General features: G+C 66.8%; 45 protein-coding genes and 1 pseudogene (2 of these 46 only partly in view). 22 read left to right on the top strand and 24 right to left on the bottom strand.

Annotation, left to right across the window (positions count from 1 at the left end):
• The 3 genes in view from rfbD to ACSQ2G_RS06610 are tightly spaced (at most 2 nt apart) and all read left to right on the top strand, a layout consistent with a single transcriptional unit that may run on beyond the window.
• Nucleotides 1-647, top strand: the 3' portion of a protein-coding gene (rfbD, locus tag ACSQ2G_RS06620; RefSeq protein ID WP_436029344.1) for a dTDP-4-dehydrorhamnose reductase. Its footprint begins 256 nt before the window's first position; only the last 647 of its 903 coding nucleotides appear in the window; the start codon falls outside the window, past its left edge; its stop codon occupies nucleotides 645-647.
• On the top strand, nucleotides 644-1,525 hold the full coding sequence (gene rfbA / locus ACSQ2G_RS06615) for a glucose-1-phosphate thymidylyltransferase RfbA (protein WP_436029342.1): 882 nt from the start codon (nucleotides 644-646) through the stop codon (nucleotides 1,523-1,525). Before rfbD ends, rfbA begins: the two co-directional genes overlap by 4 nt.
• Before the next feature lie 2 nt (nucleotides 1,526-1,527).
• The gene (locus tag ACSQ2G_RS06610) at nucleotides 1,528-2,658 is read left to right on the top strand and encodes a DUF1972 domain-containing protein (RefSeq protein WP_436029341.1); all 1,131 of its coding nucleotides are present in this window, start codon (nucleotides 1,528-1,530) and stop codon (nucleotides 2,656-2,658) included.
• A gap of 57 nt (nucleotides 2,659-2,715) precedes the next feature.
• Here the strand turns inward: ACSQ2G_RS06610 and ACSQ2G_RS06605 are convergent, their stop codons facing one another.
• Nucleotides 2,716-4,371, bottom strand: coding sequence for a lysine--tRNA ligase (locus ACSQ2G_RS06605; RefSeq protein WP_436029339.1), 1,656 nt, complete (start codon nucleotides 4,369-4,371; stop codon nucleotides 2,716-2,718).
• A 33-nt stretch (nucleotides 4,372-4,404) separates the two neighbouring features.
• Nucleotides 4,405-6,612 carry an ATP-binding protein gene (locus ACSQ2G_RS06600; protein ID WP_436029337.1) on the bottom strand — a complete coding sequence of 736 codons (2,208 nt, stop codon included), beginning with the start codon at nucleotides 6,610-6,612 and terminating at the stop codon, nucleotides 4,405-4,407.
• Between the two features lie 581 nt (nucleotides 6,613-7,193).
• Here ACSQ2G_RS06600 and ACSQ2G_RS06595 point away from each other — a divergent pair.
• The 6 genes from ACSQ2G_RS06595 (at nucleotide 7,194) to ACSQ2G_RS06570 (ending at nucleotide 16,446) form a co-directional block, all read left to right on the top strand.
• Nucleotides 7,194-8,540 (top strand): BNR repeat-containing protein, encoded by a 1,347-nt coding sequence (locus tag ACSQ2G_RS06595; RefSeq protein WP_436029336.1) that lies wholly within the window; start codon nucleotides 7,194-7,196, stop codon nucleotides 8,538-8,540.
• 346 nt (nucleotides 8,541-8,886) lie between these two features.
• Entirely contained in the window at nucleotides 8,887-9,738 is an 852-nt protein-coding gene (kduI, locus tag ACSQ2G_RS06590) for a 5-dehydro-4-deoxy-D-glucuronate isomerase (protein ID WP_436029334.1), read from the top strand.
• A 70-nt stretch (nucleotides 9,739-9,808) separates the two neighbouring features.
• The gene (locus tag ACSQ2G_RS06585) at nucleotides 9,809-11,050 is read left to right on the top strand and encodes a glycoside hydrolase family 88/105 protein (RefSeq protein WP_436029332.1); all 1,242 of its coding nucleotides are present in this window, start codon (nucleotides 9,809-9,811) and stop codon (nucleotides 11,048-11,050) included.
• Between the two features lie 8 nt (nucleotides 11,051-11,058).
• Nucleotides 11,059-12,315, top strand: coding sequence for a DUF2264 domain-containing protein (locus ACSQ2G_RS06580; protein ID WP_436029330.1), 1,257 nt, complete (start codon nucleotides 11,059-11,061; stop codon nucleotides 12,313-12,315).
• 97 nt (nucleotides 12,316-12,412) lie between these two features.
• A complete protein-coding gene (locus ACSQ2G_RS06575) occupies nucleotides 12,413-13,213 on the top strand; it encodes an IclR family transcriptional regulator (protein ID WP_436029328.1) in 801 nt (266 codons plus the stop codon).
• 371 nt (nucleotides 13,214-13,584) lie between these two features.
• Complete coding sequence (locus ACSQ2G_RS06570; protein WP_436029326.1) at nucleotides 13,585-16,446, top strand: TonB-dependent receptor; 2,862 nt, start codon at nucleotides 13,585-13,587, stop codon at nucleotides 16,444-16,446.
• A gap of 93 nt (nucleotides 16,447-16,539) precedes the next feature.
• On the opposite strand, the gene ACSQ2G_RS06565 is transcribed toward ACSQ2G_RS06570, so the two are convergent.
• The gene (locus tag ACSQ2G_RS06565) at nucleotides 16,540-17,418 is read right to left on the bottom strand and encodes an isoaspartyl peptidase/L-asparaginase family protein (protein WP_436029324.1); all 879 of its coding nucleotides are present in this window, start codon (nucleotides 17,416-17,418) and stop codon (nucleotides 16,540-16,542) included.
• A gap of 71 nt (nucleotides 17,419-17,489) precedes the next feature.
• On the opposite strand from ACSQ2G_RS06565, the gene ACSQ2G_RS06560 reads away from it, so the two are divergent.
• The 4 genes from ACSQ2G_RS06560 (at nucleotide 17,490) to ACSQ2G_RS06545 (ending at nucleotide 20,801) form a co-directional block, all read left to right on the top strand.
• The gene (locus ACSQ2G_RS06560; protein WP_436029322.1) at nucleotides 17,490-18,488 is read left to right on the top strand and encodes an NADPH:quinone oxidoreductase family protein; all 999 of its coding nucleotides are present in this window, start codon (nucleotides 17,490-17,492) and stop codon (nucleotides 18,486-18,488) included.
• Between the two features lie 205 nt (nucleotides 18,489-18,693).
• Nucleotides 18,694-19,611: a WecB/TagA/CpsF family glycosyltransferase gene (locus ACSQ2G_RS06555; RefSeq protein ID WP_436029320.1), complete on the top strand. Its 918-nt coding sequence runs from the start codon at nucleotides 18,694-18,696 to the stop codon at nucleotides 19,609-19,611.
• Entirely contained in the window at nucleotides 19,608-19,805 is a 198-nt protein-coding gene (locus tag ACSQ2G_RS06550) for a hypothetical protein (RefSeq protein WP_436029319.1), read from the top strand. The genes ACSQ2G_RS06555 and ACSQ2G_RS06550 overlap by 4 nt, the downstream gene beginning before the upstream one ends.
• A 108-nt stretch (nucleotides 19,806-19,913) precedes the next feature.
• A complete protein-coding gene (locus ACSQ2G_RS06545; RefSeq protein WP_436029317.1) occupies nucleotides 19,914-20,801 on the top strand; it encodes an SDR family NAD(P)-dependent oxidoreductase in 888 nt (295 codons plus the stop codon).
• 82 nt (nucleotides 20,802-20,883) lie between these two features.
• Here ACSQ2G_RS06545 and ACSQ2G_RS06540 read toward each other — a convergent pair whose 3' ends face one another.
• The 5 genes from ACSQ2G_RS06540 to ACSQ2G_RS06520 all read right to left on the bottom strand — a co-directional run bounded on the left by ACSQ2G_RS06540 (nucleotide 20,884) and on the right by ACSQ2G_RS06520 (nucleotide 27,277).
• Entirely contained in the window at nucleotides 20,884-21,852 is a 969-nt protein-coding gene (locus ACSQ2G_RS06540; protein ID WP_436029315.1) for an NAD-dependent epimerase/dehydratase family protein, read from the bottom strand.
• A 24-nt stretch (nucleotides 21,853-21,876) separates the two neighbouring features.
• The gene (locus ACSQ2G_RS06535; RefSeq protein WP_436029313.1) at nucleotides 21,877-23,184 is read right to left on the bottom strand and encodes a UDP-glucose dehydrogenase family protein; all 1,308 of its coding nucleotides are present in this window, start codon (nucleotides 23,182-23,184) and stop codon (nucleotides 21,877-21,879) included.
• A gap of 157 nt (nucleotides 23,185-23,341) precedes the next feature.
• Nucleotides 23,342-24,211 (bottom strand): transglutaminase-like cysteine peptidase, encoded by an 870-nt coding sequence (locus ACSQ2G_RS06530; RefSeq protein WP_436029311.1) that lies wholly within the window; start codon nucleotides 24,209-24,211, stop codon nucleotides 23,342-23,344.
• A gap of 220 nt (nucleotides 24,212-24,431) precedes the next feature.
• Nucleotides 24,432-24,911, bottom strand: a complete 480-nt coding sequence (locus ACSQ2G_RS06525; protein WP_436029309.1) for a hypothetical protein — start codon at nucleotides 24,909-24,911, stop codon at nucleotides 24,432-24,434.
• 161 nt (nucleotides 24,912-25,072) lie between these two features.
• The gene (locus ACSQ2G_RS06520; protein ID WP_436029307.1) at nucleotides 25,073-27,277 is read right to left on the bottom strand and encodes a GumC family protein; all 2,205 of its coding nucleotides are present in this window, start codon (nucleotides 27,275-27,277) and stop codon (nucleotides 25,073-25,075) included.
• A gap of 438 nt (nucleotides 27,278-27,715) precedes the next feature.
• Here ACSQ2G_RS06520 and ACSQ2G_RS06515 point away from each other — a divergent pair, with 438 nt between their 5' ends.
• The 3 genes from ACSQ2G_RS06515 to ACSQ2G_RS06505 all read left to right on the top strand — a co-directional run bounded on the left by ACSQ2G_RS06515 (nucleotide 27,716) and on the right by ACSQ2G_RS06505 (nucleotide 31,166).
• Nucleotides 27,716-30,031 carry a hypothetical protein gene (locus ACSQ2G_RS06515; RefSeq protein WP_436029305.1) on the top strand — a complete coding sequence of 772 codons (2,316 nt, stop codon included), beginning with the start codon at nucleotides 27,716-27,718 and terminating at the stop codon, nucleotides 30,029-30,031.
• Nucleotides 30,032-30,234: 203 nt separating this feature from the next.
• Entirely contained in the window at nucleotides 30,235-30,690 is a 456-nt protein-coding gene (locus tag ACSQ2G_RS06510) for a glucuronosyltransferase (protein WP_436029304.1), read from the top strand.
• Nucleotides 30,687-31,166, top strand: a complete 480-nt coding sequence (locus ACSQ2G_RS06505) for a glycosyltransferase (RefSeq protein ID WP_436029302.1) — start codon at nucleotides 30,687-30,689, stop codon at nucleotides 31,164-31,166. The genes ACSQ2G_RS06510 and ACSQ2G_RS06505 overlap by 4 nt, the downstream gene beginning before the upstream one ends.
• A gap of 6 nt (nucleotides 31,167-31,172) precedes the next feature.
• Here ACSQ2G_RS06505 and ACSQ2G_RS06500 read toward each other — a convergent pair whose 3' ends face one another.
• Nucleotides 31,173-32,309, bottom strand: a complete 1,137-nt coding sequence (locus tag ACSQ2G_RS06500; protein ID WP_436029300.1) for a glycosyltransferase — start codon at nucleotides 32,307-32,309, stop codon at nucleotides 31,173-31,175.
• Nucleotides 32,310-32,560: 251 nt separating this feature from the next.
• Here ACSQ2G_RS06500 and ACSQ2G_RS06495 point away from each other — a divergent pair, with 251 nt between their 5' ends.
• Nucleotides 32,561-33,643: an acyltransferase family protein gene (locus ACSQ2G_RS06495; protein WP_436029299.1), complete on the top strand. Its 1,083-nt coding sequence runs from the start codon at nucleotides 32,561-32,563 to the stop codon at nucleotides 33,641-33,643.
• Nucleotides 33,644-33,883: 240 nt separating this feature from the next.
• Here the strand turns inward: ACSQ2G_RS06495 and ACSQ2G_RS06490 are convergent.
• The 4 genes and pseudogenes from ACSQ2G_RS06490 to ACSQ2G_RS06475 all read right to left on the bottom strand — a co-directional run.
• Nucleotides 33,884-34,348 (bottom strand): annotated as a pseudogene (locus tag ACSQ2G_RS06490) (O-antigen ligase family protein); the annotation flags it as partial.
• 691 nt (nucleotides 34,349-35,039) lie between these two features.
• Nucleotides 35,040-37,067: an acyltransferase family protein gene (locus ACSQ2G_RS06485; protein ID WP_436029297.1), complete on the bottom strand. Its 2,028-nt coding sequence runs from the start codon at nucleotides 37,065-37,067 to the stop codon at nucleotides 35,040-35,042.
• 166 nt (nucleotides 37,068-37,233) lie between these two features.
• Nucleotides 37,234-38,304 (bottom strand): glycosyltransferase family 4 protein, encoded by a 1,071-nt coding sequence (locus ACSQ2G_RS06480; RefSeq protein WP_436029296.1) that lies wholly within the window; start codon nucleotides 38,302-38,304, stop codon nucleotides 37,234-37,236.
• Between the two features lie 59 nt (nucleotides 38,305-38,363).
• Nucleotides 38,364-39,536 (bottom strand): acyltransferase family protein, encoded by a 1,173-nt coding sequence (locus tag ACSQ2G_RS06475; protein WP_436029294.1) that lies wholly within the window; start codon nucleotides 39,534-39,536, stop codon nucleotides 38,364-38,366.
• Nucleotides 39,537-39,775: 239 nt separating this feature from the next.
• Between ACSQ2G_RS06475 and ACSQ2G_RS06470 the strand changes: the two genes are divergently transcribed.
• Complete coding sequence (locus tag ACSQ2G_RS06470) at nucleotides 39,776-40,537, top strand: polysaccharide lyase (RefSeq protein WP_436029292.1); 762 nt, start codon at nucleotides 39,776-39,778, stop codon at nucleotides 40,535-40,537.
• A 71-nt stretch (nucleotides 40,538-40,608) separates the two neighbouring features.
• Nucleotides 40,609-41,637: a glycosyltransferase family 2 protein gene (locus ACSQ2G_RS06465; RefSeq protein ID WP_436029290.1), complete on the top strand. Its 1,029-nt coding sequence runs from the start codon at nucleotides 40,609-40,611 to the stop codon at nucleotides 41,635-41,637.
• A 6-nt stretch (nucleotides 41,638-41,643) separates the two neighbouring features.
• On the opposite strand, the gene ACSQ2G_RS06460 is transcribed toward ACSQ2G_RS06465, so the two are convergent.
• The 11 genes from ACSQ2G_RS06460 to ACSQ2G_RS06410 form a co-directional block, all read right to left on the bottom strand.
• Nucleotides 41,644-43,089, bottom strand: a complete 1,446-nt coding sequence (locus tag ACSQ2G_RS06460; RefSeq protein WP_436029288.1) for an oligosaccharide flippase family protein — start codon at nucleotides 43,087-43,089, stop codon at nucleotides 41,644-41,646.
• Between the two features lie 81 nt (nucleotides 43,090-43,170).
• Nucleotides 43,171-45,117 carry an acyltransferase family protein gene (locus ACSQ2G_RS06455; RefSeq protein WP_436029286.1) on the bottom strand — a complete coding sequence of 649 codons (1,947 nt, stop codon included), beginning with the start codon at nucleotides 45,115-45,117 and terminating at the stop codon, nucleotides 43,171-43,173.
• Entirely contained in the window at nucleotides 45,110-46,126 is a 1,017-nt protein-coding gene (locus ACSQ2G_RS06450) for a glycosyltransferase family 2 protein (protein WP_436029284.1), read from the bottom strand. The genes ACSQ2G_RS06455 and ACSQ2G_RS06450 overlap by 8 nt, the downstream gene beginning before the upstream one ends.
• Complete coding sequence (locus ACSQ2G_RS06445) at nucleotides 46,123-47,442, bottom strand: hypothetical protein (protein ID WP_436029283.1); 1,320 nt, start codon at nucleotides 47,440-47,442, stop codon at nucleotides 46,123-46,125. The genes ACSQ2G_RS06450 and ACSQ2G_RS06445 overlap by 4 nt, the downstream gene beginning before the upstream one ends.
• 14 nt (nucleotides 47,443-47,456) lie before the next feature.
• Nucleotides 47,457-48,779 carry an O-antigen ligase family protein gene (locus tag ACSQ2G_RS06440; RefSeq protein ID WP_436029281.1) on the bottom strand — a complete coding sequence of 441 codons (1,323 nt, stop codon included), beginning with the start codon at nucleotides 48,777-48,779 and terminating at the stop codon, nucleotides 47,457-47,459.
• 48 nt (nucleotides 48,780-48,827) lie between these two features.
• The gene (locus tag ACSQ2G_RS06435; protein ID WP_436029279.1) at nucleotides 48,828-49,964 is read right to left on the bottom strand and encodes a glycosyltransferase family 4 protein; all 1,137 of its coding nucleotides are present in this window, start codon (nucleotides 49,962-49,964) and stop codon (nucleotides 48,828-48,830) included.
• Entirely contained in the window at nucleotides 49,961-50,725 is a 765-nt protein-coding gene (locus ACSQ2G_RS06430) for a WecB/TagA/CpsF family glycosyltransferase (RefSeq protein ID WP_436029278.1), read from the bottom strand. Before ACSQ2G_RS06430 ends, ACSQ2G_RS06435 begins: the two co-directional genes overlap by 4 nt.
• A 456-nt stretch (nucleotides 50,726-51,181) precedes the next feature.
• On the bottom strand, nucleotides 51,182-52,534 hold the full coding sequence (locus tag ACSQ2G_RS06425) for an O-antigen ligase family protein (RefSeq protein ID WP_436029276.1): 1,353 nt from the start codon (nucleotides 52,532-52,534) through the stop codon (nucleotides 51,182-51,184).
• Between the two features lie 10 nt (nucleotides 52,535-52,544).
• A complete protein-coding gene (locus ACSQ2G_RS06420; protein ID WP_436029274.1) occupies nucleotides 52,545-53,885 on the bottom strand; it encodes an outer membrane beta-barrel protein in 1,341 nt (446 codons plus the stop codon).
• A 31-nt stretch (nucleotides 53,886-53,916) separates the two neighbouring features.
• Nucleotides 53,917-54,393, bottom strand: coding sequence for a hypothetical protein (locus ACSQ2G_RS06415; protein ID WP_436029272.1), 477 nt, complete (start codon nucleotides 54,391-54,393; stop codon nucleotides 53,917-53,919).
• Between the two features lie 190 nt (nucleotides 54,394-54,583).
• Complete coding sequence (locus tag ACSQ2G_RS06410) at nucleotides 54,584-55,165, bottom strand: hypothetical protein (protein ID WP_436029270.1); 582 nt, start codon at nucleotides 55,163-55,165, stop codon at nucleotides 54,584-54,586.
• Between the two features lie 207 nt (nucleotides 55,166-55,372).
• Between ACSQ2G_RS06410 and ACSQ2G_RS06405 the strand changes: the two genes are divergently transcribed.
• The 3 genes from ACSQ2G_RS06405 to ACSQ2G_RS06395 all read left to right on the top strand — a co-directional run.
• Nucleotides 55,373-55,966, top strand: coding sequence for a polysaccharide biosynthesis/export family protein (locus tag ACSQ2G_RS06405; protein ID WP_436029268.1), 594 nt, complete (start codon nucleotides 55,373-55,375; stop codon nucleotides 55,964-55,966).
• Between the two features lie 122 nt (nucleotides 55,967-56,088).
• Nucleotides 56,089-56,931 carry a metallophosphoesterase family protein gene (locus ACSQ2G_RS06400; RefSeq protein ID WP_436029267.1) on the top strand — a complete coding sequence of 281 codons (843 nt, stop codon included), beginning with the start codon at nucleotides 56,089-56,091 and terminating at the stop codon, nucleotides 56,929-56,931.
• A 93-nt stretch (nucleotides 56,932-57,024) separates the two neighbouring features.
• Nucleotides 57,025-57,671: the 5' end (the start) of an EAL domain-containing protein gene (locus ACSQ2G_RS06395; protein WP_436029265.1), read on the top strand. Its footprint extends 1,777 nt past the window's final position; only the first 647 of its 2,424 coding nucleotides appear in the window; it begins with the start codon at nucleotides 57,025-57,027; its stop codon lies off the right edge, out of view.

Genomic DNA, 57,671 nt, shown 5'->3' with positions numbered 1-57,671 from the left:
CGGCTCTACTGGCCGAGGCGACGAAGGCGGCGGGCGTCCCGCTCGTGCACGTCTCGACGGACTATGTCTTCGACGGCCGTGGCGAGGGCTTCAACGCCGAGGACGCGCCGGTGGCGCCCCTGGGTGTCTATGGAGCAAGCAAACTGGCGGGCGAACTGGCCGTGCGTTCGGGCAATCCTCGCTCGGTGATCGTCCGCACGGCCTGGGTGCTGAGTCCCCACCGCGCCAATTTTCTCAAAACGATGCTGCACTTGGCCGGTGATCGGGACCGGATCTCGGTCGTGGCTGACCAATTCGGCTGCCCGACGTCCGCGCGCGACATCGCCCGGGCGCTGGCCACGATAACGCTACGGATGATCGCCGATCCTGGCGCTCCGACCGGCGTTTATCATTTCGTGAACGCCGGCGAAACCAGCTGGAGCGGTCTGGCCCAGGAGATCTTCGCGCAAAGCGCCCGTCACGAGGGCCCCTCGGCCGAGGTGACGCCGATCACCACGGCCGATTATCCCACGCCGGCCCGGCGACCGGCCAATTCCAGACTTTCCACCACCAAGATCACGGCCGATTACGGCGTCCATCCCCGTCCGTGGCGGGACGCCGTCGCGGAGATCGTTGAAGAGCTTTCGAACAGGAGCGCCGCGCCATGAAGGGCATCATACTTGCCGGGGGTTCGGGCACGCGTCTGCACCCCATGACCCAGGTCACGTCGAAACAGCTTATGCCTGTCTACGACAAGCCGATGATCTACTATCCGCTATCGACGCTCATGCTGGCCGGCATTCGCGAGATTCTGATCATCTCGACGCCGCGCGACACGCCGTCGTTTCAGGCGCTGCTTGGTGATGGCTCGCAATGGGGCTGCAGCATCGAGTACGCTGTCCAGCCCAATCCCGAGGGGCTGGCCCAGGCTTACATCATCGGCGCGGACTTCGTGGCGGGTTCGCCTTCGGCGCTGATCCTGGGCGACAACATCTTCTACGGCCACGGCTCGACCGATCTGTTCAATAGCGCGTCGGCCCGTGGGGAAGGTGCGACGGTGTTCGCCTATCATGTCACCGATCCCGAGCGTTACGGCGTGGTCGCCTTCGACGAGAAGATGCGGGCCCTGTCGATCGAGGAGAAGCCGGCCAAGCCGCAGTCCAACTGGGCGGTCACCGGGCTCTACTTCTACGACGCCGACGTGGTCGACATCGCGGCCAACCTCAAGCCCTCCCCGCGCGGCGAGCTGGAGATCACCGACGTCAACCGCGTCTATCTCGAACGCGGCAAACTGTCGGTGGAAATCATGGGTCGCGGCTATGCCTGGCTCGACACCGGCACGCCGGACAGTCTGATCGAGGCGGCCGAATTCGTGCGGACCCTTGAGAAGCGGCAAGGCTTCAAGATCGCCTGTCCCGAAGAAATCGCGTTCGTGAAGAACTTCATCGACGCCCGACAACTGGAAAAGCTCGCCGACAACCTCGGCAAGTCGACCTATGGGCAATATCTGCGCAATGTCCTGCGCCTGCACGGAGGAATGGCCTGAGGATGACGGAAACTCCTGCGATCTTCATCCTTGGCACGCGCGGCGTGCCTGCGGGTCACGGCGGCTTTGAAACATTTGCTGAACGCTTCGCCCTGCATATGCGGGAACAAGGGTGGCGGGTGACCGTATACTGCCAGGTCGATGACGGTCCTGCGGGGCCGGTGGTGGACGAATGGCGTGGCATTCGCCGCGTAACGTTCAAGGCGGGGATGGGCGCGACCGGGACCATGTATTTCGACTGGCAATGCGTCCGGCATGCCATGAGCGAGCGCGGCGTGATGCTGGTGCTGGGGTACAACACCGCTGTGTTTAGCGCGCTATTGCGGTTGGTTGGCCTGCCCGTTTTGACGAACATGGACGGTATTGAGTGGAAGCGCGCCAAGTGGCCCTGGCACGGTCGCGCCTGGTTGTACGTTAACGAATGGATTGCGGCCGTCACATCGAACAAGCTGATCGCGGACCACCCGGAAATCGCTCGGCACCACAGTCGGCATCGCCAAGCTTCCGATATTGTCATGATCCCGTATGGCGCGGATCTCATCGAAACCATGCCGACGGACGCCGTCCGAGCTATGGGACTAGAACCCGGGCGTTATCTTCTGTCGATCGGCCGGATCGAGCCGGAGAACAATATCGTCCAGATGATCAGGGCGTATGCGCGTAAGGATCGGCCGTACAAGTTCGTGTGCCTTGGCCGACTCGAACCAGAGAAGAACCCGTACCATGCTGAGGTCATCGCCGCGGCCGATGGCAGGGTTCTATTCCCCGGTGCGATCTACGAGCAGGATCGCGTCAAGGCCTTGCGGTTCCACGCGGCCGCGTACTGCCACGGTCACAGTGTTGGCGGCACGAACCCTTCGCTAGTCGAATCAATCGGCGCCGGGAACGCGATCGTGGCGCATGATAATGTCTACAACCGCTGGGTTGCTGGGCCGGCTCAACTGTACTTCCAGGCGGCTGACGATCTCGCGCTCATGCTCGACGATGAGTTGATGGACATTGATCGTATGGCGCGGGCGCGCCAAGGCTCGCGAAGCCAGTTCGTCGAACGGTTCAAATGGATCGATATCTTGCAAGCCTACCAGGCAGAAGTGCAGGCCGCCTGGGATCACTACGCGAAAAAGGAACGCTGATCCGAAAATTGGGGGTGGAGCTCTGATCTCCGCCCCGTTCGGCCAACCCCTTTCCGTTCAGCCCAACTTTTCCTCGATCAGCGCCGTCGTCCTGTCCAGGCCGAAGATCGCCGCGAACGAGCCGAAGCGTGGGCCCTGGCTCTGGCCCAGCAGCACCTCGTACAGCGCCTGGAACCAGGCGCGCAGCGGGTCGAAGCCGTGGTCCTTGCCGACCGCGAACACCTCGTTCTGGATCAGTTCGGCGTCCTGGCAGTCCGACGGCAGGGCCTTGAGCCGCGCCAGCAGGTCGAGGATCGCCGCGCGTTCCTTGTCGTCGGGCGCGCGGAACGCCTTCGTCGGCTTCACGAAGTCGTCGTAATAGTTGATCGCGTAGCCGGCCAGGCGGTCCAGCAGCGGCTGGCTCTCCGGCGTCGCGCCGGGGATGTAGCGGGACAGGAAGCCCCACAGGATCGCCTTGTCCGAGGCGTTGGCGGCCGAGACCAGGTTCAGCATCAGGCTGAACGACACCGGCGAGCCGTACTGCGGCGGGCGGCCCGAATGGACGTGCCAGACGGGATTGTCGAGCTGCTTGGTCGGTTCCTGCCGCGGATAGGCGTCCAGCTGCTGCAGGTACTCGTCGGTCGCCTTGGGAATGACGTCGAAATACAGCTTCTTGGCCGACTTCGGGCTCTGGAACATGTAGTATGACAGGCTTTCGGGCGCGCCGTAGCGCAGCCAGTCCTCCATCGACAGGCCGTTGCCCTTGGACTTGGAGATCTTCTGCGAGTTTTCGTCCAGGAAGAGCTCGTAGTTGAAGCCCTCGGGCGGAACGCCGCCCAGCGCCTTGCAGATCTGGGCCGAGGCCTTGACCGAGTCGATCAGGTCCTTGCCGCTCATCTCGTAATCGACGCCCAGGGCCGTCCAGCGCATGGCCCAGTCGGGCTTCCACTGCATCTTCACATGACCGCCGGTGACCGGGACCTCGACGCTCTTGCCGTCTTCGTCCTGGAAAACGATCGTGCCCTTCTCGACGTTGCGTTCCAGGGTCGGGACCTGCAGCACCTTGCCGGTCGAGGGGCTGATCGGCAGGAAGGGCGAGTATGACGCGCGGCGCTCCTCGCCCAGGGTCGGCAGCATGACCTTCTGGATGGCGTCGAAGCGCGCCAGGGCGGTCAGCAGGGTCTCGTCGAACCTGCCGCCCTTGTAGCATTCGGTCGACGAAACGAATTCGTAGTCGAAGCCAAAGCTGTCCAGGAAGGCGCGCAGGCGGGCGTTGTTGTGAGCGCCGAAGCTGTCGTGGGTGCCGAACGGGTCACGGACCACGGTCAGCGGCTTGCCCAGGTCCTCGATCAGCGGCTGCTTGTTCTCGATGTTGTCGGGAACCTTGCGCAGGCCGTCCATGTCGTCGCTGAAGGCGATCAGCCGCGTGGGAATGGCGTCGTCGGTCAGGGCGCGGAAGGCGCTGCGCACCATGGTCGTGCGTGCCACCTCGCCGAAGGTGCCCAGGTGCGGCAGGCCGGAGGGGCCGTAGCCGGTCTCCAGGATCACCGGCCGTGCCAGGGCGGGGAAGGTCCTCACCGCCTCGTCGGCCTTGCCCGAATGGATCAGGACCGAGGCCAGGTCACGCTCGGCGTCGGACAGGCGCAGGCGCAGGATGCGGGCGAGCAGGGCGCGCGCCTGCTCGAACGGCCAGGATCGAGCGTCGCGGGCGAGGGGGGAGAGGCCTTCAAACATGCCGCGGGGTATAAGCGGTGTACGCGGCCGAGGCTAGGTTTCCAGTGAGAGACGGCCTGGCTTTTGGTCTGGAGACGCTCGGTTCGCCGAGAGCGGGCTACCTCGAATAGCGGCGGAGCTTGCGGGAAGAAGATCGCCTTGCGGCCCCAGCAACCTGGCGATCGTCTCGATGAGATCGCCCGCGACGATCGGCTTGGTCAGAAACGCGTCGGCGCCCGCGCCGAGCCCGGCGGTCTCGTGTTCGGGCAAGGCGTTCGCGGTCAGCATCACGATCGGGGTCGCGACCGAGCCAACCTCGCGTTCGGCCCGGCGAATATGGCCGATGGCCTCCAGGCCGCCCATGTTGGGCATCTGCATGTCCATGAGCACCAGGTCGTACCCGCCCGGCTGGAAGCGCGCGACGGCCTCTCGTCCGTCGGCGACCATGGTCAGGTCCACGTCCAGGCCCTCGAGCATCAGGCTCACCACCCGCCGATTGATGTCGTGGTCCTCGGCCAGCATGATTTTCAAGGTTCGCCCCGCGTCCAGGACGGGCTCGACAGGGCCTTTGGGCAGGGCGGGGCGATCATCCGTCGCCATCACGGGAAGAATCAGGCGCACCGTGAAGCGCGATCCTTCCGCGGGGACGGAAACAGCCTGGATCTCCCCGTTCATCAGGCGGGTCAGGGCCAGGGAAATCGACAGGCCAAGACCTGTGCCGCCGAACCTGCGCGTGATCGAGCCGTCGGCCTGGGCGAAGCGCGCGAACAGGCGGCGACCGGTCTCGGCGTCGAAACCAATGCCGGTGTCCGCGATCGTCAGGCTGAGCGCCTGTCCGCCGGCGGTCTCGGGACCGGCTTCGACGCTCAACTCGACCTGGCCGCGATCGGTGAACTTGATGGCGTTGGAGATCAGATTGCCGAGGATCTGCTTCAGGCGCGCGGCGTCGCCGACGTGCCGATCGGCGACACTCGGCGCGATGTGAAGCTCCAGGGCAAGCCCCTTCTCCTCTGCCTTGGCCCGGAACAGTTCGACGATCGCCCGGCAGGTGGCCCGAAGATCGAAGCTTTCGGCGTGAATGGCCAATTCCCCGGCCTCGACCCGCGCCAGGTCCAGGACGTCGTTGAGCAAGACCTGCAGGGAATCGGCGCTGGTTTCGACCAGTTGGACCATCTCCCGCTGCCTTGGCGCCAGGTCGGTGCGAGCGAGCGCTCCGACAATGCCGATTATGCCGTTCATCGGGGTGCGGATTTCGTGGCTCATATTGGCCAGGAATTCCGACTTGGAGCGGCTGGCCGCCTCAGCCTTCTCCTTGGCCTTGCGTACCGAGGCGTAGGCGCGCTCCAGTCGCTGGGCGCTGCGGTTGCGCACGCTGAGCGCGGCGGTGGCGGGGACGGCCGCGGCGAAGGCCGAGGCGATGAACAGCTGGACCATGAACTGCTGGCGATAGGGATCGGCGGGCGCCATGAAGGCGATCGGGCCGTGGCCGTTGGCCGTCAGCGCCATGGCGACGACGCCGGCCGTCAGCACCGAGGCGTAGACCCATCCTGGTCCGGCCCGAAACGCCGTCAGCACCAGGGCGGGCATGACCAGTGTCAGGGCGATGAATTGGTCGGAGGTAAAGGACACGATCGTCAGGGCGACCGTGAGCGCCAGCAGCAGGAAGCGTTCCAGGCGCGGCCCGGCCGCCGCGTGGAAGAGCCGCTCCTGCTTGAACGGCAGCAGGGCCGCCGGGGTCGCGATCAGCAGACCCAGACCGTCCTCCAGCGCCCATTGCAGCCAGGCGTGGGCGAAATCGGCGAAGGATCCATCGATCAGTCCGACCAGGACCTGGCCGGCAAGGGCTTCGACCGCCGCGGCGGTGGCGGCGATCAAGGTGAAGATGAACAGGCGGCGGGCGCGCGAAAGGTCGAGCGCCGCCCCGCAGAAGGTCCGGGTCAGCATCGCTCCGCCAAACGCCAGCGCCTGGTTCAGGCTGCTGAACAGCACAGCGTGCGCCAGGTCGATCCGGCCGATCCAGTTATGGGCGAGATCGATGCTGAAGCAGGCGAGACAGAAGCCAAGGCCGAGCCGCGGCGGCAGAACCAGGATCGCCGCCAGCAAGACGCCGTTGGAAGGGAAGAAGGCGACGGCGTCGCTGATGTCGCGACAGAACAGCCAGATGCAGAGCTCGATGGCGACATAGGCCAGGAACAGCGCTGCGGCGGCGGATAGGCCTTGCGGCGGATCGGCCGGTCGATAGAGGCGAAGGCGAGCGGTCATGCGCAGGCCTCCTTTCGGCCCGAGGCGCGGCAGGCGCCGCGGATTCCGGAGGTCCGTCCTGTCGAACTGGAGGTTCAGCCCCGCGGTCTCGAAAGAGGAATTTCAGCACCGAGCCAGCACCGACGCGTCGAGTCGTCGATTGCTCAAGCGATTGCGTAAGTCGATCGTCCGTCCCCAGCCAAGATCCATGGCGCAGGAGAATGGTGGCAAGGTCAAGGAACGGTAAAATCAGATGACCCGGCTTGTCGCATCTGGCTCGGCGCGGGTTACGCTCAAAGCGGGTAAAGCCCTCGCGGTTAAGCGGTTTTGCGCGTGGAGATTGGAAAAGGCGGGCGATCACGGTGAAATTCACGGCGGGGCGGGCTTTGGAACTCCAATGCGGCCATTGCTTTGGCGACGTCTTGCCGCACCGCGCGGCCGCTCGTTCAGACCGCGAAGAGCCGTTGCAGAGCCGCGGCTCGACGCCGTGATCGCCGGGCGTACGCAATCGGCTCCGTTGACGGTCGGGGTCTTCGTGGCGTTTCTGACCGTATCTCTAGTCTCCGACGGGGTTTTTTATGCGTCCTGACTGGCCGCGCGCCGTGGCTTCCGCGCTCGCGGGTGCGATCCTGACTTTGAGCGCGGCGACGACGTTCGCCCAGGCGCCTGAGGCGGACCATCCCGTTCGCGCCCTGCCGATCAAGTCCATCGAGGCCATCGACCAGGTCTGGTCGGGTCACAAGGTCGGCTTCGCCCTGGCCGCCGGCGCCAAGCGGATCTATGTCGGCTATTATGACGCCAACCGGCAATTGACGATCGCCCAGCGCGACAGGGCGGGGACCGCCTGGACCTATGTCAAGCTCGACACCTGGCTGGGGTGGGACAGTCACAACTACGTCGCCATGGCGGTCGATCCGGCCGGGCAGCTGCATGTGATGGCCAACATGCATTCCGAGCCGCTGATCTACTTCCGGACCACCGGAAGCGACGACGCCCGCGATCTGCGACGGCGGCCGAACATGATCGGACCCGACAACGAGGCCCGCGTCACCTATCCGATCTTCCTGCACGACGCCGGCGGGCGACTGCTCGTCAAATATCGCTCCGGGCGGAGCGGGTCCGGCGACGAGATCTACAACGTCTTCGATCCTGTGGCGGACGCCTGGCGGCGCCTGCTCGATACGCCGCTGGCCAGCGGGGAAGGCAGGCGCAACGCCTATTTCGTCGGGCCGGTGCTGGGGCCCAACGGCATGTTCCATGTCGTCTGGGTCTGGCGGGATTCGCCGGACGCCGCGACGAACCATGATCTGAGCTACGCCCGCAGCCGTGACCTGATCCATTGGGAGCGATCGGACGGCGCCCCTCTGACCCTCCCCATCACGCTGGGTCAGGCCGAAATCGTCGATCCGGTTCCGGTGCGGGGCGGCATGATCAACAACAACACGGTGCTGGGTTTCGATTCCGCGGGGCGACCGGTCATCACCTACCATAAGTTCGACGCGGCCGGAGATACGCAGGTCTACCTGGCTCGGCGTGAAGCCGGTGGTTGGCGCAGCGTTCCGGTCAGCCGCTGGAAAGGCTTCCGCTGGGACTTCGGCGGCGCCGGCAGCCTGGCTGGCCAGGTGTCGGTCGGCGGCGCCCGACCGGCCGGACGTCGGCGACTCGTCGTGCCGGTGGTCCGCGAGGGGCGATCACTCGAACTGGTCGTGGACGAGGCCTCGCTGGCGTTCGTCGAAGAGCGCCCCGTGCCCAGTCTCGCCGACCAGATGGCCGCCAAGTCTCCGCCGCCCGCCGACATGCGGTTCAACGTGCTGCCGCTGTCGATCGGATTGACCGAGGCCTATGCGCTGGCCTGGCCCACGCGTCCCCCGCACCGCGACCAGCCTGCCGAGGATATTCCCGCGCCGACCACCCTGCGGCTGTTGAGCCTCAAGGCCGAGCAGCCCTGATCGGATCCTTCCAAGGTCTCCGCGGTACGCGTGACGAGCGCTTGCGTCACTGTGGCTTGGCGATGATCCGTTCCGGATAGCCACTTCGAGCTTCGTGAATTGAAACGGCGTCCATATCGGCCTTTGCCCACATAGGATGTCCGCCATGGCGCGTCTGGGCTCGGAATTCCCGGGATCAAAGAGATCCGTTCCGATTTGCGGACTTGCGTTTCAGAAATCTATTTGTCAGATAAATGCGATAAGGTCGGGACAATTCAGTTGGGGGGAGGCCTATGCCGGCGGTCCATATCGCACCGGGCGCGGAGCGTCCCGGCGGTTTGTCGAACAGGGCCCGGGAGCGTCGGCCTTGACGTACGACAAGGTCTTCTACGCCACGCATCCCGACATGATGGCTGGGGCCAGCAATCAGGATCTCCGCGACCGGTACCTGATCGAGGGCCTGTTCGTCGCCGGTGCCGTGAAGCTCAACTACCTGCATCAGGAGCGGCTGGTGATCGGCGGCGCCGCGCCGCTGGACGCGCCGGTCGTCCTCCCGACCCAGACCGAGCCGCCGTCGCTGGCCGGGCAGCCGTTCCTGGCCAGCCGGGAGATGGGCGTGGTCAATGTCGGCCAAGGACCCGGCCGCGTCGTCGTGGACGGGCAGGTCTTCGTTCTGGAATCCCTCGACGCCCTTTACATCACGCGGGGCGCGGCCGATGTCCGGTTCGAGAGCCTCGACGCGGCCGTTCCCGCCCGTTTCTACCTGGCCTCGACCCCCGCCCACGCCGCCTTCCAGACCAAGGCCTTGTCGACGGCGGCGGCCATCCCGCTCGAACGCGGGGCGCTCGAGACCGCCAATCATCGGATCATTTACCAACTGGTTGTGCCGGGCGTCTGCGCCTCGGCCCAGCTGCTGCTAGGCCTGACCATCCTGCAGCCGGGCAGCGTCTGGAACACCATGCCGCCGCACCTGCACGACCGCCGTTCCGAAGCCTATTTCTACTTCAGGCTCGGGGCGGATCAGCGGGCGCTCCATTTCATGGGCGAGCCCGACGCCACGCGGCACCTGGTCGTCGCCAACGAGCAGGCGGTGATCTGCCCGCCCTGGTCGGTCCACAGCGGCGTCGGCTCCGGCAGCTACGCCTTCATCTGGGCCATGGGCGGCGAAAATCTCGACTATGACGACATGAACGTGCTCGACATCTGCCAGCTGCAATAGCGATGACGCGTCCAGGACCGGGCGAAGCAACAAAGAGGCGGGCGTGAACCCGGCCTGTACGGAGGAAGCGATGAGGTTTGTTATCCGCGCGGCGGTCGGGGTCGTGGTTTCGCTGGCGACGCTCGCGCCGCTGGCCGCGACCGCCGCCCAGGGGGAGCCGGTGTCCGCCCAACCCGCGTCCGCCAAGGCCGCGTCCGCCCAACCCGCGTCCGCCAAGGCCGCGGCCGTTCCCTATGCCCGCGCCGAGGTGCTGCGGTTGGCCGAGAAGGCGGCGGACTACCAGTTGGCCACCATGGCCGCGGGCTACATTCCGCCGAACACCTCAGGCGACACCGCCGATGCGAAGGGGTGGGTGCAGGGAGCCTTGTTCGTCGGGCTGCGGGACCTCGCCGACCGGTCCGACAACACAGCCTATCGCCAGGCGATCCTGGCGCGCGGCCTGGCCAACCAGTGGCAGTTGGGCAAGCGTTTCTACCACGCCGACGACCACGTGATCGGCCAAGCCTACCTCTGGGCCTCGCGCCATGGCGGCGGCGACGCGGCGATCGGGCCGTTGCGTCAACGCTTCGACGCCATCTTGGCCTATCCGCCGAAGGTCGGGCTGGAGCACGCCGAATACACCGACCCGCGCGGCGTCGACTGCGACCAGCGCTGGTGCTGGAGCGACGCCCTGTTCATGGCCCCGGCCACCTGGTTCGAACTGAGCAAGGTCACCGGCGACCCGCGCTACGCGGCCTATGCCCGCAAGGAGTTCGCCGCCGTCACCGACTTCCTCTACGACAAGGACGAGCATCTCTATTACCGAGACTCCCGGTTCTTCGCGCGTCGCGGCCCGAACGGCGAGAAGGTGTTCTGGAGCCGGGGCGACGGCTGGGTGTTCGCCGGCCTGGCTCGCATCATCCCGCTGTTGCCGCCCGGTGATCCGGACCGCGTGCGGATGGAAACCGTGTTCAAGGAAATGGCCGCCAAGCTGAAGGCGATCCAGAAGCCCGACGGTTATTGGTCGCCGTCCCTGCTGTCGGACCCGGCCAAGTCGCCGCCGGAATCCAGCGGCACCGCCTTCTTCACTTACGGCATGGCCTGGGGCCTGAAGGCGGGGTTGCTCGATCGCCCCACCTACGAGCCCGTCGCCCGCAAGGGCTGGGTCGCCCTGACCCGCGCGGTGCATCCGGATGGCAAGTTCGGCTACGTCCAGCCGGTCTCCGACCGTCCGGAGAGCGTCAGTTATGACGACACCCAGTTCTACGGCGTCGGCGCCTTCCTGCTGGCGGCGACGGCGATGGCGGATCTTGACCTCAAGCCGGCGCGATAGGAGCGACCATGCACAAGCGCGACTTCATGAAGGCGGCCCTGGTCGGCGCCGCGTCCCTGGGGGCCGGCGGCGCGGCCAACGCCGCCAAGCCCGCCGCGACGTCGATCGACGACCGCGCCTACATGGCCGGCCTGCTGGAGAAGATCGCCAGTCCCGTCCTGTCGGCGATGTCGAAGGGCGAACTGAAGAAGACCTTCCCGCTCGAGCTCAGTCCCACCTGGGATGGGCGCGAGTCCGGCGTGGCCTATCTGGAATGCTTCGGCCGCATGATTTCGGGCCTGTCGCCGTGGCTGAGCCTGCCCGAGGACGCCACGGCGGAGGGCAAGGTCCGCAAGCGGCTGACCGAGCAGGCCCTGCAGGCCTATGTTCACGCCGTGGATCCGGTCAGCCCGGACTACCTGCTCTGGCGCGGTCACGGGCAGGCCCTGGTGGACTCGGCCTATTTCACCCAGGCCCTGCTGCGCGCGCCCAAGGCCCTGTGGGAGCCGCTCGACGCAACGACCAAGAAGCGCATCGTCGAGGAGATCAAGGGTCTGCGGCGGGTCAATCCGCCGTTCATCAACTGGCTGCTGTTCGCGGCGATGAACGAGGCCTTCCTGCTGCAGATCGGCGAGGAATCCGACCCGATGCGGCTCAACACCGCCGTGCGCAAGATCGACGAGTGGTACATCGGCGACGGCTGGATCAAGGACGGCGCGACCTTCCACTTCGACTATTACGGCTCGTTCGTGATGCACCCGATGATGATTCAGGTGCTGGAGATCATGGAGGCCAACAAGGCGCCGTTCTGGAAGGACGACCTGACCAAGTGGCGCGAACTGGCCGTCAAGCGCGCCCAGCGCTACAGCGAACATCTGGAGCGGTTCGTCTCGCCCGAGGGGACCTTCCCGCCGTTCGGCCGCTCGCTGACCTATCGCACCGCGGTGTTCCAGCCCTTGGCCCTGTTGGCCTGGCGCAAGACCTTGCCGGCCAAGCTGTCCGAGGGACAGGTGCGTTCGGCCCTGGTCGCCGCGCACAAGGCGATCTTCAGCCAGCCCAGCAACTTCACCAAGGACGGCTTCCTGACCATCGGCTTCGCCGGGCACAACCCGGCCCTGGGCGACTGGTATTCGAACAACGGCAGTATGTATATCACCGCCGAGGGCTTCCTGGCCCTGGGGCTCCCGGCCTCCGACAGCTTCTGGACGGCGCCGGCGCAGCCGTGGACTCAGAAGCTGGCCTTCGCGGGCCAGCCGTTCCAGAAAGACTACGCCGTCGACTATTGAACCGGAACGGCGGGCTTGGGTGGTCATTGCATTTTGCCGACGGGGTCGTATCACTATCCGGTACGGCCCGCGGCAATGTCGCCGGGGCGCCCGCTGAATGGCTGACATGAAGGACATCGTCCCGACGGACACCGACGAGGCCGGCGCGTCGCGGACCAGCGCCGGCGCCCAGACCCTCTTCAAGGGGCTGGAGGTGCTCAGCCGGGTCGCCAAGGGCGACACGACGCTCGGCAAGATGGCCAAGTCGCTGGACCTGAACAAGACGACCGTCCACCGCCTGGCCTCGACCCTGGTCGATGCGGGGTTCCTGTCCTTCTCGCCGCGGGACGGCTACGCGCTGGGGACCAAGCTTCTGGAGCTGGGCTACGCCGCCTCCCAGCAAATCACCTTGACCCGCGTGAGCCACGACCACCTGCGCCAGCTGTCGATCGATACCGGCGATACGGTCAATCTGGGCGTGCTGGATCGCGACCAGGTGCACTATATCGACAAGATTCCCGGGACGCGGCGCATCGAGGTGCGTTGCGTCATCGGCGAGCGCCAGCCCTTGCGGCACACCGGCCTGGGCAAGGCGCTGCTGCTGGACGAGAGCGAGGACGTCCTGCGCGAGGTGTTCCTGCGCGAGGCCGCGGTCTTTCCCCGCTATCGCTACGACCTTCGCCAGTGGCTGGAGATCATGGCCCGGTACCGGACCCTGGGCTACGCCCTCGATCTTGACGAGAACGAGGATCACATCCGGTGCGTGGCCGCGCCGATCCGGGACATGGGCGGCAAGATCGTCGCCGCCGTCTCGGTGTCCTCGATCGCCCAGTACATGGACGACGCCCGGATCGCGACGGTCGCCGCCTACGTCAAGGAAACCACCCAGAAGATCAGCGCCGAGTTCGGCTACCGCTGAACCGGGACGATTCGCGGTTTAGGAGCGCCGCGACAGGATCGCGGACCTCGCTTCCGTGCGTCCGGATGCGGATTTCATGTTGCCGTCACGCAACATTGGTTTCCGAAACGCCGGCCCGCCTGAAAAATCATACAAATGACGTTCCCATATGTGTTGCATCGCTTCGCTATGTGTTACGCCTTGGATCAGAAGCGAAAAGCTCGACCGAGGAAAAATGCCAGGACCGATGATGCGGTGCTCGACCGCCTAGACGCTAGGACAGCGTCTGTTCTCGATTTTTGAAACACGCCGCCCGTGAGCGGGCAGCCCCCTCGACTTCGTCGAGCGGGGACGGGATCTGCGCGGCCAAAGGGCCGCGAGGGGAGGGAACCATGAAGAAGCAACTGCTGCTGACGACGATTTTGACCATGGGAATGGGCGGGGCCACCGCGGCCTGGGCCCAGGACGCGGCGACGCCAGCCGCCGCCACCGACACCGTCGAAGAGGTCGTGGTGACCGGCTTCCGCTCCTCGCTGGAGAAGGCGCTGACCCTGAAGCGCGACGCGATCGCCGTCCGGGATTCGATCGTCGCCGAAGACATCGGCAAATTCCCCGAGGCCAACGTCGCCGAAGCCCTGCAGCGCATCCCCGGAATTTACATGACCCGCGATGGCGCTTCCAACGAAGGCCAGCGCATCGCCATCCGGGGCCTGGGTCCCGAATATACGGTGACGACCCTCAACGGCGCGCCGGTCCATACGACCTCGTCGACCAACGTCGGCGGTTCTTCGCGCGACTTCAACTACGACGTCTTTGCCTCCGAGCTGTTCGGCCGCGTGGACTTCTACAAGACGCCCCTGGCTGAACTTGAAGAAGGCGGCGTCGGCGGCGTGGTCGATCTGCAAACGCCAAGGCCGTTCGACGGCGCCGGCGGCCAGGTTCTGCGCTTCAACGCGGTGGCCTCCTACAACACGGCCTCCAAGAAGATGGACCCGAACGTCTTTGGGCTGTTCTCCAAGACCTGGAACAATTGGGGCTTCCTGATCGGCGTCGCCCACTCGACCAGCGTCAACATGAAGTCGGGCTTCGAGGCGACGGGCGGCTACAACAGCAACTATCTGGCTGGCCACCCGGTCCCCGTCGACACCAAGACGCCGCCGACCCTGCGCAATGGTCCCTTCAACATGGCGCTGGACTGGGCTGATCCGCGAGCCGCGGGCATGCTTGGCAATCGAACGGCGATCGACAACGCCTATCTGTCGCGTTTCTACCGCTACTACGGCGCCGAGAATACGCGCGATCGCGACGGTCTGGTGTCTTCGCTCCAGTACAAGAACGACAAGCTGGACGTGAGCTTCGACACGCTGCTGTCGCATCTGCAGGACTCGCGTGACGAATTCACCTTCGGCCTGCCGATCCGCAACTCGGCCACCACCAATGTGGCCGCCCGTCCGGGCACCTCTGGTCACAACGGCCTAGTGCCCATCAACGTCAGCATCGTTGACGGCAATCTTCTGCAGGGAACGTTTGGGAACACGTCCTATCTGGGCGAGAGCTACTACTATAACGCCGAGACGAAGTTCGCGTACGGCGGCCTCAACGCCAAGTACCAGGTCAACGATTCCTTGAAGCTGACGGGCCAGCTGGCGGCTTCGGACAGCCGGGCGTTCTATGACAACAAGCGGATCGTCTCGAACCTCTACGGCGTGACCTCCACCCTCGACTGGGGGAGCAACCGGGTCTATCCGGGGCTTTCGGCGCCGGGCGTCGACTTCACCAACCCGGCCAATTTCGAAGATTTCAGCACGGCCGTGGACTGGAATCGCGAAGTGGACAAGGAGCGGGTCGCCAAGCTGGTGGCCGACTGGGACTACGGCCTGGGCGACTGGAAGGGTCACCTGAAGGCGGGCCTGTCATACGTCGATACGACCAAGCAAAAGACCAAGCGCAACGGAACCTCGATCGTTCAGGCCCGCCTGGCCGCGATCGGCGCCGCGGGGCTGCGCGCCTCGATGCTGCATCACGTGCCGCTCGACAACCTCGTCATCGGCGACAACTACCCGCAGCAATGGGCCACCTTCTCGCGCGACTACATGATCAGCGTGCTGGATCCGGTCGGCGCGGCCATGGCCTCGCCGGTCGATCTCTCCAGCAGCTTCACCGCCGACGAACAGGTCAGCACCGCCTTCATCCAGTCGGATTTCAGCGGGCAGGTTCTTGACCGCGAACTGCGCATCAACGCCGGCGTGCGTTACTCGCAAACCGACATGACCATCGACAACTTCAAAAAGACGGGGGCCGGCGGCGCCTATCAGCCCAATACCGAAGAGAGCAGCTACAACAACACCCTGCCTTCGGTCAGCTTCGCGTACGACGTGATCCCCAACCTGGTCTGGCGTGGTTCCTGGGGCAAGACGATCACGCGGGCGTCGCTGTCGCGGATCGCCGCTCAGACGGTCATTCCCAATATCTACAACACCTATGCGACCTCGGGTAATCCGGACCTGAAGCCGGAAGTCTCGACGAACTGGGATACGACGGCGGAGTGGTACTTCGGGCGCGGCGGGATTCTGAGCGCGGGCTACTTCAAGAAGAAGCTGGAGGACACGACGATCGCCCAGCGTTCGGTCGTGCCGTTCTCCAGCCTCGGCCTTCCCGACCAATCGCTGGCTATCATCTGGCAGACCCAGAACGGGCACGTCGACCCCAACCTCCCCATCGACGTCGACACCTTCATCAATGGCGGCACGGTGAATCTCGACGGTCTCGAGTTCGCCTACCAGCAGTCCTTTGATTTCCTGCCTGCCCCATGGGACGGTTTTGGCGCGCTCGCCAGCTACACCAAGGTCAACTCGAAGAGCAACGATCTGAAGTATCGTAAGCAGGACGGGTCGTTCGATATGGTCAACCGCATCCCGAAATATTCATATAGCCTGACCGGCTACTATGAAAAGGGTCCGCTGGGTGCGCGGCTTACCTACAACTACAAGGCTCGGAACATCATAGACACCAACCCCGATGGTTCGGATCTGGAGCGCTGGCATTCTGGAGCCGGCTACCTCGACGGCAACGTCAGCTACAAGATCAGCGACGCCCTCGAACTGCGTCTCGACGTCCTGAACCTCACCAACACGCTGGGCTTCGACTACTTCGAAGACGTCGCGGGTCGCTACGGCAACGGCAGGAAGACTCGCCTAGACTACGCCAAGTATGATGGCCGAACGATCAAGTTCGGCGTGCGCGGCAAGTTCTAACTGTTCGACGGGAAGGTTCAGGCCTTCCCGTCGACGGCCCTTGAGGCGTGGAATCAGCTGGGCCGGCGAAGAACAATTCCGTCGCCGGACGGCCTAGAACGCCTCGGCCACGATCGTTCCGTCCGGCAGCAGGGCGGCGCGCTTGAGGCCGCTGGAGGCGAAGGGCATGGCCACGTTCCCGTCGCGGTCGACCGCGACCACGCCCCCGTGGCCGCCGAGGTTCGCCACGCCCTGGATGGCGGCCTGGGCGGCGGTCTCGAGGCTCTCGCCGCCGAACCGCACCCGGTGGGCGATCTGGGCGGCCACCGCAGTGCGGATGAAATATTCGCCCTGGCCGGTGCAGGACACTGCCGCATGGCCGTCGGCCCAGGCGCCGGCCCCGATTATGGGCGAGTCGCCGACCCGGCCCGGCAGCTTGCCGAACACCCCGGCGGTCGAGGTCGCCGCCGCCAGCCGGCCTTCGCCGTCGCGGACCACGCAGCCGACGGTGCCGGTGGGCAGGACATCCGGCGCGTGATTGGCCTCGAAGGCTCCGGCGTGGGTGAACCAGGCGGCGGGGTCGGCGATCGCCTTCAGCCCCTGCTCGCGCGCGAAGGCCATGGCGCCTTCGCCGGCCAGCATCACGTGGGGGGTGCGTTCCATCACCGCCCGGGCGGCCAGGATCGGACTCTCGAAGCCCTGAAGAGCCGCGACCGACCCGGCGCGCAGCGTGGCGCCGTCCATCAGGCTGGCGTCCAGCTCGTATTCGCCGTCGGCGTTGGGCGAGGCGCCCTTGCCGGCGATGTAGAGACCCGAGGCCTCCAGGGCGACCACGGTCTCGACGGCCACGTCCAGGGCGCTGGCCCCGGCCGCCAGACGCGCGCGCGCCGCCTCGACCAGGCCGCGCATATGGGCGATCTCGACCCCGTAGTCGTGGCCGCGCTTGGCCCCCGCGCCACCGTGCAGGGCGAGGGTAAAACGTTTGTTTGACATTCTGCTTCCTTGGCCGTCCGGCGTGCGCTAGCGTCCGGCCGCTCATAAAGACAAACGCAGGGAGAGGCGAGATGAAGGCGGTGCTCAGCAAGGCGGTCGGCGGACCCGAGACCCTGGTGCTGGAAGACCTGCCCGACCCGCAGCCCGGCCCGGGCCAGGTGGTCCTGGAGGTCAAGGCCTGCGGCGTCAACTATCCCGACGTCCTGATCATCGAAGACAAGTACCAGTTCAAGCCCGAGCGGCCGTTCGCGCCCGGCGGCGAGGTGTCGGGCCTCGTCGCGGCGGTGGGCGAGGGCGTCACGACGCTGCAGGTGGGCCAGCGGGTGCTGGCCTCGACCGGTTGGGGCGGCATGGCCGAGCGGGTGGCCCTGGACGCCGCGCGCTGCACGCCGATCCCCGACGCCATGCCGTTCGACGAGGCCGCCGCCTTCATCCTGACCTACGGCACCTCCTATTACGCCCTGAAGGATCGCGGCCGCGTGAAGGCCGGCGAGACCCTGCTGGTGCTGGGCGCGGCCGGCGGCGTGGGGCTGGCGGCGGTCGAGTTGGGCAAGGCGGCGGGGGCGCGGGTGATCGCCGCCTGCTCCAGCCAGGAGAAGGTCGACCTGGCGATCCGGCACGGTGCCGACGCCGGCGTGGTCTATCCGCGCGGTCCGTTCGACAAGGACGGTCAGAAGGCCCTGGCGACCCTGATCAAGGACGCCTGCGGTCCCAACGGCTGGGATGTGGCCTATGACGCCGTCGGCGGCGACTATTCCGAGGCGACGATCCGCGCGGCCGGCTGGAACGGTCGCTTCCTGGTGATCGGCTTCCCGTCCGGCATCCCCAAGATCCCGCTGAACCTGACCCTGCTGAAGTCGTGCGATATCGTCGGGGTGTTCTGGGGCGCGGCGGTGGCGCGCGATCCCAAGGGTCATGCCCAGAACGTCGCGGAACTGATGGATCTCTACGCGGCCGGCAAGATCCGGCCCTATGTCTCCGAGCGCTTCCCCCTGGCCAGGGCCGGCGACGCCATCGCCCACCTGGCCAGCCGCAAGGCCATGGGCAAGGTCGTGGTCGTCAACGATTAATCCGCGACATCGCGACACAGGCGGATTGGCGGTCTCTGGAGCCGAAGTCTTCGGGAGGCCGGTCCGTGTGTGTCGTCAGTTGCTTAAATGGTGAATCGTAGTCTAGCGGGCGACTTCAAGGTTAAGTCTCGCTAATCATCCTTCTTGGCAAAAGGCTAAGCCTGTTCCTGTAGACCTGTGCTCCAAGTCGTCGGAGTCGGGTAAGATGTTTCTTCCAGCGAGAGATGCCTCCTCTCCAGAGGTGCGTCAGAACTTTCGTATGAGCCGCCGCCCCGAAGAGCGCGTGCAGGTGCTCGGCGGGTCGATGGACCTGGTCAGACCGGAGGAGGTCTTCCACTTCGTGGCCGGAAAGATCGCCGCCCGCGAAAGCGCCGTGGTCGCCAACCACAACCTTCACAGCCTGTACCTGGTTCGCAGGGACGAGAAGATCGCCGAGTTCTTCCGCATGTCCGACCTGATCGAGGTCGATTCCGTGCCGCTGATCTTCTGGGCGCGCATCGTCGGTCGGGCCAGTCGCCGGTTCCACCGCTGCACCTATCTGGACTGGCGCGACGCCTTCTGGCAGCGGGCCACCCAGGAGAACTGGAAGGTGTTCTTCGTCGGCGGCGCCCCGGGAGTCGGTGAGAAGGCGACCGCGCGGATCCAGGCCGACTGGCCGAGCGCGCGGATCCGCACCCACCACGGCTATTTCGACGTCACGCCCGGTTCGGCCGAGAACCAGGCGGTGGTCGATGCGATCAAAGACTATCGGCCCGACATCGTGCTGGTCGGCATGGGCATGCCGCGCCAGGAGGTCTGGGTGCTGGAGAACCAGGCCAAGCTGGGCCCCTGTGTGACCTTCACGGTGGGCGGGGCGTTCGACTACGAGGCCGGCGTCCAGCGGCCCTCGCCGCGCTGGATGGGACAGGTGGGCATGGAGTGGCTGTTCCGACTGGTGGTCGATCCGCAGCGTCTGTTCACGCGTTACTGCGTAGAACCGTGGCATCTGATGGGTCCAGCCCTGCGGGACGTGCGTCGCGCCTTGGCGCGGCAGGTTGTTTCCGGTACCGCTTCGGAGGTCGCCCGCAAGGAATATGTGCGAGCGTCCGACCTAGCCCGCTCTGATAGTCTGGGGGGACGATGAGCTTGAAGATCCACGCGCCGTTGGCCGGCCGAAAGGCCGAGCGACCCAACATCGCGCAACGCATCGGGGCGATCTTCGGCCTGGCCGGCCTCGTGCTGGCCTGGGCCGTCGTCCTGCTGCCGTGCGCCATCTGGCTGCTGTTCAACCTGGTGTTCAGCCGGCCGCAGCCGACCCCGGTTCGTCAACAAGCCTGAACACTGTTCACTTAGTCCTGGCCAGGCGCGCCCCGCCGCGCCAGGATAGCCGCGCCTGACGCAGCGGCCCGCTCTCCAGAGGTCGCGCGCGGCCAAAGGGAGCGGCGCATGACGGGACGTCTGGACGGCAAGGTCGCGGTGATCACCGGCGGGTGCTCGGGCATCGGGCTGGGAACGGTGGAGCTGTTCGCGGCCCAGGGCGCGCGGGTCGTCGCCGCGGACCTCCAGGCCGACAAGGGCGAGATGCTGGAGCGGCGTTTCCCCGACCAGGTCCGCTTCGCCCCTTGCGACGTCACCCACGAAAGCCAGGTGGCCGCCGCCATGGCCCTGGCGCAAGACGCGTTCGGCGGCCTGGACATCCTGTTCAACAACGCCGGCCACGGCGGCGCGCCCAACGGCGTGGCCGACATGACCGCCGAGGGCTGGGACGCCACCTTCGCCCTGCTGCTGCGCGGGCCGGTGCTGGGCATGAAGCATGCCCTGCCCCTGATGCTGCAGCGCGGCGGCGGCAGCATCATCAACACCGCCTCGATCGCCGGCCTGCAGGCGGGCTTCGGCCCCCTGGCCTATTCCACGGCCAAGGCGGCGGTGATCCATATGAGCAAATGCGCGGCGGCCGAGCTGTCGCCGCTGAAGGTCCGGGTCAACGCCATCTGCCCCGGCCTGATCGCCACCTCGATCTTCGGGGCGTCGATGGGGCTGCCGCGCGAGGTGGCCGACCAGATGGCCGCCCGGGTGGCCGAGGTCGGACCAAAGATCCAGCCGATCCCCAAGGCGGGCCTGCCTGGCGACATCGCCCGCGCCGCCCTGTACCTGGCCAGCGACGATTCCGAGTTCGTGACCGGAACGCACATCGTGGTCGACGGCGGGATCACCGTCGGCGGCCGCCACGCCTGGGACCAAGCGTCCCCCTCGCCGCTGCTGTCGGCGATGGGCATCACCCCGGAACAGGCCGAGCAGATGAGGGCTGCGCTGATCGCGGCGCAGGGGCAATGAGCCAATCGCACGGATTCGCCGCCAGCGGGCGTTCGGCCTCACCTGGCGGAGTTCCTGGGCGTGAGGCCTGCGGGGACGTCCTTCAGGCCGGATAGAATCCGCGATACCAGTCGACGAAGCGGGCCAAACCCTCGGTGAGATTGACCTTGGGCCTGTAGCCGATGAGCGCGTGGAGTTTGGAGATATCCGCGTAGGTCGCTGTGACGTCGCCCGGCTGCATGGGGCGCATGATCTTCACCGCCTCTCGCCCGAGGGCGGATTCCAGGGTGTTGATCATTGCCATCAGCCCTACGGGTTCATTGTCGCCTATGTTGTAGATCTCGTGGGCCCCAGGGGAGGGGGAATGGTCGAGGACGCCGACGACGCCATCGACGATGTCGTCGATATAGGTGAAGTCCCGGGCCATTCGTCCTTCGCCGTAGATTTCGATCGGCTCGTTGGCGAGTATTTTCCGAGTGAAGCTGAAATAGGCCATGTCGGGCCTGCCCCACGGTCCGTAGACGGTGAAGAAACGAAGCGCCGACATGGGAAAGCCGTACAGCTTGGCATAGCTGATGCTCATCAGCTCGTCGGCGCGCTTGGTGGCGGCGTAAAGGGAGACGGGCGCATCGACCGGGTCGGTTTCCTTGAAGCCGCTGTCCGATGCCGGACGATCGCCGTAGACGCTGCTGGACGAGGCGTAGACCAGATGGTCCACCCTTCCACGACGCGCGGCCTCCAGCACCGACAGATGGCCGGCCAGGTTCGCATGCTGATAGGCGAAGGGGTGGTCGATCGAGTACCGCACGCCCGCTTGGGCGGCGAGGTGGACGATCTGTTTGACGCCCGCCGCGCAGACCAAGGCGATGAACGCTTCGGCGTCGGCGATATCGAGCCGGACCATCGTAAACCCAGGCCGCGCCTCCAGTCGGTTGACGCGGGCGTTCTTCAGGGCCGGGTCGTAATAGTCGGTGAGAACATCGACCCCGATCACCGTTTCGCCCTGGTCTAGGAGGCGATGAGCGACTTGGGCGCCGATGAAGCCGGCCGCGCCGGTCACGATGACGGTCATGCGCCGACTCTGTACTCTCGTGCGTTAACCGCGTCCAATGCTGGTGTAGGTGAAGCCATGGCGCACCATTTCGCCGGGTTTATAGATGTTGCGCAGATCGACGACGACCGGCGCGTTCATCAGGATTTTCAGCCGATCCAGGTCGAGCGCGCGGAATTGATCCCACTCGGTGATGATCAGCAGCAGATCGGCGCCCTCCGCCGCTTCGTAGGGACCGGTCTTGAAGTCCACGCCCGGCAAGAGCCTCTCGGCCTCGTGGCCGCCTTCAGGGTCGAACCCCTGAATCTTGGCGCCCATGGTCTGCAGGGCGGGTAGGATATCCAGGCTGGGTGCGTCGCGCATGTCATCGGTGTTCGGCTTGAAGGTCACGCCCAGAACGCCGATGGTTTTCCCGCGGAGGTCGTTGGAGCCGATGGCGTCCGCCACCTTCTGCGCCATGGCCTTCTTGCGCGCTTCGTTGACCGCTACGGTGGTTTCGATCAGCCGGGTGGGGGCGCCATAGTCGTTGGCGGTTTGCACCAGGGCGACAGTATCCTTCGGAAAGCAGGAGCCGCCATATCCTGGGCCCGCGTTAAGGAACTTGGCGCCGATGCGTTTGTCCAGGCCGATGCCCTTGGCGACCTGCTGAACGTCAGCCCCCGCCTTTTCGCAGAGGTCGGCCATCTCGTTGATGAAGGTGATCTTCATCGCCAAGAAGGCGTTGGCGGCGTATTTGATCAGCTCGCTGGTGCGCCGTCCGGTAAAAACGATCGGTGTTTCGTTGAGCGACAATGGACGATAGAGTTCGCGCATCACCGCTTGAGCCCGTTCGTCGTCGCTGCCGACCACCACCCGGTCGGGGCGTTTGAAGTCTTCGATCGCGGCGCCTTCGCGCAGGAATTCGGGATTCGACACGACGGCGAACTGGGCGTTGGGGTTCGTGCGCTTGATGATCGCCTCGACCTGATCGCCGGTCCCGACCGGAACCGTTGATTTTGTGACGACCACGGTAAAGTCGCTTATCAGTACGGCGATCTCTTCGGCGGCGGCGTAGACATAGGACAGGTCGGCGTGGCCATCGCCTCGGCGGGTCGGTGTTCCCACCGCGATAAACACCGCGTCCGCCTCCCGGATGGCTTGCGCGCCGTCGAGGGTAAAGAACAAGCGCCCGCCACGCACGTTGCGAGCGACCAGATCGTCGAGGCCAGGTTCGAAGATCGGGATTTCACCTCGCGTCAGGCGATCGATCTTGTGGGGATCCTTATCGATACAGGTCACCACATGGCCGAAATCCGCGAAACAGGCCCCTGACACCAGGCCGACATAGCCCGTCCCGATCATCGCTACGCGCATGAAGTTCCACCGTCTGACTTGGGTTCGCCGTCAGTAGGTGAACAAGGATGTCGACACAAGCCAAGAGGGCGTCCCGCCCGCAGCCAATTTCGGTCGAGCTTGGAACAACGTCGGAAGAGAACCCGCGCCTCAGCCCGAAAGCGCGACCCGAGACGCTCTAGGACCGCATGCCGACGCCGACATGGACCCACTTGGTGGGCGCGCCGGGCGCCTGTCGGTCCAGCCACTGATAGGGCGCTTCGTTCCACGGCACGATCCAGGGCGATAGGTTGTCGAGCACGACCTCACCTTCGTTGGTGGCGACCAGCAGGACGGCGTGCATTTCGCCGTGGAAGGTCCGGACGATGGCGATCGACAGAGCTTCGCCCGGCGCGCCGGCCTCGATCAGCGCCCGCCGCTTGGCCAAGGCGTAGTCCTCGCAGTCGCCGCGTTTGACGTGGTCGACGCCGGCCGCCCAGTAGTCGGCGCGCCCGTAGGCGGCGTAGTCGTCGGACCGGCGGATCGAGCGATTGATCTGGGTGTTGATCCGTTCCAGTTCGCGTTCGCTCAATTGGCTGACGATCGGCGGCGGGGGCTCGTCCTCCGCCGGCGGAACGGCGGCGTCGATCACCGCGGGGTCCATCTCTTCCGGCGCCTCCTCGTCCACCAGGGTGGGCGCGACGGGTTCGAACAGTGTCGCGCTGGACCGCGGCGCGGGCGGGCGGCTGATATAGCCCGGGTAGGCCGAAGCCGAGGCGGGAGCTTCACTGAGTTCGGCGGTCGTGCGTCCGAACAAGGCGGCCCACCGGGCCTGGCCGGCCCACTGGCGCACTTCGGCCAGCCTGGCCGCCTGGCTGGCGTCGATGTCGCCGCCGCGGATGCCGTCCACGCACTCGATGGGCTGGCGCTGGCAGAGGTCGGTGAAACCGACCGGCGCCGCGGTCGGCGCGCCCAGCGGCATGGCGGGCGCGACCTTCATCGGCGCCGCGACCGCCAGAGCGGGCGCGAACGCGAAAGCCAGAAGGCTGAGAGTGGACCGGATGCGCATGATATTCATCCCCTGTTCGGGATCAATATCGCAATTAAACTATAATAACGGCCGTAGATAAATGGGTAAATGTAAGTATACAGATATAGTAAATTTCCCATCAACCAAGTAAGTGATTTCCCTTAGATGAAGTAATCTAGTTAATAAGCTTGACCGCGCAGGGCGCGATAAAAAGCCGGCGACGCTGGGGCGTCGCCGGCCTGAAATTGGATGACGCTGGTCAGGCCGGGTTGGCCGAAGAGGCCGCGTCCTGAACCTCGGGAGCGGCCTCGGGAGCGGGACGGCGGCGGCGCTTGCGCCTGTCCATCGCTCGGAGTTGCCGGACGCTGAGGTCGGGATGGACGCGAAGCTGGTGACGCAGGCGCTCGACCACGCCGGGCAGGACGGCCGCCGTGATCCCCGCCGCGTCGGCCACGAAGTCGGCGAGCGACATGTCCCGGCCGGTCAGGCCTTGCAGGATTTCGATGGCCAGCCCCAGCGCCGCGGCGACCACGGCCAGGTCGGTTCGCCGGCGGCGGGGAGCGATGATGAACAGCGCGTTGGTCACCGCGAAGAAGGCGATGGCGTGGGCTTCCTTGTCGGTGAGGCCGAACCGCAGCTCAAGGTCCTGGAACGGGCCGAGCATCACCACCATCAGGCTGGCGAAGGCGATCGCGAAGACGGCCTTGAAGCATCGTTGCAGGGTACGCGGCGTCAACATTGTGGGGTGCTCCTTACCCGTGCACCTTCGACTGCCCAGCTTCAATTCCTGGTAAATTCGTATGCTTAATGCTTGGTAATACTTAAGAAAAATGATCGGCGGCGCAAAATAAAAGCCCGCCGCCAGGTGGCGACGGGCTCTCCAGAGACTCTGCGGGTTTCTTAGCTCGCGTAGTACTTCTTGTATTCGTCGTAATAGTATCCGGCGTCGCCGTAGCCATGCTTGGACTGAGCGTTCATGTCCACCTGGGTCAGGGCCACGCCCGCGATCTGGGCGTTCGCCTGCTGGAGCAGGCGGACCGAGGCGCCGATGGCGCGGGCGGGGGTCTTGCGCCAGCGCGCCAGCAGCACGACGACGTCGGTCTTGCCCGCCAGGATCCGCGTATCGGCCAGGGCGAGCACCGGGGCGGTGTCGAGGATGACCAGATCGAACGAGGCGCGGGCCTTCGCCAGAAGCTGGTCCATCGCCGGCAGGCCGAAGACGTCCTCGGTGGACGAAGCGGTGTGGGCCAGCGGCAGGACGTAAGCGCCCGAGGCCTGGTCCAGCAGCACCACGCTCTCCAGCGTCGCCGTGCCGTGCAGCACTTCGGCCAGGCCGTTTTCCGGCGTCAGGCCCAGGGTGCGGGTGACGGCGCGGCGGCGCAGGTCGCAGTCGAGCAGCAGCACCTTGCTGCCGGCCTGGGCGGCGACGCGCGCCAGGCAGATCGACGTGGTGGTCTTGCCTTCGCCCGGCAGGGCCGAGGTCAGGACCACGATCTTACCTTGCTGCCCGGGCACGGCGTAGAGGATCGAGGTGCGCAACGACCGGAAGGCCTCCGCGAAGCCGGACAGCGGTTTGCGAAGAACGTAGTCGATCGGCTGGATACCGCGCTCGTTCGCTTCGGCCACCGAGGACATCAGGGGGATCGAAGCGACGCTGGCGAGGCCGATCTTGCGTTCGACGTCGTCCGAGGTCGCCAAGCCGGCGTCCATGATCTCGGCGACGATGACCGCCGCCAGACCCGCGCCGGCGCCGACGATCACGCTCAGCGCCAAGGCCAGCATCAAGTTGGGCGAGCTCTGGCGAGAAGGCGGGACCGCGCGGGACGCGATGCGGGCGTCGGCCTGCTCGACGCCTTCCTGGGCGCCGGTTTGCTTATAGCGGTCCAGGAAGCTCTGGTAGACGTTGCGGGCGGCTTCCGCGTTGCCTTCGAGCTCCTTCAGGTGGACCGAGGCCGCGCTGTTCGCGGCCAGGGTGCCGCGGGCGCCGCCGAGGCTGGCTTCAACCGAACCCGTGCGTTGCTGCGACACGCGGACGCGGGCCTCGAGATTGGAGACGATGCGGCGGATTTCGGCTTGGATCTGCTGGTCGATATCGGCCAGTTCGCGCTGGGCCCGCACCATGTCGGGGTGGCGCTCGCCGTAACGGCCGGACATCTCGGCGACCCGGCCGCTGACCACCGCGCGCTGGGCGCGCAGGTTCTGCACGACCTGGGAACTCAGGGCTTCGCCGACGTCGTCGCCGTTGGAGCCGGCCGCCAGCTGGGCGCGGGCGGTGCGCAGGCGCGCCTCATCCTCGGCTTGTTGGGCGCGGGCCTGGGCCAGCTGCTGGTTGTAGGCCGAGATCTCCTGCTCGGTGAGCGTGGTGCCCTCCGAGCTGAGCAGGTTGTTGGCGACACGATAGTTGGAGACGGCCGCATCGGCCTCCTGCAGCTGGGTGCGCAGGGTGTCGAGACGGGTGTTCAGGAAGCTGTTGGCCTGGCGGGTGGCGTCGAACTTCTCAGTCAGTTGCGACTGGAGGTAGGCGTCGGCGAACGCGTTGGCGATCGTGGCGGACTTCATGGCCGAGGTCGACTCGAAGCTGATCGTGATCGAGTAGGTGAGGCCCACGCGACGGACCGTCAGCTGCTTGCCGACCGCGGCGATGACGGCTTGACGCTCGGCTTCGGCCGCGCCGGGCACGGCGCGCTCAGCCTTCTTGCCGCCCAGGATGCTGCCGATCAGGCCCGGCGACTGGAGGGCGCCGTTGAATTCCGGATCCTTGTCGAGCTTGAGGGCGTCGACGACGGCTTCGGCCAGCTGCGGCGACTTGATGACCTCGACTTCGGTGTCGACCGTGCCGGTGTCCGCTGTCAGGCCAGACAGGACGGCCTGGGAGTCGACGACCTTCTCCGTGCGCGTGTTGATCATGACGTTGGCGGTCGCCGTGTACATCGGTGTTTGCCGAAGCATCACGAACATCAGGACGGCGGCGATCACCCCGGCCACGGCCACGAACAGCCACAAGCGACGCCGGAATGCGGCGATCAGGCGTTCAACATCGATGGTCTCGCCAGAAGACCCGCGGGCGCGGTTCGTCAGCGGCTGCGTATCAACACTGTTTTCCATTAATCTTCGCCAGATCCATTTTCTAAAGGGCTGCGTTTAGTCGCTGTGAACAAATACGCAGTGAAGGCGTGAGCGGCTTCCGGACAGTGGATGCATAGTTCACAAACCACCTTTCGAAAGCGTTTCTCTGTTTTTTCGATCTCATCGCATGGCGCGCGCCAAACCGGGCTCCACTAGCACACCCCCCGAACGCAAGCGAAGGGGTAAAAACGAAGTCAACCAAGTTTGAACAACAAGCGCGTCAGGATTCTGGCGCTCGGGCTTCGAAATGAAAAAGCGCCTACGCGCTGGGCGCCGTGTAGGCTCTGTACAGGTGAAGCTTGCCATGGGGTTCCGTTGACCGATGACTGGGAAAAGCCTTTAGACGGCGGGCTGATGTACAGCCCCGGCCAAGACGCGCTTGGGAGCTCGGGGACGAGTGTGTTCAGGAGTTGCATAATGCTTTCGGCGCTCTTCCTGGCTCTTCTCGCCCTGGCCGCGGACCAATCGGGGGGTCCTGGTACCGCTTCGACGAGGGTTGTCGCGCCGCCGGTGGCGGAGGCTACCGCCCAAGCCTATTCGTGGCGCCCGGTGGCGATCGGAGGCGGGGGCTTCATCACGGGATACAGCGCCGACGCAAGGGGTTTGACCCGCACTGTCAGAACCGACGTCTATGGCGCCTATCTCTGGCAACCCGAGGCGAACCGCTGGCTTCAACTGGTCACGACGGCGAGCATGCCCTCGGAGGATCACAAGCCGATGACGCTGAACGAAGGCGTCTACGAAGTGGCGGTCGCGCCCTCCGATCCGGATCGGATCTACATGGCGATCCACGGCGGGGTCTATCGGTCGAGCGACCGCGGGCGCAGCTTCGTTCGGACCAGCCTTCAGCCGATGACCTTCGACGCCAATAGTCCCTTTCGGCACTATGGCCCGTTCATGAGCGTGTCGCCCCGGGATCGCGACCTCGTGCTCCTGGGCGCCCCGAACGACGGTTTGTGGCGATCGGAAAACGGCGGCCGCGACTGGGCCAGGGTTGCGACGGCGCCGGGCGGGCTCGGCCCCGGGCGCGCGGCGGTGGCGCCCAGGCCAGGGCTGGTCGTGTGGTTCTCGCCGGACGGCGCGCAGATCTGGGTAATGTCGGCCGGGAACGGGGTCTCGCGTTCGCTTGACGGCGGCCGCACCTTCGAGCCCCTCGTCTCACCGCGGGATCCTCAGCCGACCAGCCTGCGCCACGGCGCCTTCGGCCTCGACGGTGCGTTCTACGGCGTCGATCACGACCAAAAGAAAATCTGGAAGTTCTCGGGAGGGGCTTGGGAAGACCTCACGCGGACGGCCGGCGTGACCCCGGCGCCGTTCGGCAGCGTCGCCGTCAACCCGGCCGATGGTTCGATCTACGTCTTCGACGAAGGCGGTCATGCGATCCGCAGCGACGATGGAGGGCGGCGGTGGTCTCGCGTCCTCACCGGCGCGCGGGTCGGGAAGGGTGACCCGCCCTGGCTGCGCGTGGCCGATCAAGGCTACTTCGCCACGGGCCAGGTGGTGTTCGATCCCGTGGTCCGAGGCCGGCTCTGGAACGCCGCCGGCACAGGCGTCTATTTCGGCGATATCGCGCGGCCTCTGGGAAACATTACATGGGAAAGCCAGACCCGGGGCATCGAGGAACTGGTCGCCAACGACGTCAGCGCCGCGCCGGGCCAGCTGCCGCTGTTCGCGGCCTGGGATTTCGGCATCCATCGACGCGACGATCTGGGGAAGTTTTCGACCGGCTACGGCCCCAGGGAGCGGGTGCTGATCGCCGCGCAGCAGCTGGACTGGACGCCGGCCCAACCTGGCTTTTTCGTCACGAACGCCTCGGACACCCGCACCGACTGCTGCTCGGAGGACGGCGACGCCGTGCTGGCGGGCTACAGCGAGGATGGCGGCAAGACCTGGTCGAAGTTCGCGACCTTGCCACGACCGCCCGGAACGGCGCTGTCCGATCCCTGGCGCATGGCGTTCGGAACGATCGCGGTCGCGGCCGACGATGCGCGCAACATCGTCTGGGCGCCCACCCACAACCGATCGCCCTTCTACACCACCGACATGGGGCGGACCTGGCGACGGGTGGTCTTGCCCGGCGAGCGGCTGCCCGATACCGGTTCGCACGCCGACTATTACTTCCACCGCAAGACGCTGGCCGCCGACAAGGTGTTGGCCAGGACCTTCTACCTGGCCCACAGCGGCGATGGTCTCAATCCGGGTCTCGCGGGCCTGTGGGTCACCCGGGATGGCGGCGCCGACTGGTCGAGGATCTACAAGGGCGAGATCGCGCCCGGCAGCCGCTACAGCGCCAAGCTCAGGGTCGTTCCGGGCCATGCGGGCCATCTCTTCTTCACTTCGGGCGTATCCGACCCGGGCGATAGAGCCCTGCGGCGGTCCGTCGACGGCGGTCGGACCTGGGTCGCGCTGCGTCGCGTACAGGCGGCGCATGACATCGCCTTCGGCAAGGCCGCGCCCGAACATGATTATCCGGCCATTTATGTTACAGGGCGGATTGACGGTCGCTACGGTGTGTGGCGATCGATAGACAATGCGGTGAACTGGGTGCGGATCGGCGAGTTTCCCGTCGGCGCTCTTGATGAAGTCGTCGTCATGGACGCAGACAAGGATGTGTTCGGTCGTGTCTATCTCGGCTTCAAGGGGTCTGGATGGCGGTTTGGGCAGCCTTCCGCGTGTAAAGCTGAGCCTTACACGTTTAGAGGCGGTGAAGAGTGCTATTTTTTGGGATCATGAAGCGCGCTCGGCCTCAATTTCGAGCCAAAATGTCTCGATGGCATTTCTTAAGGCCGAGCCTTGCTTATACTCGCCAGTGGGAAGGCTTGGCGTCGGGTCCGCAGAACACCTTTGGGGAATGATGAGGCCATGATCGACCGCCCGCTACGTGCGGAGGCAGGATTGGGGTCGGGCCGACCGAGCCCGGCAGGGCCCCTGCGACCATGAGGTCGCCAAGACTCCTTCTCGTCGCGTCCGCCGGGGGGCATTGGGTCCAGCTTTCGCGGCTGGTCGCGGCCTTCGAGGGGTTCGACGTACAATGCGTCACGACGCTCAAGGGCGCGCGCGCGCCTTGCGGCGGCCGGCCGGTCGCCATCGTGAGAGACGGGTCCCAGACGGATCCCATGGCCCTGCTGGTCATGTTCGCGCAGGTGCTGTTCATCGTGCTGAAGTTCCGCCCGTCCACGATCGTGACCACGGGCGCCGCGCCTGGCGTCTTCGCCGTGCGGCTGGGCAAGCTGCTGGGCGCGCGGACCATCTGGATCGACAGCATCGCCAATTCCGAGAAGCTTTCCCTGTCCGGCCGGCTCGTGCGCAAGCACGTGGACCTGTGCTTGACCCAATGGCCCCACCTCACGGACGCCTATCCGGACGTGCAATGCTTCGGGTCGGTCATTTGATACTGCTGTCCGTAGGCACCCAACTTCCGTTCGACAGGCTGGTGCGGACGGTCGACGACTGGGCGGTCGCCACCGGGCGATCGGACGTGGTCGCGCAGATCGGTCCTTCGACCTATGTGCCGCGCTCGCTGAAGGCCTTCCCGTTCCTGGCCCCCCAGGCCTTTCAGGAACTGCAATTGAACGCCACGATCATGATCAGCCACGCGGGGATGGGGTCGATCCTGACGGCGTTGGAATACGGCAAGCCGATCATCATCATGGCCCGCGATCACCGGCGCGGCGAACATCGCAATGGGCACCAGCTGGCGACCGCCGAGCGTTTCAAGGCCGTTCCAGGGATCTATGTCGCGTCCGACGAACTCAGCCTGGTCGAGCATCTGACCCGCCTGGCCGAGTTGACGGGCTCGGAGAGATTGTCGCCGCATGCGCCGGCCAGTTTCACGGACCGGCTGCGCGACTTTATTCTTCGCCCCTGAACGGCGTCAGTCGAACAGTTCGGCCAGCTGTCGCCCGATCCGCGGCCAGGCGAGGGCTTGGCCCAGCAGGACGCGGCCGCGAGCCGCCCGGTCGGACCACTCGGCCTTGGGCGTGGCGTAGAAGGCCAGGATCGACCGGGTGACGCCATCGAGGTCGACGGGCGTGGGGATCTCGACCGCCGCGAGGCCGGCGGCGATCAGATCGGCGATGCCGCCCGCCGGCGCCGCGATGACGGGTCGGCCCGCCATCCCCGCGATCACGGCCACGCCGCTTTGCGAATTGAAGTCGGTGTAGGGCATGAGCAGGGCGTCGCAGGCCGCGAGCAGTTCGTCGACCCGCTCGTCCGCGATGAAGCCCGTCTCCATGGTCAGGCCGTCGGGGCAGCGCGCGGCGATCGCCTGGCATTCGTCGAGATAGGTCGGGTCGTTGGGGTCCCTGCCTCCGGCCACGATCATCCGGACGGGGCAGCCGGCCGAGCGCGCGGCGATGACAGCCTCCATCGCCAGGGCGACCTGCTTGTTCCGGCGGATCGTGCCGAAAGCCAACAGCAGGTTGGAGCCCGGCGCCGGTCCCGCGGCGGGAACGTCGAAGGCGCCATGCGGCGTCACCACGATCTTGTCGGTGGGCACGTCGAACAACCGGACCAGCGGGGCCCGGCCCGCTTCCGACAGCACGACGATCACCGAGGCGCAGCCGTAGATGAGCCGATACCCCGTGCGCTCCAGCCAGCGCCAGCGCGCGGGTAGGCTCCAGGAATGGGGCTCGGGATCGTGGCAGACGAAGACGACCCTGGCGCCGGTCAGCCGCAGCAGCATCAACGGCCAGATCGCGAAGACGAACGGGTCGGGGATGCTGATGATGAAACGGTTGCTGACGAGGCGCGCCGCCAGCAGCGCGCCCAGGCCCCCCGCCACGCGGGCCAACGAAAGGAACGCACGCCGCGGGCGCGAGCCGCCGTCGACGAGTTCCCGGACCGGGCGGACGCGCCGGACATTGCCCAGATTGGCGGTGCGGTCTTCCGGATAGCCAGCCGGCGCGATGAACAAGACCTGGCTTCCCGCCGCCAGGCCTTCTACAAGCCCTTGGGCGTAGAGGCCGACCCCCGAGCGCCAGGCGCGCGTATAGACGACGATCCGCTTCAACGGTGGCGACCCCGATATTCGAATGGAATGGCGCCGGCCCAGTCGGACTGGGCCGGCGCCAGAGCCTTATCGCGCGACGAAGGCTTCCGCCAATAATCCGTCGCCTCGATCGCGCGGGAACGCACGGTCGGCCTTTGAACCGCGCATTCCCGGCGTGGTCCGGCCGTCAGGGTGTTCCACCGGGCGCCATCGCTTTCCAACACGCCCCGGGCGCGATAGTCAGAAACCTCTTCCCTGATGTTGGAGCCCGAATGGGACGCTACCTGCCGCAGATCGACGGGCTCCGCGCCGTGGCGGTGTCGGCGGTCGTGATCGACCATTGTTTCGGACCACGGATCCTGGTCGGCGGGCACATCGGCGTCGATATCTTCTTCGTCATCAGCGGCTTCCTGATCACGGGCCTGCTGGTCGAGGAAATCGATCGCGACGGACGCGCATCGCTGCGCGACTTCTATCTCAGGCGTTTCCTGCGGATCATGCCGGCCTTGCTCGGGGTGTCGCTCTTCGTCGTGGCGGCGCTGCTGGCCGGATCCCTTGTAGCCAGGCGGCTGGACCTCTGGGGCGAGTTGCGCAACGTGCTCTACACCTTGGCCAGCATCATGAATTGGGCCAGGGCGGCCGGCTGGACGGGGGGAGGCTTCCTGGGCCACGCCTGGTCGCTGAGCGTGGAGGAGCAGTTCTACCTGGTTTGGCCGCTGCTGCTGAACGCGACGGCCGGACGGCTCGATCGTCGGCGATACGCGATGGTGCTGATCGGGGCGATGCTGGCCCTGGCGGCCTGGCGAGGCTTCCTGGCCTGGGACGGCGCCAGCGCCGATCGCCTGTATAATGGGACAGACACGCGCGCTGATGGCCTGCTGCTGGGCGCGGCCCTGGCCCTGTCGGGGGTGCGGCGCCTGCCGGCCATCCTGCTCAAGCTTTGGCCCGTTCCACTGCTTTGCCTGGCCGTGGTCGCGGTTTCGACGCCCTGGTCCGCGCCGCTCCTGGCGTATGGCGGTTTCACCTTGGTGGCGCTTTGCGCGGCCTGGCTGGTGGCCCTGGCCGTGGACGATCGCGCCCCGTTCGTCCCGTGGCTGAAGTCGCCGTTCGCACTGTGGATAGGCAAGAGGTCCTACAGTCTTTACCTCTGGCACTATCCGATCCTGATGATCTTTTCGTTCGCGGGCGTGCGTTCGCGGCTCACCGACGTCGTGACGGTCGTGGCCTCACTCGTGGCCGCGCACCTGTCCTATGGGCTGATCGAGCAACCTTTCCTGCGCTTGAAGGGACGTTTCCAGGATCTCTGGGGCAAGCGCGCGCGGGGCGAACGAGGGGTACCGAACTCCGCCCCCTAGCCAGGGCAGGAGTCGCGGCGGGTGCGTCGGCCGCTTCTTCAGATAGACATAGTAGGCGGCGATGAAGATCGCCGACAGCACGGTCGAGGATCCAGACCACAGGTCTGGGGCGATGACGCCCAGAAGGGTGCAGGCGCAACCGGCCAAGGCCAGACCGTCGGCGTCCGCCCGCTCGAAGCCCAGGGCCTGGAGGAAGAAGCCGGAAAAGGCGCTGATGGCGCTGATGACCATGAAGATGATCAGCCCGATGACGCCACCGGTGTAGAAAACCCCCACCGCGCCGATATCCGAGAAGAAGAAGGTGGTCGTCGCCATCAGGTTGATGGTGTCGTCGCGGCTGCTGGCCAGCCCGACGCCGAACAGCCAGTAGTCCCGCGCGAAGTACTTGGTGGCCTCGTAGGACAGCGAGCGGATCGTGGCCGAGGAGTCGTTGTTGCCGAACATGTCGTAGGGCCGGAACGCTTGATCGTTCAGGCCGATGATCAACACCAGGGACACGACGAAGAAGGCCAGGAAGCAGAGGACTCCGACCCGCCTGGTGTTTCGCAGCACGACATAGGTGACGAGGGCGAAGATCGTGACCGCGGTGACCGCGCGGAAGTAGGAAAGCCAGATGCCGGCCGCGAACAGGCCGAAGGTCAACAGATAGAGCCACTTCTTGGCGACGAAGGCTCGGGTGAACGACAGGCATAGGCCGAACACCATCAGGGACGACATCATCGCGAAGCGCGAGGGGCGGCCAAGCCGCAGGTCGGCGGCGATGAACAGCTTTTCCGCGCCGGGATCCGTCGGCGCCTTCAGGCCTCCAAGGCCGAGACTGAGCGCCAGATAGAAAAGAGCGTAGACCAGCGCCACCCCGAACAGGACGTTGATCAGGGTCTTGCGCTCGAGGTTGACCAGGGCGGCGACGAAGATCACCGAGGAGAAGAGCCCGATATAGACGGATATGGCGTTGAGGTTGGCGTCGCGCCCCCAGGCGGTCGAGAACCAATAGACCTGCGACGCGGCGTAGATGGTCGCGACCACGCTCCACAGGACGATGCCGTACTGGCGATGGACGATGCAGATGGCCGAGGCCAGGCCAAGGGCCAGCAGCTCCAGGCCCAGGGCGACCGTGCGACCGTTGGGACCGGCGTAGAAGCTGATCCGGCCCTGGTGCGCCACGAACGCGATCAGGAATATCACCAGCGCGATCGTTGTCGCCAGCCTGGCCAGCCATGGCTTCGGTGTGGCGGTCGTTTGCACGAAATCGGCTTTACTGGAGTGGCTGAAGGACGGCGCGGCGATCGCTTCCGATCGCGGCGAATTGGTATCAGTGCGCATCAAGTCAGGCAACATCGGGGCGCCTTCAGGTCGCCGCGATGGTCGCGTCGTCCAATCAGTGCGCACCGCCGGGTCAACGGCGCTCGATCCGCTCCAGAGCCGCCGGCGGCGTGCGCAAGCTGAAACCTTCCGTGGCCGCGCCGGCCCCCGTCGCGGTCAGGTGCTGGAAGTCGAAATAGTAGAGCGTGTCGGGCGCGCCGTAGCGGCAGCCTTCCTGTCCGCACAGCCGCGCTTTCGTATCGAAGAAGGTGACGCCCGGGCGCGCGTTCGCGACCGAGCGCAGGAGGGGCGTGGCGGGATCCTCGAAGATCTCTTCGCCGCGGGCGGCGAATACGCCGGGCGTGCGTGCGAACCAGCGCTGCGCCGCTGCTCTGGCGGGGATCATGTCGCCGACGACGCGGCTGTAGGGATCGAACCGGAAGGACGGGAGGTCGTCGACCAGGATCACGCGCCGCCCGGCCGCCGTCAGGCGCGCCACCGTGGCGTCCAGGGCGTCGGCCAACGGAACGGTCGCGCCCCTATCGTCGGTCAGGCTCATGTCCGAGGGCCAATAGCCGGCCAGCACGACCACCTCGATCTCGGGGTGGCGCTCGACATAGGCGAAGGCCTCGCGCTGGAAGGCCTGGCATTGCGCCAGGTGACCTGTGCGGCCCGGCTCCTCCCGGGCGAAGCCCCACAGCGGCGGGCACGAGGACTTGGTGATCTGGCCAAAGCCGAAGCCCTCGCGGGCCGCCAGCGCCTTGAAGCCGGGCGCGATCGCGCTGCCATGGCTGTCGCCCAGCACCAGGACGCGAGGACCCGCGAAAGCCGGCAGGCAGGTCGCCGGATCCTGCGGCGATACGGCCCCGTAGGGCGCCAGGCAGCGGTCGGCCCGGGCCTCGCTGACCGTCCGGGACATCTGTCGCACGGCCGGCGAGAACCGGCCCGGCCAGCCGTCGGTCAGGAAGAAGAGCAGGGCGGGCAGCGCGATCAGCACCGCGACCGCGCCGTAGCGCACCAAAACGGCCTTCTCCCCGAGGACACGGCGACGGAAGGGCTGCTCCACCCACCGCCAGGAGGCCACGGCCGGGACCAGGGACAGCACCAGCAGCGCGATCGGCGGCAGGCCCTTGCCGTCCGGAGCAAGGATCCGGTTCAGGAAGAACAGCGGCCAGTGCCACAGGTACCAGGAATAGGAGATCTTGCCGACGAAGACGAAGGGGCTCCAGGACAGGACCTGGCGGTTGAACAGGCTGCCGGGGGCGGCGATCAGGATCGCCGTGGCGACCGTCGGGATCAGGACGTACCAGCCGGGGAAGGCGTAGGTGGGCTGGTAGAGCGCCATGGCCGCCACCAGGGCCGCCACGGCGGCGATCGCCGCCAGGTCGGCGATCGGTCGCGGGATCGTCCAGGTGTTCGCCCGGCGTTCGGACAGCGCCAGGATCGCGCCCAGGCCCAGTTCCCAGGCGCGGGTCGGCAGCAGGTAGAAGGCGGCCTTCGGGTTCAGGTGCGTCAGCGCGATCGAGCCGGCGAACGAGACCACGGTCCCCAGGATCAGGATCGGCATGAACAGCCGCGGCCTGATCCTCAGGCACAGCAGCACCAGGATCGGGAAGACGATGTAGAACTGCTCCTCGACGCCCAGCGACCAGCTCATCAGCAGCGGCAGGTGGTCGGAGGCCGGGTCGAAATAGCCGCCGGCGGTGAAGAACAGGAGGTTGGAGGCGCCGAAGACGGCGGCGAAGGCCTCCTTGCCCAGTTCCCGCAGCTCGAGCGGCGTCAGCAGTAAGGCGCCCAAGCCGAACAGGATGGTCAGCAGCACGTAGAGGGCCGGCAGGATGCGCCGAACCCGCCGGGCGTAGAACCGCGAGAACCGAAACTCGCCGGCGACGGCTTCGCGAAAGACCTGGCCGCCGATCAGGTAGCCGGAAATGACGAAGAACACGTCCACGCCGATGAAACCGCCGAGTAGTCCGTGGAAGCCGGCGTGGAACACCACCACGGCCAGCACGGCGATCGCGCGCAGGCCGTCGATGTCCGGCCTGTAGGCCCCGGTCAAAGCGGTTGGCGAACCGGCGGGCTCGGGGGCGCGGGCGGCGTTGGGCGCGGCTTCCTGGATCATGCGGGTCCGGTTGTCTTCGCTCGGCCGGCGCGAGGCAAGGCGTGAAGAGCTCCGCGGCGCGGGCGGGCCGCGCACGACGCCCGAGCGAGGCGGAAATCGCCTGCGGTCGCCCGCCCGTTGGGCGCAACGCCAGGAACGCGAAGCCTGGCCTGGACGGCGGACACGGTCACAGCGACCTGTAAAGCTCGGCGAACCGCTCGGCGCAGGCCGCCACGGAGAAATGCGTCTCGAACCGCCGCAGTCCCGCCCGGCCGTAGGCGGCGCGTCGCTCGGGCGACAGGATCAGGGCGGCCAGGGCCTGGGCTAGCTGCGCCGCGTCGTCGGGCTCGACCAGCAGGCCGGTCTCGCCGTCGAGGACCTGCTGGGGAATGCCGCCGATCCGGGTGGACACGACGGGAAGCCCGCGGGCCATGGCTTCCAGGATCGCCACGGGCTGGTTCTCGGCGCGGGAGGGCAGGACCAGCAGGTCGGCGCCGCGCAGCACCTTGTCGGCGCCGGCCTCGTCCACCCAGCCCGGAAAGGCGATCCTGTCGATCACGCCCGCGCGCTCGGCGTGGGCGCGGGCCGTCTCCAGGTCGCCATTGCCGCCGATCGTGGCGGTGAAGGCCAGGCCGTCGGCCTTGAGCCGGGCCAAGGCGTCGATCAGCACGTCCACCCCCTTGCGGTGGCCCACCTCGCCCAGGAAGGCGATCGCCGGCACGGCGTTCGGCGGGCGCGCGACGACGGGGGCGGCCGGCACGCCGTTGGGGATCTCGACCACCTTGGCGGCGGGTAACCGCAGCTCGGTCAGCATGAACCGCTTCCAGTGGTCGCCCAGGGCCACGACCGCGTCGGCCCGCGCGAAGAAGGCCCGCACCGCGGCCTGATGCTTGACTGGCAGGTCGGCGTAGAACTCGTCATAGCCGCTGCCGTGCAGGTGCAGGACCGTCCGCATGCCCAGGGCCTTGGCCACGCCCTGGTAGAGTTGCTTGCGCAAGGTCGATCCGCGCGGCGCGACATTGAGGTGCGCGACGTCGATGCGTCCGGCGGCGCATCTCACAGCGAAGGCCGCGAGGGCGAACGGGGCGGTGAGGTGCTTGAGCACGGCGTTGTCGCTGTATCGCGAGCGATAGACGTGCGTCTCGATGTCGGGAATGTGCGCCTGGATATGACGCGTCAGATAGGCCGTCACCCGCACGATCCCGCCGTGGCCCGAAAGACCTTCGGGGATGACGATCGCAACTCGTTTTCTTTTCACCGGGGCGTCCGTGCTTTGGCCGGGGCGTGTCTTCGGCGGGGAAGGCGTGAACAGCTGACCTATCCCTGGCTTTGCCCGGGCGGCTGCGGGGTCGTCAAGGACAAGCCCGCGCTCGGGGCCGGCGCCAGCGCCAGCGACGCGTCCGTGATCACCGCTCGAGGCTCGTTCCCGCGGCCGAAGGCGGATAGGCGGCCGAGCAGCCATTTTTCGACCGTCAGGTGGATGACCAGGGCCGTCGCCACGGCCGAGAGCGCCAGGATCACGAACATCGCTTCGGCCGGAAGGGGCAGGCGCTTCAAAACGCGCAGGGCCAGGGAGGCCAGAGGCTGGTGGATCAGGTAGAGGACGTACGACGAGCCGCCGGCGGCCTTCCAGAAACCGGGCGCGGGCATGGTCCAGGTCGCTTCGAGCCGAACCAGGCCGCCGATCAGCACCGCCGCGCCCAACAACAGCCCGATCGCGCCGAGCGGACCCAGGACATCGACCTCGTGCGGTACGCCCCGGCCGAACATCCACTCGATGCCGCACAGCAACAGCATAAGGCCGCCGCCCAGGCCGATCAGCGGCCAGGGCCGCGAGGCGCCGGGCGCGCCGGCGTTGGCCGCCACGATCATGCCCAGGCCAAAGCCCAGGTTCAGCGTACTGGTCACGACCGACCAGGATCCCATCCAGGGCACGGTGTCCGCGCCAGCGGCCAGGGCGTAGAGACCGGCGGCCATGCTGATCGCGATCCAGGCGCCGATGGCCCAGAACGCCTTGGGGCCGAACCACAGGGCCAGGGCGAAAAGCGCGTAGAACACCATTTCGTGGCGCAGGGTCCAGGAAATCGACAGGATGGCGTTGGCGTGAGGCAGCAGCAACAGGTCGGCCGCCACGCCCAGGGGCGTCAGTTCGCGCTGGCCGGCCATGGACGGGCTGACCAGAAAGGCCAGCAGCATGGCCAGGGAAACGGCCAGGAACATCGGAAACAGGCGCACGGCCCGTTTCACGATGAACCGCCCCACAGCGCCGGCCTGTCCCAAATCGGCGCGGTGGACGTGATAGATGATGAAGCCGCTCAGCACGAAAAAGTACGGGACGCCGACATGGCCCGGCCGGAAGATGTCGCCGAAGACTGTCACGCCGCGAAAGTCGGCGATCACGCCTGTGTAGTGGAACAACATGACGCCCAAGGCGGCGAAAAAGCGCCCAGCCTCCAGGGAAATCAATTTGTTGCCGCCGGAGCGCGCCATTATAGGTCCCTGTCCCTCAGTCGAGCCTGGCGGTGATTGCCCGTTCATCCAGCGATGCTCGTTTTTAAGATCGTATATGCGAAAGTCGTGCGTTGTAGTGTCTAGCGGCGGGTTGGACGCAGTTCCGATAGGGACAGTTCGCGCCCCTTTTCAGGCGAGGCCCCATGTCTGACTTCAAGACCCATGCCGCCGAACGGAAGCGGCGGCGCCGATGGATCGCATTGATTTTGGGCGGGAGCTTGGCCCTGGGTTCGATCGTGGCGGCGGCGGCGATGTCCACGCAGGAGGGACGGGAGGTCGTCGTCGACGCGGCCGACGCACTCAAGTCCGTGCCGCGTCACCTGCGCACCGAAAGCAACCCCGAACTGATCCGCGCCGAGAACCCGCGCTTCCAGGTGCAGAACGCCGGCCAGCCGTGGAACTACGCCGTCAAGGGCGCCTCGGCCCGCTTCGAGGTCCGTCCCGGCGACAGCCTGCCCGGCGACGGCAAGATCAAGGAGCGCTCCGAGATCGCGACCTCCCTGCGGATGAAGCCCGGCCAACCCTATGAGGTCTCCTTCAATCTGATGATCGAGCCGGGGCCGCCAAACACGGCGCGCTGGATGACCCTCAGCCAGATCCAGTCCACGCCCGACCCGGGCGAGCCGGGACATAGCCCGCCGTTCGCGATCGAGATGGTCGGCGAGCGTATGCGGATCATCACGCGCGACGATCCCAACCGCGTGGCCAGCCGCGAGACCACCACCTATCACGCGCACTACACCGACAGCCGACCGATCGAGCGCGGCCACTGGTATCGGATGCGCATCCGGGTGAAGTTCGGCCCGTCCGGCGACGGCTTCCTGCAGGTCTTCCGCGACGGCCAGCGACTGGTCGATTATCAAGGCCCCCTGGGCTTCGAAGACATCGTCGGTCCGTACTGGAAGCAAGGCGTCTACCGGGAGGCGGCCAAGGAGCCTTTCGCCGCCAATTTCAGGAATCTGAGCATCAAGCCGCTTTAGGCGAGCCTTGCGCGGCCTGCACGTGTCGCATCGGAGACGAGGTGGAAGGTCGAGATGACGGCGGAGTTCGCGTGACGCAAGGCCAAGCCAATCCCCGGGTCGCTGCGATCATCCTCAATTGGCGGGCGCCCGCCGACACCGTCCAGTGCGCGCTAAGCGCCGCGGGGTTGGACCACGAGAACCTGGACATCATCGTCTGCGACAACGCCTCCGGCGACAGCTCCTTCGAGGCGATCCAGTCCGGCCTGGCCGAGCAGCTCCCCGCGGTGAACCAGCAGCGCGTCGCCCGCGGCATGCGGCCCTTCGTCCTGGCGGCGCTGGAGGCCTCGACCCTGGCCGCCCCGCCGCGCGGCGACGACGCGAGCCGCCGGCTCTGGGTGGTCCAGACCGGGCGCAACGGCGGCTATGCGGCGGGTAACAATGTCGGCGCCCGCCTGGCCCTGGCCGAACCCGACGTCGAGTACGTCTGGATCCTCAACAACGACACCCTGGTGGAGCCCGACGCCCTGACCAAGCTGCTGGAGCGCACGGCCCAGGACCCGACCATCGGCATCTGCGGCGCCAAGGTGGTCTATCTCGAGAAACCCGATCGCGTGCAGTCGCTGGGCGGCGGACGCTTCCTGCGCGGCCGGGCGCGCTGCGAGCTGCTGGGCAAGGGAACCTCGGCGGAGGCCCCGGTCGACGCCGCCGCCATCGAGGCCAGTCTCAGCTACGTCAACGGCGCGGCGGCCCTGGTGCGGCGGACCCTGATCGAGACCGTCGGCTACATGGACGAGGGCTATTTCCTCTATTGGGAGGAGATCGACTGGGCGGTCCGGGCCGCCGGCCGCTTCCGCCTGGGCTATTGCGACGCCGCCAAGGTCTATCACCGGGTCGGCATGTCGATCGGCACCAGCGACGAAGGCCAGTCCTCGATGCTGTCGGACTTCTACCTGACGCGAAGCAAGTTCCGCTTCCTGCGGCGGCACTATCCGGCGTTGGTGGTCCTGGCCCTGCCGAACCTGGGCCGGGCGGTGCTCCGCGAGCTGCGCGCCGGCCGGCGCGACCGGGCTCGCAACCTGCTGGTCGCGGCGGCCGGCGGACGCTATTCGCCCGGCTGAGCGGGATCAGGCGCGGGAGCGCGCGAACCGGCCCTTCAGGCGCCGACCTTCCTCCACCAGGGGGTGACGGCACAGCACCAGGGTGACGGCCCAAAGCGCCACGCCCAGGGCGACGGCGGCGGCCACCTGCCAAAGGGGGACGGCCGGGTCGCCGTGGACGGCCAGCATCAAGGCGCCGGCGGGCGCGACCGCCGCCAGGGCCAGCAGCAGCGAGCGGCCATAGATCGGCACGACGTCGGCGGTCGTGGTCTGCGTCAGGCGCGCCAGGGGCGGTCGGTACATCAGGATCGCGGTCGCCGCGTCGGCCAGGCGCGCCGCGGCGGCGCCCAGCAGGCCGCCGAAGAAAGCGCCGCCGGTGAAGTAGGCCAGGCTCAGGCCGGCGCGGCGGTACTCGATCTTGACCTGCAGCTTGGTCTCGTCGCGGATGACGAACACCTCCCAGGTCATGGTCACGCAGGTCAGCAGCACGCCGGCCAGGGCCAGCATCGACAGCAGCGGGGCGGCCCCGGTCCATTTGGGACCGTACAGCAGGTGGACCAGCGGGCCCGACAGCACGGCGATGCCGGCGAAGGCGGGCCAGAGCAGGGCGGTCATGTTGGCCAGTATGCCCAGATAGGCGTCGCGCAACGAGCCGGCCTTGCGCTGTTGCTCGGCCAGGTCGGCGAAGACCACCTTGGTGAAGACCGTGTGGATGTTGTCCCAGATCACGCTGTGCAGCGAGGCGGCGCGCGAGAACAGGCCCAGGGCGCCGAGGCCCAGGATCCGCCCGAGGATCAGCTCGCCCAGGCGGGTCGACAGCGTGTTGACCCCGCCGATCGCCACCATCCGCAGGCCGAAGGTCATCACCGTGCGCCAGCGGGCCAGGCTCAGGCGCAGCGCGAAGTGGCGAAAGCCGAAGGCGTTGAGGATGGCCACGGCGGTGATCGCGCCCGCCAGGTTCCCCCAGGCCATGCTCATATAGCTGTGGCCGGCCAGCACGCCCAGGATCGTGACGCCCGACGCCACGGCCGCCTTGCCGGCCGAGGCCATGGCGATCTTGGAGAACTGCAGTTCGCGCTGCAGTAGGCCCGACGGACGCAGCTCGAAGATGCTCACCAGCGGCGCGACGGCGATCAGGGCCATGACCGATCCCACGCCCGGCTCGGAATAGACCCGCGCGGCGACAAAGCTGGCGGCGTAGACCAGCAGGGCCAGCAGGATGTTCAGCGCGGAGTTGACCGTGAACACCGTGTCGACCAGCGCCTTGTCCAGCTCCGGCTCGCGCACCAGCAGACTCAGCAGGCTGAAGGTCTGCAAGGTGGCCAAGAGGCCGTTGGTGGACAGGGCCACGGCGTAGACGCCCACCTCGTAGGGCGAAAGCAGGCGGGTGACCACGATCTGGGTGCCGAACTGCAGGCCAAAGAACAGGAGCTGCGCCCCGGCGCTCCAGATCAGATTGCGCCTAATGGACATCGAGCGCGGGCTCCGATTGCGCGCGCCCGCTGGTGGGCGACGCCAGGCCGGGCATAGGACGGCCGCGACGCGCCGTCGAGGTCATCGGGCCTGGTTCCGGACTTCGACGCCCAGATTCATCCGCCGCGCCACGACCCGAGACCCCGACTGGCTGAAGTGATCGTTGTCGAGATAGAGCGAGCGACCAGCGCTCACGACCTGGCAGCGCCGGGCGTCGCAGAGAACCTCGTCGAAACCGATGACCGGGACGATTCCCCGCCTTTCCACCTCCGTCAGGAACTTCAGCACGGGCGCGCGGCGCCGGGTGTACTCGTCGTGGTCGATGGCGCAGTTGGCGGTCGGAAAGACCGACCACAGCCCGGCGTGCAGCCGGTCGACGCAACGCCCGATATTGTACGGCGCCGAGGGCGGCGGCGCGACCAGCACCACGCGCTTGCCCTGCCGACGCAGCGCCTCCACGGTGCGGGCGAGGCCGGCCAGCAGCCGCGTGTCGTCCTGGGCGAATTCTTCCAGCCCGCCTGGCGTCCGGGCCAGCACGCGCCAGCCCCCGTCTTCGGCGCCGGCCACGTACTGGGTCAGGGCGCTGGAGAGGACCACGGTGTCGATCTCGGGACGTCGGCCCAGGTCGTCCAGCACCTGGCGATTGAAGCGCATGCAGCTTTCCGCCCAGGGGCGGTGATAGAGCGCGCCGTTGACCGGGGCCATGTCGAGGAATGGGCCGCAGACAGTGCGGGTCGCCTGGGCCACGCCGCCCGGCGCGGTTTCGGCCAGGCCGCCGGCCAGGTGCATGCCGAACGAGTCGCCCCACACCAGGGTCTTGGCGCCAGGCGCGCTCTGGCAGGCGGATTCGCGTCGGAAGTCGTCCTTGAACACGCAGCGTTCGTCCAGGCCGACATTCCAGTCCCGATCCGCCAGGTTCGGATGCGGCGTATGGCGCGCCCACAGCACCGAGGCGCCGACGACCACGACAGGGATGGCGATCAGGATGGCGATGGCCCGCCCGTCGACCTTGAACCGTCGCAGCGGCTGTTCGACCAGGCGGTACTGGATCTCGGTCAGCACCAGGGCGAGGACCACCAGCAGGGCGTTGACGACCCACGGCACAGGGCCGACGAAGACGTTGTTGGCGAAGGCGAACAGCGGCCAGTGCACCAGATAGAGCGAGTACGAGCGGTCGCCGATCGGGATCAAGGGCGCCAGGGCCCGGGCCGGTCGGACGATCTGGCCGCTGATCAGCAGGTTGGCGGTCGCCAGGCAGGCGACGCTGGCGGCGAGACCAGGATGTCCGCGCTGGTCGAAGACGAAGGGGATGACCAGCAAGGTCAGGGCGCACAGCGGCCGAAGCCAGAAACCGGCCTTGTCCAGCGTGACGCCGCGCCGGACGATCATCGCGGCCACCGACCCCAGGCCCAGCTCCCAGGCGCGGGTCGGCATGAAATAGAACGCCGCTGACGGGCTGCGCTGGACGGCATAGAGGCAGAGGACGGCGCTGGCGGCCGTCAACAGGACCCCGGCCAAAGGACGCAGCCGGCGCGGACAGATCACCGTCAGCAGCGGCAGGATGAGGTAGTACTGCTCCTCGATGGCCAGGGACCACATGTGGAGCAGGGGCTTGAGGGCCGCGCCGCTATCGAAATAGTCGATCTGCCGCCACAGGACGAAATTGGTGGTGAAGGTAAAGGATCCGGCCAGTTGCTGGACGAACTTGGCGTTTTCGAACGGGTCCAGCAGGAACGGCGCGACGGCCGCCGTGACGACCAGGGTCGCATAGCTGGCGGGCAACAGGCGGCGAATCCGCCGTGCGTAGAAGTCGCGGAAACTGAACCGCTCCGCCTCGGCTTCGCCCTCGATGATCCGCATCATCAGGTAACCGGAGATGACGAAGAAGATGTCGACCCCCAGGAAGCCGCCCGGCAGATAGATCAGGTGGGCGTGGTCCACCACGACGAGCAGGATCGCCAGGGCGCGCAGCGCCTGGATGTCTGGACGAATGATCGAGCGCGGGGTCGCCGCGGCCTGACTAGTCATGCCGACTGGCGGGCTGGGCCAGGGTGACGGCCTCGAGCGCCTGGGCCGGCGCGACCCGTCGCCGGAAGAAGCCGGTGATCAGGCTCCAGGCGCCGACGTTCCAGGCGACCAGGGAATAGAGGCCCAGGCTGGGCGATCCGCGTCGCCAGCTCAGCAACGCCAACGGCGCCAGCAGCAGCAGGGCGAAGGCCGCGGCGCGCGTGGCCAGTGGGAAGGGCGCGACCAGGCAAGCGATCAGCAGCGCCCACCAGGCCATCACCGCCAGGCTGTTGCGGATGTGCCCCAGGCGGCGGAGCACCAGCGGTAGGTGCGGCCGGCCCAGCGCGCCGCGCAGCACCTCGCCGGCCGCGCCCGCATAGCCTGACTTCAGCCGCCGCCAGAGCATGCGGTAGCCCTCGGTCTGGTGGCCGTAGTGGTCGACGGCGGGATGGTCGATCCGCGCCAGCTTCCAGCCCTGGGCGCTCAGGCGGGCGGCCAGCTCGAACTCCTCGAAGGCGTGCAGATTGCGATCGGCGAAATGGCCGACCTGGCGCACGGCCGCCACGCGGTAGAGGCCGCCGCAGTCGAGCCGGTCGACCAGGCCCGGTCGCCAGTTGCGGTCGTTGTTCACGGCGCTCGCCCGGATCTGGAACTCGTGGCCTTCGACGTTCATCTCGCGGACCAGGCCGCCGACCGCCGCCAGGTCCGGGTTGGCCTCCAGGTGCGCGATCGCGGCGGGCAGGAAGCCGGGGTCCAGCACCATGTCGCCGTCCAGCAGATAGAAATAGTCGCCATCCGCCTGCTGGAAGGCCAGTTGCGCGCCAGCCCCGCACGAGCGTTCGGACGGGTCAGCCAGTTGGACGATGCGGACGGGCAGGGTCGAGGCGATCTCCAGGGTCCGGTCGGTGGAGCCGGAATCGGCCAGAACGACCTCGCCGCCGAACGGCTCGGCCGCGCGCAGGGCGCTGGTCAGCGCCTCGGCGATGCGCTGTTCCTCGTTCAGGGCCTTGACGCCGATGGTCAGCTTCATGGCTGGAGCTCCGCCAGGGCGACCGCCCGCCCGGCTCCGTTTCGCCAGCGCGCCGTCTCCCGCCAGATCCACAGCGCGAAGACCGCCTCGCCCAGCAGCACGCCTCCCAGGGAATAGAGCGGGCCGCCCAGGATCAGCAGCGCCAGGACCCCGACCAGGGAAACGCCGCACGAGATCATGCTGGCGTGGGCCAGCGGCTTGAACTGGCCGGCGGCCTGGAGCAGGACGCTTTCGGCCGTCCGCGCCGTGCGCACGCCGGCGATGGCCAGCCACAGCAGGGTTCCGATCATCAGATAGTTTCTGTCGTACTGCTTGGGGAACAGCAGGGTCGGTCCATAATGCATCAGGGCCAGCGCCGCGAGCACGGTCGCCGCCCAGGCCGCGATCAGCATGATCCGAAAGAAGCGCATGGTGGCCAGCGCCTCGCGTCCATCGTCCCGCGCCAGCTGGCGGGCCATCTGCGGACGCTCGAATTCGGTCAGGGCGTTGGTGACCACGCTGATCGGCCGCATCAGCAGGGCGCTGGCGGCCAGGGGGGCGAACGCGGTCGCGCCGCTGATCAGGGTGACGATATAGGCGTGGGCGTTGGCGGTGGCCTCCGTCGTCAGCACGCCCGTCAAGGACCAGCCGGAATGCTCGCGCCAGACCCGCCCGTAGTCGGCGATGGCCTTGAGCGAGACCTCTCCGAACTGCTGCTTCAGATAGCGGAGGCCGAACGGGGCCAGGCTCAGCGCCGCCCCGGCGACCAGGCTGACATAGGCCGCCGCGGCGGAGGTGGCGTGGGTGACAGCCACCACACCGACGCCGGCCAACAGCACGACGGTGTAGATGATGTCGGAGGTCATGGTCCGCCATGGCCGGCCCGTGGCGTAGGCGTAGGCGCGCGCGAACCACCGCAGCAACATCGCCATCGCGTAGGCGGCGAACAGCAGGCCGGCCAGGGGATCGGCGTGCAGGACCGCGCCCAGCCCGGCGAAGATCGCGAGGGCGACGAGCGCCAGCGCCAGGTTCGTCGACATCAGGCAGCGCCGCGTCGGGCTGTCACGGACTTCGTCGCCCGACAGCAGGATCGGCATGGGCGCGCAGAACAGCGCGCTCCACAGTCCCAGGCTGAACTGGGAGGCCACCAGCAGGAACGAGAACGCCCCGAAGGCCCCGGGATCCAGCACGTGCAGCAGCTGCACGGACACCACGAACTGGGCGCCGGCGCTGCCGACCGGTCCGATGGACGCCAATCCGTAGCGCACGGTCTTGCCGACCAGGCGCGCCAGCGGCGGCCGCTCCGGTCGCGGCGATGCGGAATCAGGGGCGGGCATGGCGTCGGGCTGGATCAGGCGCGGGCCGTCGACCTGCGGCGCGAAGACGATCCTTCGCGCCGTTCCGGCGACGGCGCCCGCGCCGGCTTGGATGATCGGCGCGTGATCACGCCGGTCAGGGCGATGGTGAACATCAGGAAGACCTCGATGATCGTGTCGCGCTCCAGCAGGCTGGATTCGGTCATGTTGTGGCCCGCGCAGAACACCAGCATGGCGATCAGCATCGCCAACTGGGACCGCCCGGCGACACTACTGCTCAGCAGTCTCGCGGCTGGCGCGATGATCGTGGCGATCACCGCCAGGACCAGGCCCGGCAGGCCGATCTGGACCAGCAGGTCGATATAGCCGTTGTGCCCGTTGCCCAGCTCGCTGACCCAGTTCTTGGTGTATTGGTAGACGGGGCTGTTTTCGCCGATGTTCCAGAACGAACCGTAGCCGGAACCGGTGAACGGGTGGTCCTGGGCGTAGTTGAAAAGGTGGGGCCAGATCTGCACGCGCCCTGTCAGGGCGTCCTGGCGTCGGAACGGGCCAAGCATCTCATCCCACCATTTCATTGAGCTCAGCATCGCGAAAATGCTGCCGATGAGCAGGATCGGGATCAGCGCGATCCGATATTTCGGCTTGAACCGCAGGGCGACCGCGCCCGAGACCAGGGCGGTGACCAGCATGCCCATCGAGGTCTTCGATTGGGTGCGGAACAGGTAGTAGGCGGTCGCCACGATGATGGCGACCCGCAGCGCCGGCCACATGCGTTGGCCGCCGAAGGTGAAGATCAGGATGGTCATGGCGCAGATGGCGCCGGTGAAGTTCTTCTGCGGGAGCAGCCCGCGCCAATCGCCGACCAGGCCCGCGTCCATCGAGTCGGCGAGGCTGTGCACGGCCGACGGCGAAACCGCGATCGCGACATAGTTGGCGACCAGAAGGGCGGTCAGGAAGATCATCAGAACCTTGATCGTCCGGTCGTAGCCGCAATCGTCGATCACCAGGAAGATCGTCCAGATGATCATCGTGGTCAGCAGCAGGCGACGAAAGCTGATCATTGGGTCGATCGCCCAGGTCACGCTCAGCCAGCACCAGCCGATCGCCAGCATCAGCGATATCGGCACGATCAGCAGCTTTCGCCATTGCTGGAGAATGCCGACCGCCCACAGGGTGGCGGCGAAGAGGATGGCGTAGGTGACTTGCCGGAACATGTTCCCGTTGCCGGTCATCGGGCCGCCCGCGGTGATGATCGGAGCGACGACCATCAGGGTCAGCAGCACGAACAGGATATAGGCCGTCGGAATCAGGAACGGCCGGGGGCCTGTCCTGCGTCGATGCTCGCCGGTTTCCGTCATGTCACGCCCTCCTGTTGCGGCTGGGGTTTAGATGAATGCAGGCCATGCTCAGCCCATGAGCTGTTCGTAAGACGTAATCATGGCGTCGTAGGTCGCCGCGGCGCCCAGGGCGGTCGCTTGTGAGACGGCGGCGGCGTAGTGGACGGGGTCGTCCAGCAGCCGCAGGATTTCGCGCGCCAGCGAACGATCATCGTGCAAGCCCACGACCACGCCGCAAAGCGCGCCGTCGGGCGCGGTGACGCCCTCGATCTGGACCTGTGCGTCCGAGACGACCAACGGCATGCCCAGCTTGGCGGCTTCGATCAGGGCCAGGCTATGGCCCTCGAACAGGCTGGGCTGAACGAAGACGTCGCCGCCGGCCAGGATCTCCAGCGTCTCGGTGCGGGGATGAAAGCCGAGGAACTGCACGCGGTCGGTCACGCCGAGTTCGGCCGCCAGCGCCTTGAGGGCGGGCCCTTCCGATCCGTCGCCAACGATGCGCACGACCACGTCCGGCATGTGGACGGCGGCGCGGATCAAGACCGGATAGTTCTTCTGCTCGGCCAGGCGGCCGATGGCGACGACCAGGCGCCCGGTCCGCCGACCCAGGCGCGCCTCGGCCAGGCGGGCGATCCGCGCCTCGACATCGGGCGGCAGGGCGTTCTTGATCGTCGTCAACTTGCCGCGATAGGCAGCCGGCTTGCCCTGGTGCGTGCGCCGCACCGCTTCGGACACCCCTACGATGTGAGCGACGCTGGAAAGGGAGCCGGTCAGGCCATCGACGAGGTTGAGGGCGCGATTGTAGGTCTCGGACGGAGAATGGTGGGAGGTGACCACGCGAACCCGGCGGCGGGCCAGGGTGGCCGCGACCGGCGCCAGGACATTGGCGGCCGGCAGGGCCGTGAACACGATGTCGGCCTCGAACCCGTCGAACAGGCGCGCCAGGTCGCGGATCATGGCCAGCTTGGCGCCGAGCGACGCGGGCCTCTCGAGCACGGCGTAGGTCCAGGTGGCCGGAGGCGTGAGCTCCTGGGGGGGAGAGTCGCCGGGGTAAAGCGCCGCGAGCATGACCTGGTGGCCGCGCGCGCGCAGGCCCTCCGCCAGATTGGCCCAGATCTCCTGGGCGCCGCCGGAGGTCGAATGCGAGACCAGGAGCACGATCCGGCGGGCCCCGGAAGACGCGTCTTCGATCGGCCTCGCGGTCACGGCGTCTTGGCGTCCGTCAAGGCCGGCGCGCTATCAGTGGTCTGGGTCGCCAGATAGAAGAGCGCCGGCAAGTTGGTTCTGAAATACCGCCCGCCCAGACGCAGGGGCTCGTTGATCGTCCGGTGCAGCCACTCCAGGCCGATGATCTGCATCCAACGCGGCGCGCGTTTGAACTTGCCGGAATAGTGGTCGAACATCCCGCCGCAGGTCCGGATCCAGCCGATGCCCGAAAGGCGCTCGCGATTCCTGTGGGCGAAGGCTTCCTGCAGCGGACTGCCGAGCCCGACCCACATCACATCGGTCTTCAGGGCCACGGCCTCCGCGCAGATCTCAGCCTCGTCTTCCTGGGTGAAGTAGCCGTTCCGGACGCCGACGATCTCCAGCTCCGGATAAAGCGCGCGAAAGTGTTCGGCGGCCTTTTCGGCGACGCCGGGCTTGGCCCCGAGAAAATAGAACTTCAGGCCTTCGCGTGCGGCGACATTCGCGGCGTCGTTGATGAAATCGGTGGTGGCCACGCGTTCCCTCAACGGTTCGGCGCAGAGCAACTGCGTGGCCATGACCAACGGCATGCCGTCGGCGTCGACAATGTCGGCCTCGAGGATCAGGTCGCGAAACTCGGGGCTACGATGGAAGTCCGCGATGACCGCGCCGTTCGAAGAGACCACTATGCGTGGATAGCCCTTCTTGCCCGCCCGCGCCGCCCGGCTGTCTTCCAGCATCACGGCCGCGAGTTCCGCGCGGGTCAGGCGCGTGGTGGGCACTCCGCCCACCAGGAGAGTGCGCAACGCCCCCGACCTATCTGGCATGCAGTTCGCCAATCCTGAACAGACTCAACGCCATGACTTCGGTCGATATCCTTTGCGTCCGCTCGGAGGTCGCATTTTCTGTCCGGATCACGACTCTGACGCGCAATCGCGAAGACAGAGCGAGTGAAATCAAAAGGCTTTCGAGACCAACACTTCCGAGACGACGTCGCCGGATCTACATGTCCGAAAGGCCACCCCATACACAAGCGTATCGTGTCGTTTTTGATATGTCCTTGTGGTCTCGATCAATTTTTTGCCACCTCACAACGCCCGACGCGTTCGGAGCGCACTCGGGCGGGCGTTGGCCGCGTTCCCAAATCCAAGACCTTGTCGGAGATTTGCAGGCGCCGCTCAAGAGGTCAGATTAAACCAAACTTATCGGGCAATGGTTAAGCCTTATCAACTTCGAGGCTAGCTTCGCCATTGCGTGAACGCGAACTGCAGGCCGAGCAGAAAGGCCCAGAACGCGGCGATGGAGGGCACCTGCAGCGCGTAGTCGGTGGTTCCATGAAGCAGCACGACCGCGCTGGAGGCCACCAGTCCCCGCGCCAGCGTCTTGCCGGAGCGCATCTTCGAGACATGGAGGGCGGAGATCAGCGTGATCGCGGCCACCAGGGCGAACATCGGCAAGGCTCCGGCGACGCCCGCTTCCTCCAGCCACTGGATGTAGACGTTGTGAGCGGCGCGGATCGACCACAGAACGGAATAGTTCTCCGTCGTCAGAGTCTGGCCGTTGACGTCGTTGAACGATCCAAGCCCATGTCCGAACACGGGCGAGGCAAGGAAGGCGTTCCAGTGGGTGGAGAAGATCAGGCCGCGAATCGTGGCGTCGGAATCCAGTTCGTCCACGCGGGTCCACATGGGAATCGAAGCGACGCCGACCACCGCCAACGCCGCCGCGGCCAGAGCGAGGTCGCGCGGACGAATGGTGATGCGGATCTTGCGCTGGGAGGCGAGATCCCACGCCAGCAGGACAAGGATCGACACGCCCGTCGCGGCCAGGCCCATGCGGGAGGCGGTCAGCACCAGGCAGGTGGCGATGAAGAGGAGGCTTCCGGCCGGCGTCGCCAGCTTGCGCAGCCGGTCCCCTTGGTCCAGCCGCGCCGTCCGCCGCAGCTGTCGGAGGAGGAAGGCGGTGGTGATCACCGCCAGCATGCCGAAGACGGTCGCTCCGCTGTTGGCGCTCAGGAAGCCGCCGGATAGCCGGCCCTTGACCTGGAGGCCGGCCAGGAAGAAGGCGATCGACAAGGCGGCGTAGACGCCGCCGAGCAGGACGATCCAATCGATGCTCGTACGAGCCCGTTCGCCACGCGCGCCGTGAACGCAGCCCACGGCGAAGACGCTAGCCAGGCCGCAGAGCTTGACGATTTCAAGCCAGGTCGCCGATCGGTTGATTGTCAGGACCCCGGGGGCGCCCGCCAGCGCCCACACGGGGGCGGAAGCCGGCGAGGCCGGGAGATAGAGCGTCAAGAGAGCGACGGCCAGGACGGTCGCAAATAGCCCCAACAGAGGCCAGACAAAGCCCAACTCGGCCAGTTCGTTCCGGACGCGCGGCCGGGTCAGAGCCGCGCATAGCGCCAGGGCCAGCGCCAGGGAGAAGCCCTGGGCCATGGCGGTCTGGTTCGCTCCGGCCGCCAGATGGGTCAGGTAGAGCCCGGCGGGCGCCGCGGCCAGGGCCAGCCTCCGCCACCGTGTCCCCGCCGAGGCGGGCGCGCGCGGAGCCAGGAGGCGCCGATGGCGACGCCGCGCTTGCCGGGAGGCCATGGCGGATCGGCTAGAATTGGGTCGTCAGCGAAAGGGCGACCCGATCGACCGTATAGTTGGGGCCGCTGCTGGTTCCGTCGGACGATTGCTTGGTGCGATAATAGCGAACGGTGAGGCCCAGATTGCGATTGACCAGATAGTTGCCGCCGAGCGCGAACTCGGTCCGGTTGTCTTTGCGGTCGATGCCGTTGTAATCGTCGTTGGCGTGCTTCACGCTGGCGCTCAGGATCACGTTGCGCAGCAGTTCGTGGTCGACGCTCAGGCCGAAGTCGGTGGACAGATAGCCGCCCGCGCCGACGACGCCGGCGTCTTCAATGCCCCGCGCCGCCGTGGCCGTGACGGTGGTGAGTTCGGTCGGGAACCATTCCACCTGGGTGCGCGAGCCGAAGCCGTGGATGTCACCGTAGGCGGCGTTGTCGAACGACTGGCTGATGTAACCGACCGCCACTTCGCCGCGGACGACGGCGCCCAGCTCGAAGTTGACGCCGGTGAGCAACTCATAGCCTTTCGAGTCCCGCGTCGGCGTGGCGATCGAAGCGGTATCGTAGTTGCGCTTGTTGCCGGTGGCCGCGACGAAGACCGCGGTCGCCGGACTGACGGCGTAGTCCACGCGGCCCTGCAGGCTGGTGTTGACGCGGTCGCGCGCGTCCTGATCGATGACGACGCCGTTCAGGTCGAAACCGTCCTTGTAGTCATAGGATTGGATGTCGGCGCGGGTCATCAGCTTGGTGCGGCCCACGATCCGGGTGGCCGACGCGTAGGCCTGGGCCTGGTCGTACTTGATCGGGTCGCGGGCCGATACCGCCGTGTTGGACGAGGTGCGCGGCTCGATCGCCTTGATGTAGTCCGCGCCCGCCGCGATGTTGAACTCGCGCAGGACATCGACGCGACCAGTGCCGCCGATGCTCCAGTTGTTGGCGTTTTCGCTGTGGTACTTCTCGTTGCGAATGAAGTCGCCGCGGACGTAGGCGTTCAGCTGATGCCGCGACCAGTTCGAATTGAGCGTGGCCGAGGGGCGGGCATGGAAGGCCCAGTCGCTGACCGGCCCCGTCTCGACGGCGAAGACATTGTCGCTGTATTCGTTGTCGAGCTGAAGGCGGGGAAACAGCGCGAATGCGCCAATAGAGGTGCCCAGCGCTTCATATTCAGGGTGCGGACGGTCCAGGACCGCGACGCTGCGATCCCGGGCGAACAGGTCGCTGGTGCGAGCCTGGGCCGAATCGAGCGCTTGGCCGAACGAAATCGTAGGGCAGGCGCTCGCCGCGACGGCGAGAATGAAACAGGCCTTGGCGGCGTTCATTTTAATGTCGGTCGCCCGCATGCGGCCAAGCCCTTCGTTTCGTTCAGTCACTTTGCACCTTCGATCAGTTTTTTGTCGGCCGTTAGGCCGAACGGTAGTCCGAACCGCCGCCGCCGCCCGTGGCGCCCGGAGCCGAGATCGGCGGACCGCCCGTGGGGCCGATCGCGCCGGGGCCTTCCTGCACCTTTATGGCCGCTTGAACCTTGGCCAGAACCTCGGCGAGGGCGGCGGCGATCGCGGGGGTCAGGGTTCCCGCGGCCTGCATGTTGGTCTGGGTAAGCTGCAGCGCGGCCACGGCTGTGAGCGGCTCGACGCCGCTGGTGGCGATGGTCTGCTCCAGGGCCGTCACGATGACCGCCTGGGTCGCGTCGGCCGGCAGCGCCTTCGACTTGGCGCTGGCTTCCGCAGCCAGGGCCGCGATCGCCAGGGCCGACGCCAGCGGGCCGGGATCCGGCGTCGGCGCCTGGGCGACGGCGATAAGCGGCGAAGCTGCGAGGCCCATCGCCGCGGTGGTCGCCATCGCACGCATCGCGATGGCCACGAATGTGTTTCTGTTCATTCCAAATCCCCCTCACCGCGAAGCTCAGTTCGCGGCTCATCGGCCCACCAGCAAAGGCGGCGCCAATCCCCTCTCGATAGCGGTAAGCCCGACTGCCGCAAAACGTGTAAATCTACGGCTTGGGCGTTTACTATAACTTCAAAACCAACGCAACATCCACGAGTAAGCAGAGAATACGAAGAATAATCGACTATTCTGCCGCTTTTGCGAGCAGGCCGTGATCTCTCAGCGCATCGTTGTGACCTGAGCGCTCGACCAAAGCGGCCGCCCATCGCCCGGCTGGATTGTGGATGGCGCGAACAATGTCGGGACCGCCACTGTGATAGCGGGCGAAATTCCTCATTTCACCCGCCGCCCGGATCCTCAAGGCGGGCGTCATTTCGGTCCAGTGTTCGAAAATGAAACGCAGGCGCCAGCGCGTGACGTCGGGACCGAGCGGCGCGGCCTGGTAGGATTTGTCGAGATAGTCGAGGGCCTGGGCGTCCAGCGTCCGGGTCCCGAGCTGCCGCACATAGGCGCGCCGCAGCCAAGCGTTCGCCGCGGTCGGCGCCTGCGCCAGCGCCGCCTGGCTTTCCCGGTCGGCCTTGATGGTCTGGGGATACTGCGCCAGGAGCGCCTGATCCGCGCGCATCTCGTGGACGGGCGCAAGGTCGGGGCTGATCGCGTTCGGCCACGCCAATCCCGCGGTGGTGAGCGCCGCGCCGCCCGCGGCCGCAATCGCCAGGACGGCGATAGCGGTCGTTTTCAATGTCCTGGGCGTCATCCACGCCATTCCTGGCCTCTTCGTCGGTCGATGCGCCGGCATCTGCGTCGCGCAATATTGCTACTCTATTATGATCGCGGACTCGCGGCGGCGAGCAATTCATATCGCGCGCGTGGCCGTGCAGCCCAGCCCCTTGCTAAAGTCGGGCCTGTCTGCTTTTGAACAAGCTATCGCCACACCGCTATGGTTTCGACGGTCGGAAAGAGGATTTCGATAATGCGGCACTTCTTGCGTCTCTTCGCCATGAGCCTTGTTCTGGCCTTCGGAGGCGTCGCCTGCGCCCAGACACCCGCCGCCCCGGCCACGACCGCCTCGGCCGCGGCCAGCCCCGACGCCGTCATCCGGGTGGTGCCGGAATATCGGCTGGGCGTGGCGGACAAGGTGCGGGTCAATGTCTTCGGCGAGGAAGCCCTCACCGGCGAGTTCCTGGTCGGCGGCGGCGGCAAGGTCTCGCTGCCGTTGATCGGCGAGGTGCAGGCGGCCGGCCTGACGATTTCGCAATTCCAGCAAGAGATCGGCAACGAGCTGCGCAAGGGCTATATCAAGGAGCCGCGCGTCAGCGCCGAGGTCCTGAACTATCGCCCGTTCTACATCCTGGGCGAGGTGAACAAGCCCGGCGAATATCCCTATACCAACAATCTCACCGTTTTGAACGCTGTGGCCACGGCCGAGGGCTTTACCTATCGCGCCAACAAGCGCGTGGTCTTCATCAAGCGCGCCGAGGACCCGGCCGAACAGTCCTATCCGCTGACGCCGCTGACGAAGGTCGCCCCCGGCGACACCATCCGGATCGGCGAGCGTTATTTCTAGGCTTCAGCATTTTGACTTTGGATCGTTACCCTTGCTCCGCACCAACGTCTCGCCCCGCCGCGCGCCTGGTCGCCTGTCGGGGCGGGCGCGTCTCGATGGGGTCATGACGGATTGGATGGGGGATGATCGGTAACTGGTTAGGGCGTCGGAAATCGTCGAACGCCGGCCCGACCGCCAGCGTGCCGCCCGGCACGCTGGTGTGGACGGTCGGCGACGTGCATGGACGGCTGGATCTTCTGCGCCCCCTGCTCAGCGCCGTCCTTGAAGATTTCGACCGCGGCGCCGAGACCCGGAAGGTGCTGATCTTTCTTGGCGACTATGTCGACCGGGGCCCGGAGTCCAAGGGCGTGATCGACCTGCTGTGCCGCCTGGCCGACGACGGACCGGTCGAGACCATCTTCCTGCGCGGCAACCATGAAGACCGCATGGCGGCCTTCATCGAGGATCCCGGCATCGGCCCGACCTGGTGCGACTACGGCGGGCGCGAGGCGCTCCGGTCATACGGCGTGACGGCGCCGACCGATCGCGCCGACAAGGACGCCTGGGCCGCGGCGTCGGCCGAGCTCAACGCCGCCGTCAGTGATCGCCACCGAGCCTTCCTTCGGGATCTGCGGTTCAGCGTCAGCGTCGGCGACTACTTCTTCGTGCACGCTGGCGCGCGACCCGGCGTGCCGCTGGACCAGCAGTCCCGGCACGACATGATGTGGATCCGGCAGACCTTCCTGGACGACGGCCGGGCCTTCGAGAAGATCGTCGTTCACGGCCACACGCCGACCGACGACATCCAGTCCGATCATCGCCGGATCGGCCTGGATACGGGCGCCTACGCCACGGGCGTGCTGACCGCCGTGCGCCTGGAAGGCGCCGAACGCGCCGCGCTGCAGACCGCCATGACGGGTTCGGGCGTGGAACTCTGGCGCAGCGAGATCGAGACCAGCAAGGGCGCGAAACGCTCGGCGCGATAGCGAGGCGCGCTCTTCTTCGTACGTCCGGAGCGAAACGCTTTTTTTGCATCTTGGCCGCTACAGGTTGCAGGTGACGCCCTGGGGGACCTGCTCTTGCTGAAGGTTTTGACCTGCCTGACGACGGAGCATGATCTGCGACTGGTGGTGGTCGCCGGCCTGATCTGCTTCGCCGCATGCTTCACGGCGTTCCGCCTCTATTCCCGCATGCGCGGGGCCAAGGGTGTGGTGCGGGCCGCGTGGCTGCTGCTGACCGGGCTGGTGTCCGGCTCGGGCGTGTGGGCCACCCACTTCATCGCCATGGTCGCCTATAGTCCCGGCCTGAAGACCGGCTACAGCCCGTCGGGCACCTTGCTGTCGCTGATGATCTCGGTGCTGTTCATGGCCGGCGGCTTCGCCGTCGCCTCGGCCCAGCGCACGCGCACCAACGACCTCGCCGGCGGCCTGATCCTGGGCATGGGTGTGGCCGCCATGCACTATACGGGCATGTCCGCCTTCGTGACCCAAGGCTTCGTGCAGTGGGAGCAGGCGACGATCGCCCTCTCCGTGCTGGCCGGCGTCGTCGGCGCGGCGGGGGCGCTGCAACTGGCTGGACGCGCGCGCAGCCTGTCCAAGCAATTGGGGGGCGGGCTGGTCCTCACGCTCGGGATCTGCGCCCTGCACTTCATCGGCATGGGCGCGATCACCATCGTGCCCGACCCGTCGATCAACGTGCCCGACCAGATGCTGTCGGGCGGCGTCCT

Origin of the sequence: Caulobacter sp. LjRoot300, from assembly GCF_964253875.1 — a bacterium.
Classification (GTDB): Bacteria; Pseudomonadota; Alphaproteobacteria; order Caulobacterales; family Caulobacteraceae; genus Caulobacter.
Note: the sequence above shows the minus strand (reverse complement) of the source record. Positions and strands in the feature narration are given on the sequence as shown.

What these genes read in the sequence shown, in the direction of transcription:
- ACSQ2G_RS06410 (WP_436029270.1), bottom strand. Translation starts at nt 55,165, where the DNA reads ATGGCGTGGATGACGCCCAGGACATTGAAAACGACCGCTATCGCCGTC.
- ACSQ2G_RS06475 (WP_436029294.1), bottom strand. Translation starts at nt 39,536, where the DNA reads ATGGCGCGCTCCGGCGGCAACAAATTGATTTCCCTGGAGGCTGGGCGC.
- ACSQ2G_RS06520 (WP_436029307.1), bottom strand. Translation starts at nt 27,277, where the DNA reads ATGGAAAACAGTGTTGATACGCAGCCGCTGACGAACCGCGCCCGCGGG.
- ACSQ2G_RS06445 (WP_436029283.1), bottom strand. Translation starts at nt 47,442, where the DNA reads ATGCCCGCCCCTGATTCCGCATCGCCGCGACCGGAGCGGCCGCCGCTG.
- ACSQ2G_RS06510 (WP_436029304.1), top strand. Translation starts at nt 30,235, where the DNA reads ATGAGGTCGCCAAGACTCCTTCTCGTCGCGTCCGCCGGGGGGCATTGG.
- ACSQ2G_RS06580 (WP_436029330.1), top strand. Translation starts at nt 11,059, where the DNA reads ATGCACAAGCGCGACTTCATGAAGGCGGCCCTGGTCGGCGCCGCGTCC.
- ACSQ2G_RS06550 (WP_436029319.1), top strand. Translation starts at nt 19,608, where the DNA reads ATGAGCTTGAAGATCCACGCGCCGTTGGCCGGCCGAAAGGCCGAGCGA.
- ACSQ2G_RS06460 (WP_436029288.1), bottom strand. Translation starts at nt 43,089, where the DNA reads ATGTCCATTAGGCGCAATCTGATCTGGAGCGCCGGGGCGCAGCTCCTG.
- ACSQ2G_RS06535 (WP_436029313.1), bottom strand. Translation starts at nt 23,184, where the DNA reads ATGCGCGTAGCGATGATCGGGACGGGCTATGTCGGCCTGGTGTCAGGG.
- ACSQ2G_RS06585 (WP_436029332.1), top strand. Translation starts at nt 9,809, where the DNA reads ATGAGGTTTGTTATCCGCGCGGCGGTCGGGGTCGTGGTTTCGCTGGCG.
- ACSQ2G_RS06605 (WP_436029339.1), bottom strand. Translation starts at nt 4,371, where the DNA reads ATGTTTGAAGGCCTCTCCCCCCTCGCCCGCGACGCTCGATCCTGGCCG.
- ACSQ2G_RS06540 (WP_436029315.1), bottom strand. Translation starts at nt 21,852, where the DNA reads ATGACCGTCATCGTGACCGGCGCGGCCGGCTTCATCGGCGCCCAAGTC.
- ACSQ2G_RS06525 (WP_436029309.1), bottom strand. Translation starts at nt 24,911, where the DNA reads ATGTTGACGCCGCGTACCCTGCAACGATGCTTCAAGGCCGTCTTCGCG.
- ACSQ2G_RS06415 (WP_436029272.1), bottom strand. Translation starts at nt 54,393, where the DNA reads ATGAACAGAAACACATTCGTGGCCATCGCGATGCGTGCGATGGCGACC.
- ACSQ2G_RS06450 (WP_436029284.1), bottom strand. Translation starts at nt 46,126, where the DNA reads ATGAAGCTGACCATCGGCGTCAAGGCCCTGAACGAGGAACAGCGCATC.
- ACSQ2G_RS06600 (WP_436029337.1), bottom strand. Translation starts at nt 6,612, where the DNA reads ATGACCGCTCGCCTTCGCCTCTATCGACCGGCCGATCCGCCGCAAGGC.
- ACSQ2G_RS06575 (WP_436029328.1), top strand. Translation starts at nt 12,413, where the DNA reads ATGGCTGACATGAAGGACATCGTCCCGACGGACACCGACGAGGCCGGC.
- ACSQ2G_RS06425 (WP_436029276.1), bottom strand. Translation starts at nt 52,534, where the DNA reads ATGGCCTCCCGGCAAGCGCGGCGTCGCCATCGGCGCCTCCTGGCTCCG.
- ACSQ2G_RS06545 (WP_436029317.1), top strand. Translation starts at nt 19,914, where the DNA reads ATGACGGGACGTCTGGACGGCAAGGTCGCGGTGATCACCGGCGGGTGC.
- ACSQ2G_RS06455 (WP_436029286.1), bottom strand. Translation starts at nt 45,117, where the DNA reads ATGACTAGTCAGGCCGCGGCGACCCCGCGCTCGATCATTCGTCCAGAC.
- ACSQ2G_RS06515 (WP_436029305.1), top strand. Translation starts at nt 27,716, where the DNA reads ATGCTTTCGGCGCTCTTCCTGGCTCTTCTCGCCCTGGCCGCGGACCAA.
- ACSQ2G_RS06560 (WP_436029322.1), top strand. Translation starts at nt 17,490, where the DNA reads ATGAAGGCGGTGCTCAGCAAGGCGGTCGGCGGACCCGAGACCCTGGTG.
- ACSQ2G_RS06570 (WP_436029326.1), top strand. Translation starts at nt 13,585, where the DNA reads ATGAAGAAGCAACTGCTGCTGACGACGATTTTGACCATGGGAATGGGC.
- ACSQ2G_RS06485 (WP_436029297.1), bottom strand. Translation starts at nt 37,067, where the DNA reads ATGATCCAGGAAGCCGCGCCCAACGCCGCCCGCGCCCCCGAGCCCGCC.
- ACSQ2G_RS06610 (WP_436029341.1), top strand. Translation starts at nt 1,528, where the DNA reads ATGACGGAAACTCCTGCGATCTTCATCCTTGGCACGCGCGGCGTGCCT.
- ACSQ2G_RS06495 (WP_436029299.1), top strand. Translation starts at nt 32,561, where the DNA reads ATGGGACGCTACCTGCCGCAGATCGACGGGCTCCGCGCCGTGGCGGTG.
- ACSQ2G_RS06400 (WP_436029267.1), top strand. Translation starts at nt 56,089, where the DNA reads ATGATCGGTAACTGGTTAGGGCGTCGGAAATCGTCGAACGCCGGCCCG.
- rfbA (WP_436029342.1), top strand. Translation starts at nt 644, where the DNA reads ATGAAGGGCATCATACTTGCCGGGGGTTCGGGCACGCGTCTGCACCCC.
- ACSQ2G_RS06555 (WP_436029320.1), top strand. Translation starts at nt 18,694, where the DNA reads ATGTTTCTTCCAGCGAGAGATGCCTCCTCTCCAGAGGTGCGTCAGAAC.
- ACSQ2G_RS06530 (WP_436029311.1), bottom strand. Translation starts at nt 24,211, where the DNA reads ATGCGCATCCGGTCCACTCTCAGCCTTCTGGCTTTCGCGTTCGCGCCC.
- ACSQ2G_RS06565 (WP_436029324.1), bottom strand. Translation starts at nt 17,418, where the DNA reads ATGTCAAACAAACGTTTTACCCTCGCCCTGCACGGTGGCGCGGGGGCC.
- ACSQ2G_RS06405 (WP_436029268.1), top strand. Translation starts at nt 55,373, where the DNA reads ATGCGGCACTTCTTGCGTCTCTTCGCCATGAGCCTTGTTCTGGCCTTC.
- ACSQ2G_RS06440 (WP_436029281.1), bottom strand. Translation starts at nt 48,779, where the DNA reads ATGACGGAAACCGGCGAGCATCGACGCAGGACAGGCCCCCGGCCGTTC.